The 50856-nt window shown below is 60.2% G+C and carries 56 protein-coding genes and 4 tRNA genes (1 of these 60 cut by a window edge); 55 read left to right on the top strand and 5 right to left on the bottom strand.

All coding sequences use genetic code 11. The features are described 5' to 3' along the window. The first annotated feature begins 224 nt into the window (after window positions 1-224). The 49 genes from F6X42_RS21520 (at window position 225) to dsbD (ending at window position 38184) form a co-directional block, all read left to right on the top strand. Window positions 225-310 (top strand) — tRNA-Tyr (locus tag F6X42_RS21520). 41 nt (window positions 311-351) lie between these two features. Beyond that, window positions 352-425, top strand: a tRNA-Gly gene (locus F6X42_RS21515). A gap of 16 nt (window positions 426-441) precedes the next feature. After that, window positions 442-516: transfer RNA gene (locus tag F6X42_RS21510), tRNA-Thr, on the top strand. A gap of 62 nt (window positions 517-578) precedes the next feature. Further along, on the top strand, window positions 579-1769 hold the full coding sequence (gene tuf / locus F6X42_RS21505) for an elongation factor Tu (RefSeq protein WP_187636117.1): 1191 nt from the start codon (window positions 579-581) through the stop codon (window positions 1767-1769). A gap of 64 nt (window positions 1770-1833) precedes the next feature. Beyond that, window positions 1834-1909 (top strand) — tRNA-Trp (locus F6X42_RS21500). A gap of 35 nt (window positions 1910-1944) precedes the next feature. After that, window positions 1945-2325 carry a preprotein translocase subunit SecE gene (secE, locus tag F6X42_RS21495; protein ID WP_187636123.1) on the top strand — a complete coding sequence of 127 codons (381 nt, stop codon included), beginning with the start codon at window positions 1945-1947 and terminating at the stop codon, window positions 2323-2325. A gap of 1 nt (window position 2326) precedes the next feature. Beyond that, complete coding sequence (gene nusG / locus F6X42_RS21490) at window positions 2327-2884, top strand: transcription termination/antitermination protein NusG (protein WP_075303275.1); 558 nt, start codon at window positions 2327-2329, stop codon at window positions 2882-2884. Between the two features lie 162 nt (window positions 2885-3046). Then, window positions 3047-3478, top strand: a complete 432-nt coding sequence (rplK, locus tag F6X42_RS21485; RefSeq protein ID WP_008922976.1) for a 50S ribosomal protein L11 — start codon at window positions 3047-3049, stop codon at window positions 3476-3478. Next, window positions 3479-4177 carry a 50S ribosomal protein L1 gene (gene rplA, locus F6X42_RS21480; RefSeq protein ID WP_187636122.1) on the top strand — a complete coding sequence of 233 codons (699 nt, stop codon included), beginning with the start codon at window positions 3479-3481 and terminating at the stop codon, window positions 4175-4177. Between the two features lie 303 nt (window positions 4178-4480). Beyond that, the gene (gene rplJ / locus F6X42_RS21475; protein WP_042329779.1) at window positions 4481-4984 is read left to right on the top strand and encodes a 50S ribosomal protein L10; all 504 of its coding nucleotides are present in this window, start codon (window positions 4481-4483) and stop codon (window positions 4982-4984) included. A gap of 63 nt (window positions 4985-5047) precedes the next feature. Beyond that, window positions 5048-5425, top strand: a complete 378-nt coding sequence (gene rplL, locus F6X42_RS21470) for a 50S ribosomal protein L7/L12 (RefSeq protein WP_018420143.1) — start codon at window positions 5048-5050, stop codon at window positions 5423-5425. Between the two features lie 369 nt (window positions 5426-5794). After that, window positions 5795-9901 (top strand): DNA-directed RNA polymerase subunit beta, encoded by a 4107-nt coding sequence (gene rpoB, locus F6X42_RS21465; protein WP_187636121.1) that lies wholly within the window; start codon window positions 5795-5797, stop codon window positions 9899-9901. A gap of 21 nt (window positions 9902-9922) precedes the next feature. Continuing rightward, entirely contained in the window at window positions 9923-14161 is a 4239-nt protein-coding gene (gene rpoC / locus F6X42_RS21460; protein WP_187636120.1) for a DNA-directed RNA polymerase subunit beta', read from the top strand. A 226-nt stretch (window positions 14162-14387) separates the two neighbouring features. Continuing rightward, entirely contained in the window at window positions 14388-16235 is a 1848-nt protein-coding gene (gene recQ, locus F6X42_RS21455) for a DNA helicase RecQ (protein WP_187636119.1), read from the top strand. A 220-nt stretch (window positions 16236-16455) separates the two neighbouring features. Next, a complete protein-coding gene (rpsL, locus tag F6X42_RS21450; protein ID WP_006053290.1) occupies window positions 16456-16836 on the top strand; it encodes a 30S ribosomal protein S12 in 381 nt (126 codons plus the stop codon). Window positions 16837-17011: 175 nt separating this feature from the next. Next, entirely contained in the window at window positions 17012-17482 is a 471-nt protein-coding gene (gene rpsG, locus F6X42_RS21445) for a 30S ribosomal protein S7 (protein WP_006053291.1), read from the top strand. Between the two features lie 131 nt (window positions 17483-17613). After that, entirely contained in the window at window positions 17614-19716 is a 2103-nt protein-coding gene (gene fusA, locus F6X42_RS21440; protein ID WP_187636118.1) for an elongation factor G, read from the top strand. A 48-nt stretch (window positions 19717-19764) separates the two neighbouring features. After that, a complete protein-coding gene (gene tuf / locus F6X42_RS21435; protein ID WP_187636117.1) occupies window positions 19765-20955 on the top strand; it encodes an elongation factor Tu in 1191 nt (396 codons plus the stop codon). A gap of 127 nt (window positions 20956-21082) precedes the next feature. Beyond that, entirely contained in the window at window positions 21083-21394 is a 312-nt protein-coding gene (gene rpsJ, locus F6X42_RS21430) for a 30S ribosomal protein S10 (protein WP_006998489.1), read from the top strand. 201 nt (window positions 21395-21595) lie between these two features. Then, the gene (gene rplC / locus F6X42_RS21425) at window positions 21596-22255 is read left to right on the top strand and encodes a 50S ribosomal protein L3 (RefSeq protein ID WP_187636116.1); all 660 of its coding nucleotides are present in this window, start codon (window positions 21596-21598) and stop codon (window positions 22253-22255) included. Further along, the gene (gene rplD, locus F6X42_RS21420) at window positions 22255-22875 is read left to right on the top strand and encodes a 50S ribosomal protein L4 (protein ID WP_090802165.1); all 621 of its coding nucleotides are present in this window, start codon (window positions 22255-22257) and stop codon (window positions 22873-22875) included. The genes rplC and rplD overlap by 1 nt, the downstream gene beginning before the upstream one ends. Then, window positions 22872-23186, top strand: a complete 315-nt coding sequence (gene rplW / locus F6X42_RS21415; RefSeq protein ID WP_008923345.1) for a 50S ribosomal protein L23 — start codon at window positions 22872-22874, stop codon at window positions 23184-23186. Before rplD ends, rplW begins: the two co-directional genes overlap by 4 nt. A 2-nt stretch (window positions 23187-23188) precedes the next feature. Beyond that, window positions 23189-24016 (top strand): 50S ribosomal protein L2, encoded by an 828-nt coding sequence (gene rplB, locus F6X42_RS21410; RefSeq protein WP_187636115.1) that lies wholly within the window; start codon window positions 23189-23191, stop codon window positions 24014-24016. Window positions 24017-24026: 10 nt separating this feature from the next. Next, a complete protein-coding gene (rpsS, locus tag F6X42_RS21405) occupies window positions 24027-24302 on the top strand; it encodes a 30S ribosomal protein S19 (protein ID WP_027199083.1) in 276 nt (91 codons plus the stop codon). A gap of 12 nt (window positions 24303-24314) precedes the next feature. After that, a complete protein-coding gene (gene rplV, locus F6X42_RS21400) occupies window positions 24315-24644 on the top strand; it encodes a 50S ribosomal protein L22 (RefSeq protein WP_004199272.1) in 330 nt (109 codons plus the stop codon). Between the two features lie 11 nt (window positions 24645-24655). Then, window positions 24656-25453, top strand: coding sequence for a 30S ribosomal protein S3 (gene rpsC, locus F6X42_RS21395; protein WP_074766158.1), 798 nt, complete (start codon window positions 24656-24658; stop codon window positions 25451-25453). Window positions 25454-25455: 2 nt separating this feature from the next. Then, complete coding sequence (rplP, locus tag F6X42_RS21390; RefSeq protein ID WP_187636114.1) at window positions 25456-25872, top strand: 50S ribosomal protein L16; 417 nt, start codon at window positions 25456-25458, stop codon at window positions 25870-25872. Between the two features lie 10 nt (window positions 25873-25882). After that, the gene (rpmC, locus tag F6X42_RS21385; RefSeq protein ID WP_007180130.1) at window positions 25883-26077 is read left to right on the top strand and encodes a 50S ribosomal protein L29; all 195 of its coding nucleotides are present in this window, start codon (window positions 25883-25885) and stop codon (window positions 26075-26077) included. Next, window positions 26074-26346 carry a 30S ribosomal protein S17 gene (rpsQ, locus tag F6X42_RS21380; RefSeq protein WP_007180129.1) on the top strand — a complete coding sequence of 91 codons (273 nt, stop codon included), beginning with the start codon at window positions 26074-26076 and terminating at the stop codon, window positions 26344-26346. The genes rpmC and rpsQ overlap by 4 nt, the downstream gene beginning before the upstream one ends. A 290-nt stretch (window positions 26347-26636) precedes the next feature. After that, window positions 26637-27005 (top strand): 50S ribosomal protein L14, encoded by a 369-nt coding sequence (gene rplN / locus F6X42_RS21375; RefSeq protein ID WP_006998478.1) that lies wholly within the window; start codon window positions 26637-26639, stop codon window positions 27003-27005. A 9-nt stretch (window positions 27006-27014) separates the two neighbouring features. Next, window positions 27015-27323 (top strand): 50S ribosomal protein L24, encoded by a 309-nt coding sequence (gene rplX, locus F6X42_RS21370; RefSeq protein ID WP_187636113.1) that lies wholly within the window; start codon window positions 27015-27017, stop codon window positions 27321-27323. Window positions 27324-27339: 16 nt separating this feature from the next. Then, on the top strand, window positions 27340-27879 hold the full coding sequence (gene rplE, locus F6X42_RS21365; RefSeq protein ID WP_063497537.1) for a 50S ribosomal protein L5: 540 nt from the start codon (window positions 27340-27342) through the stop codon (window positions 27877-27879). A gap of 7 nt (window positions 27880-27886) precedes the next feature. Further along, window positions 27887-28192 carry a 30S ribosomal protein S14 gene (gene rpsN / locus F6X42_RS21360; RefSeq protein WP_090802162.1) on the top strand — a complete coding sequence of 102 codons (306 nt, stop codon included), beginning with the start codon at window positions 27887-27889 and terminating at the stop codon, window positions 28190-28192. Window positions 28193-28206: 14 nt separating this feature from the next. Next, window positions 28207-28602 carry a 30S ribosomal protein S8 gene (gene rpsH, locus F6X42_RS21355; RefSeq protein WP_027199076.1) on the top strand — a complete coding sequence of 132 codons (396 nt, stop codon included), beginning with the start codon at window positions 28207-28209 and terminating at the stop codon, window positions 28600-28602. 18 nt (window positions 28603-28620) lie between these two features. Then, entirely contained in the window at window positions 28621-29151 is a 531-nt protein-coding gene (gene rplF, locus F6X42_RS21350) for a 50S ribosomal protein L6 (RefSeq protein ID WP_187636112.1), read from the top strand. Between the two features lie 12 nt (window positions 29152-29163). Continuing rightward, on the top strand, window positions 29164-29529 hold the full coding sequence (rplR, locus tag F6X42_RS21345) for a 50S ribosomal protein L18 (RefSeq protein ID WP_187636111.1): 366 nt from the start codon (window positions 29164-29166) through the stop codon (window positions 29527-29529). Between the two features lie 14 nt (window positions 29530-29543). Next, window positions 29544-30062, top strand: a complete 519-nt coding sequence (gene rpsE, locus F6X42_RS21340; RefSeq protein WP_187636110.1) for a 30S ribosomal protein S5 — start codon at window positions 29544-29546, stop codon at window positions 30060-30062. Between the two features lie 11 nt (window positions 30063-30073). Next, window positions 30074-30256: a 50S ribosomal protein L30 gene (rpmD, locus tag F6X42_RS21335; RefSeq protein WP_187636109.1), complete on the top strand. Its 183-nt coding sequence runs from the start codon at window positions 30074-30076 to the stop codon at window positions 30254-30256. Window positions 30257-30285: 29 nt separating this feature from the next. Next, window positions 30286-30720: a 50S ribosomal protein L15 gene (gene rplO, locus F6X42_RS21330; protein WP_187636108.1), complete on the top strand. Its 435-nt coding sequence runs from the start codon at window positions 30286-30288 to the stop codon at window positions 30718-30720. 46 nt (window positions 30721-30766) lie between these two features. Beyond that, window positions 30767-32113 carry a preprotein translocase subunit SecY gene (gene secY / locus F6X42_RS21325; protein ID WP_187636107.1) on the top strand — a complete coding sequence of 449 codons (1347 nt, stop codon included), beginning with the start codon at window positions 30767-30769 and terminating at the stop codon, window positions 32111-32113. An 8-nt stretch (window positions 32114-32121) separates the two neighbouring features. After that, window positions 32122-32340 (top strand): translation initiation factor IF-1, encoded by a 219-nt coding sequence (infA, locus tag F6X42_RS21320; RefSeq protein ID WP_004521905.1) that lies wholly within the window; start codon window positions 32122-32124, stop codon window positions 32338-32340. Between the two features lie 21 nt (window positions 32341-32361). Further along, complete coding sequence (rpmJ, locus tag F6X42_RS21315; RefSeq protein WP_004199844.1) at window positions 32362-32478, top strand: 50S ribosomal protein L36; 117 nt, start codon at window positions 32362-32364, stop codon at window positions 32476-32478. Window positions 32479-32519: 41 nt separating this feature from the next. Next, window positions 32520-32885 carry a 30S ribosomal protein S13 gene (rpsM, locus tag F6X42_RS21310; RefSeq protein WP_013589830.1) on the top strand — a complete coding sequence of 122 codons (366 nt, stop codon included), beginning with the start codon at window positions 32520-32522 and terminating at the stop codon, window positions 32883-32885. 28 nt (window positions 32886-32913) lie between these two features. Further along, window positions 32914-33318: a 30S ribosomal protein S11 gene (gene rpsK, locus F6X42_RS21305; protein WP_006052224.1), complete on the top strand. Its 405-nt coding sequence runs from the start codon at window positions 32914-32916 to the stop codon at window positions 33316-33318. Between the two features lie 149 nt (window positions 33319-33467). Continuing rightward, a complete protein-coding gene (gene rpsD, locus F6X42_RS21300) occupies window positions 33468-34091 on the top strand; it encodes a 30S ribosomal protein S4 (RefSeq protein WP_187636106.1) in 624 nt (207 codons plus the stop codon). A 124-nt stretch (window positions 34092-34215) separates the two neighbouring features. Continuing rightward, window positions 34216-35193: a DNA-directed RNA polymerase subunit alpha gene (locus F6X42_RS21295; protein WP_035933032.1), complete on the top strand. Its 978-nt coding sequence runs from the start codon at window positions 34216-34218 to the stop codon at window positions 35191-35193. A gap of 188 nt (window positions 35194-35381) precedes the next feature. Next, window positions 35382-35774, top strand: a complete 393-nt coding sequence (gene rplQ, locus F6X42_RS21290) for a 50S ribosomal protein L17 (RefSeq protein ID WP_013090750.1) — start codon at window positions 35382-35384, stop codon at window positions 35772-35774. A 195-nt stretch (window positions 35775-35969) separates the two neighbouring features. After that, entirely contained in the window at window positions 35970-36302 is a 333-nt protein-coding gene (gene cutA, locus F6X42_RS21285; protein WP_376776394.1) for a divalent-cation tolerance protein CutA, read from the top strand. Continuing rightward, the gene (gene dsbD, locus F6X42_RS21280) at window positions 36295-38184 is read left to right on the top strand and encodes a protein-disulfide reductase DsbD (RefSeq protein ID WP_187636105.1); all 1890 of its coding nucleotides are present in this window, start codon (window positions 36295-36297) and stop codon (window positions 38182-38184) included. Before cutA ends, dsbD begins: the two co-directional genes overlap by 8 nt. A 125-nt stretch (window positions 38185-38309) precedes the next feature. On the opposite strand, the gene hemB is transcribed toward dsbD, so the two are convergent. Then, a complete protein-coding gene (hemB, locus tag F6X42_RS21275; protein WP_187636104.1) occupies window positions 38310-39308 on the bottom strand; it encodes a porphobilinogen synthase in 999 nt (332 codons plus the stop codon). A 277-nt stretch (window positions 39309-39585) separates the two neighbouring features. Beyond that, the gene (gene yihA, locus F6X42_RS21270; RefSeq protein ID WP_187636103.1) at window positions 39586-40239 is read right to left on the bottom strand and encodes a ribosome biogenesis GTP-binding protein YihA/YsxC; all 654 of its coding nucleotides are present in this window, start codon (window positions 40237-40239) and stop codon (window positions 39586-39588) included. Window positions 40240-40459: 220 nt separating this feature from the next. On the opposite strand from yihA, the gene F6X42_RS21265 reads away from it, so the two are divergent. The 5 genes from F6X42_RS21265 (at window position 40460) to msrQ (ending at window position 46575) form a co-directional block, all read left to right on the top strand. Then, window positions 40460-41113: a c-type cytochrome gene (locus F6X42_RS21265; protein ID WP_187636102.1), complete on the top strand. Its 654-nt coding sequence runs from the start codon at window positions 40460-40462 to the stop codon at window positions 41111-41113. Window positions 41114-41231: 118 nt separating this feature from the next. Then, window positions 41232-43442 carry a cytochrome c biogenesis protein ResB gene (locus F6X42_RS21260; protein ID WP_187636101.1) on the top strand — a complete coding sequence of 737 codons (2211 nt, stop codon included), beginning with the start codon at window positions 41232-41234 and terminating at the stop codon, window positions 43440-43442. Between the two features lie 4 nt (window positions 43443-43446). Next, window positions 43447-44661, top strand: a complete 1215-nt coding sequence (gene ccsB / locus F6X42_RS21255; RefSeq protein ID WP_187636100.1) for a c-type cytochrome biogenesis protein CcsB — start codon at window positions 43447-43449, stop codon at window positions 44659-44661. Window positions 44662-44867: 206 nt separating this feature from the next. Continuing rightward, window positions 44868-45863 carry a protein-methionine-sulfoxide reductase catalytic subunit MsrP gene (msrP, locus tag F6X42_RS21250; RefSeq protein WP_187636130.1) on the top strand — a complete coding sequence of 332 codons (996 nt, stop codon included), beginning with the start codon at window positions 44868-44870 and terminating at the stop codon, window positions 45861-45863. 10 nt (window positions 45864-45873) lie between these two features. Further along, window positions 45874-46575, top strand: a complete 702-nt coding sequence (msrQ, locus tag F6X42_RS21245; protein ID WP_187636099.1) for a protein-methionine-sulfoxide reductase heme-binding subunit MsrQ — start codon at window positions 45874-45876, stop codon at window positions 46573-46575. A gap of 117 nt (window positions 46576-46692) precedes the next feature. Here msrQ and lysA read toward each other — a convergent pair whose 3' ends face one another. Then, window positions 46693-47955: a diaminopimelate decarboxylase gene (gene lysA, locus F6X42_RS21240; RefSeq protein WP_187636098.1), complete on the bottom strand. Its 1263-nt coding sequence runs from the start codon at window positions 47953-47955 to the stop codon at window positions 46693-46695. A 9-nt stretch (window positions 47956-47964) separates the two neighbouring features. Then, entirely contained in the window at window positions 47965-48309 is a 345-nt protein-coding gene (gene lptM / locus F6X42_RS21235; RefSeq protein ID WP_187636097.1) for an LPS translocon maturation chaperone LptM, read from the bottom strand. A gap of 35 nt (window positions 48310-48344) precedes the next feature. Here lptM and cyaY point away from each other — a divergent pair, with 35 nt between their 5' ends. Then, the gene (gene cyaY, locus F6X42_RS21230; RefSeq protein ID WP_187636096.1) at window positions 48345-48665 is read left to right on the top strand and encodes an iron donor protein CyaY; all 321 of its coding nucleotides are present in this window, start codon (window positions 48345-48347) and stop codon (window positions 48663-48665) included. Between the two features lie 78 nt (window positions 48666-48743). Here the strand turns inward: cyaY and F6X42_RS21225 are convergent, their stop codons facing one another. Next, window positions 48744-50856 carry the 3' portion of a penicillin-binding protein 1A gene (locus F6X42_RS21225; protein ID WP_187636095.1) on the bottom strand. Its footprint extends 284 nt past the window's final position, so only the last 2113 of its 2397 coding nucleotides appear in the window; its start codon lies beyond the right edge, outside the window; the stop codon is at window positions 48744-48746.

The following is a 50856-nucleotide window of genomic DNA, read 5'->3' as shown; positions in this document are numbered from 1 at the left end:
CCCGAACAGGACCGTGAAACGACTCCACGCCAATGATAGTGCGGATTGCCCGTGTGAAAGTAGGTAATCGTCAGGCTCCTTACCCCGTCAGAAACCCCACCCCTCGCGGTGGGGTTTTTGCGTTTACCGATGGCTGGAGCTTATAAGTGAGAACGTTCGGTTTGGAGCGGCCAAACTGGCCTTGACAAAAGGATGTCGTTCCACCACAATCATCAGTTCTCTGCGGAGGGGTGCCCGAGTGGCTAAAGGGGGCAGACTGTAAATCTGTTGGCTTACGCCTACGTTGGTTCGAATCCAACCTCCTCCACCAGAATGCAGGTTGTAACGGTTGTTGGGAATCCATGATCCTTTGCGGGTGTAGCTCAATGGTAGAGCAGAAGCCTTCCAAGCTTACGACGAGGGTTCGATTCCCTTCACCCGCTCCAGCAACACAGAAGCAGCGCCCATGTGGCTCAGTGGTAGAGCACTCCCTTGGTAAGGGAGAGGTCGGCAGTTCGATCCTGCCCATGGGCACCAGAAGTACCCGGTGATTGTTTGCGTCCGGCGCAACGTACGGAAAATCCTCTTAGGAGTCGAAAATGGCCAAGGGTAAGTTTGAGCGGACCAAGCCGCACGTGAACGTGGGCACGATCGGTCACGTTGACCACGGCAAGACCACGCTGACGGCGGCGATCACGACGGTTCTGACGCAGAAGTTCGGCGGCGAAGCGAAGGCGTACGACCAGATCGACGCGGCGCCGGAAGAAAAGGCGCGCGGCATTACCATCAACACCGCGCACGTCGAGTACGAGACGGCTAACCGCCACTACGCACACGTCGACTGCCCGGGCCACGCTGATTATGTGAAGAACATGATCACGGGCGCGGCACAGATGGACGGCGCAATTCTGGTGTGCTCGGCTGCTGACGGCCCGATGCCGCAAACGCGTGAGCACATCCTGCTGGCGCGCCAGGTTGGCGTTCCGTACATCATCGTGTTCCTGAACAAGTGCGACATGGTGGACGACGCTGAGCTGCTGGAGCTGGTCGAGATGGAAGTTCGCGAGCTTCTGTCGAAGTATGACTTCCCGGGCGACGACACGCCGATCATCAAGGGTTCGGCCAAGCTGGCGCTGGAAGGCGACAAGGGCGAGCTGGGCGAAGTGGCGATCATGAACCTGGCCGATGCACTGGACACGTACATCCCGACGCCGGAGCGTGCGATTGACGGTTCGTTCCTGATGCCGGTGGAAGACGTGTTTTCGATCTCGGGTCGTGGCACGGTGGTGACGGGCCGCGTTGAGCGTGGCGTGGTCAAGGTCGGCGAAGAAATCGAAATCGTCGGTATCAAGCCGACGGTGAAGACGACCTGCACGGGCGTGGAAATGTTCCGCAAGCTGCTCGATCAGGGTCAGGCAGGCGACAACGTTGGTATCCTGCTGCGCGGCACGAAGCGTGAAGACGTGGAGCGTGGTCAGGTTCTGGCCAAGCCGGGTTCGATCAACCCGCACACGCACTTCACGGCTGAAGTGTACGTGCTGAGCAAGGACGAAGGCGGCCGTCATACGCCGTTCTTTAACAACTACCGTCCGCAGTTCTACTTCCGTACGACGGACGTGACCGGCTCCATCGAGCTGCCGAAGGACAAGGAAATGGTGATGCCGGGCGACAACGTGTCGATCACGGTGAAGCTGATCAACCCGATCGCGATGGAAGAAGGCCTGCGTTTTGCAATTCGCGAAGGTGGCCGTACGGTCGGCGCTGGTGTCGTCGCCAAGATCATCGAGTAATGCCAGACAGTTCTCGATAATTGGTTGTATCGGGGTTGACGGTGTTGTCAACCCCAAATGGTTTAGGGGTATAGCTCAACTGGCAGAGCGTCGGTCTCCAAAACCGAAGGTTGGGGGTTCGATTCCCTCTGCCCCTGCCAACTATTGCGTCGTAGTGGCGCTTCGTTAAGGTGTTATGGCGAATCCTTCCGTCGAAACTGTAAATACATCCGGCGACAAGTTGGCATTGATCGCAGGTGTGTTGCTGGTCTTGGCCGGGTTTGTGGGGTTCTTCTGGCTGAATGGCCGGGAATGGTACATCCGCGGAGCCGCCTTGACTGTTGGTGCGATCGCGGGTGTCGCCGTCGGTCTTCTCTCAGCACCTGGCAAGGGTTTCATTGCTTTCGCCAAAGACTCATACAAAGAAGTCCGTAAGGTTGTGTGGCCGACTCGCAAAGAGGCGACGCAAACGACACTCGTAGTGTTCGGCTTCGTAGTCGTGATGGCAATCTTTCTCTGGGTTTGTGATAAATCCATCGAGTGGGCGATTTTCTCGGCGATTCTGGGTTGGAAATGATATGAGTGATACTCCGGCATCCCCGAGCGGCAAACGTTGGTACGTAGTGCACGCCTATTCCGGGATGGAGAAGAGCGTGCAGCGAGCGCTTCAGGAGCGCATCGAGCGTGCTGGCATGCAGGATCAGTTTGGCCAGATCCTCGTTCCGACAGAAGAAGTTGTTGAGGTGAAGGGCGGTCACAAATCAGTGACGGAACGTCGTTTCTTTCCCGGCTACGTGTTAGTTGAAATGGAAATGACGGACGAAACGTGGCACCTCGTGAAGAATACGGCGAAGGTGACCGGTTTTGTCGGCGGGGCGCGCAATCGGCCGAGCCCGATTTCGCCTCGGGAAGTTGAAAAAATCATGTCGCAGATGCAGGAAGGCGTGGAGAAGCCCCGTCCGAAGACCCTGTTCGAAGTAGGCGAGATGGTGCGGGTAAAGGAAGGCCCGTTCACAGATTTCAACGGCAGCGTAGAAGAAGTGAACTACGAGAAATCGCGAGTCCGTGTTTCCGTTACGATCTTCGGCCGCGCAACGCCGGTCGAACTGGAATTCGGCCAGGTCGAAAAGTTGTAATCCAGATTTTACGGAACGCACCGCTAGGCGCGTTCCGTATTTCGCGCTTACGGTCCGCGTAACGACCGTTGAGGAGCGTCACTAGCCGGCTTTGTCGGCGAGCACGCGCTACTACTCACTGAGCGTCCGCACGCAAGCCGGCGTTCCAAAGAGGTTCTCGAAATGGCAAAGAAAATAATCGGCTTTATCAAGCTGCAGATTCCTGCAGGTAAAGCCAATCCGTCGCCGCCGGTTGGTCCTGCACTGGGCCAGCGCGGCCTGAACATCATGGAGTTCTGCAAGGCGTTCAACGCGCAGACCCAGGCAATGGAACCGGGTCTTCCCATTCCTGTCGTGATCACGGCATTCGCGGACAAGAGCTTCACATTCGTTCTGAAGACGCCGCCGGCTACAGTTCTCATCAAGAAGGCAGCGAAGCTGGACAAGGGTTCGAGCAAGCCTCATACCGACAAGGTTGGCAAGATCACCCGCGCTCAAGCTGAAGATATTGCTAAGACCAAGATGCCCGATCTGACGGCCGCTGATCTGGACGCAGCGGTTCGTACTATCGCTGGTAGCGCCCGCTCGATGGGCATCACCGTGGAGGGCGTGTAAATGGCTAAGCTTTCGAAGCGTCTGCAAGCATTTGCAGCCAAGGTCGACAGTCAGAAGCTGTACCCGATCGAAGATGCTCTGTCGCTCGTGAAGGAATGCGCAAGCGCGAAGTTCGACGAATCGATCGACGTGGCCGTGCAACTCGGCATCGACGCGAAGAAGTCGGATCAGGTGGTTCGCGGCTCCGTCGTGCTGCCGGCTGGTACCGGCAAGTCGGTCCGCGTTGCTGTGTTCGCACAGGGCGAAAAGGCGGACCAAGCTCGTGCCGCTGGTGCTGACGTCGTTGGTATGGAAGACTTGGCTGAACAGGTCAAGGCTGGCAACCTGAACTTCGACATCGTGATCGCTTCGCCGGACACGATGCGTATCGTCGGTACACTCGGTCAGATCCTCGGTCCGCGCGGCCTGATGCCGAACCCGAAGGTCGGAACGGTCACGCCGGACGTCGCGACTGCGGTCAAGAATGCCAAGGCTGGTCAGGTGCAATTCCGTGTGGACAAGGCAGGTATCATCCACGCAACGATCGGCCGTGCTTCGTTCGAACCGGCGGCTCTGCGTAACAATCTGAACGCGCTCATCGAGGCGCTGCAGAAGGCGAAGCCGGCAACGAGCAAGGGCGTGTATCTGCGCAAGGTTGCTCTGTCGAGCACGATGGGTGTTGGCGTTCGTGTCGATCAGACGTCGATCGCTGCACAGTAATGAGTTTGGCCGCCCCGGTGCGAGTCGGGGCGGCTTTTAAGGGCTTTGGGCGGTTGCGAGGTGGCAGTCTGCATCGCGCGACCGGTTGTCAAAGACCGTTGGTGGGCACGCAGCAGGTAAGCGGGTCCTTAATGTAAAGCCAACGCAGATGGCGAACCCGAAAAGGTTTTGTAGTGATGAAGCCGTTGGATGTCCGTAGCAATACGGATTTTGGGCGGTCGAAATACTCCTGACTGGTCGGACGCCGTTATTGAATGCGGTACACAAGGCGCACGCTGCGTGTATCGAATCTGGAGGTTAACCGTGCCACTCAACAAAGAAAGCAAGCAGGCCGTCGTCGCTGAGGTTGCCGCGCAAGTCGCGAAAGCTCAGACCGTGGTTCTGGCTGAGTATCGTGGAATCGCGGTTGGCGATCTGACCAAGCTGCGCGCGAAAGCGCGTGAGCAACAGGTTTACCTTCGCGTGTTGAAGAACACGCTGGCGCGTCGCGCCGTCGAGGGTACCCCGTTTGCTCCGTTGGCAGAGCAGATGACTGGCCCCCTGATCTACGGCATCTCGGAAGATGCAATTGCTGCTGCTAAGGTCGTCAATGATTTTAGCAAGGGCAATGACAAGTTGGTCATCAAGGCCGGTTCCTACGAAGGCAAGGTGATGGATAAGGCTGGCGTGCAAGCGCTGGCAAACATCCCGAGCCGCGAAGAACTGCTCTCCAAGCTGTTGTACGTTATGCAGGCACCTGTTTCGGGCTTCGCGCGCGCTCTGGCCGCGCTGGCAGAAAAGAAACAGGGCGAAGAAACCGCTGCGTAATGCACTTCAGTCGAGCGTGATTGATCGCTGGCTGTATCCGAATTCAATTTAGGAGTATTTCAAATGGCAATCGCAAAAGAAGACATCCTCGAAGCCGTAGGCTCGATGTCGGTCCTGGAACTGAACGAGCTGGTCAAGGCGTTCGAAGAAAAGTTTGGCGTGTCGGCAGCTGCTGTTGCAGTGGCTGGCCCGGCAGGCGCAGCCGGCGGCGCGGCTGCTGCTGAAGAGCAGACCGAATTCACGGTCATCCTGGCTGAAACCGGTGCAAACAAGGTTTCGGTCATTAAGGCCGTTCGCGAACTGACGGGTCTCGGCCTGAAGGAAGCGAAGGATCTGGTCGACGGCGCCCCGAAGCCCGTTAAGGAAGCGGTGCCCAAGGCTGCTGCTGAAGAAGCCAAGAAGAAGCTGGAAGAAGCCGGCGCGAAGGTTGAGATCAAGTAAGCTTCAACGCGCTGTGCGAAGGCTGGCGGTTTTTCACCGCCGGCCTTTTTGTGCTTTGTGGAGGACGCGTTTTTGCGGGTCTATGCCTGCAGAAATGTGATTCCGAGAAGCCAAAGAAAAACGCATTCGGTAAAAATGACCGGCGTTTCTTTTTGTCTTCTGAAGCGACTGCAGAAGGCAAGTTTGGTCGGGTAGCGGGCAACACAGGCATCCGCTGCCGTCAGCCAGCGGTTGGTAGCGGCCAACCACCAAGCTTCTAGGCTCGTTCAAGCCATCGGACGGCCATCGGGTCTCAGTCGGTGAACACTCGGGTTGTCTCATCAAGGTATCCTGCCTCGACAACTATGCCCGCCGTGATTCGGAGATCGTATGCAATATTCCTTCACCGAGAAGAAGCGCATTCGCAAGAGTTTTGCGAAGCGCCCCATCGTTCACCAAGTACCTTTCCTGCTGGCTACCCAGCTTGAATCATTCAGCACGTTTCTGCAAGCAGATACGTCGTCTACGCAACGCAAGCCGGAAGGCCTGCAGGCAGCGTTTACTTCCGTTTTCCCGATCGTTTCACACAACGGCTTCGCGCGTCTGGAGTTCGTCAGCTACATGCTGTCGCCGCCGGCATTCAACATCAAGGAATGCCAGCAGCGCGGTCTGACGTACTGCTCGGCGCTGCGCGCCAAGGTGCGTCTGGTCTTGCTCGACAAGGAATCGCCGAGCAAGCCGGTCGTTAAGGAAGTGAAGGAACAGGAAGTGTACATGGGCGAAATTCCGCTCATGACGCCGACCGGTTCGTTCGTCATCAACGGCACGGAACGTGTGATCGTTTCGCAGCTGCACCGTTCGCCGGGCGTGTTCTTCGAACACGACAAGGGCAAGACGCACAGTTCGGGCAAGCTGTTGTTTTCGGCACGTATCATTCCTTACCGCGGCTCCTGGCTCGACTTCGAATTCGACCCGAAGGACGTGCTGTACTTCCGCGTCGACCGTCGCCGTAAGATGCCGGTCACCATCCTGTTGAAGGCAATCGGCCTGACGCCGGAACAGATCCTCGCAAACTTCTTTGTGTTCGACAATTTCACGCTGATGCCGGAAGGCGCGCAGATGGAATTCGTGCCGGAGCGTCTGCGCGGTGAAGTCGCGCGCTTCGATATCACGGACCGCGACGGCAACGTGATCGTCCAGAAGGACAAGCGGATCAATGCCAAGCACATTCGCGACCTCGATAACGCGAAGACCAAGTTCATCTCGGTGCCGGAAGACTATCTGCTCGGCCGCGTGCTCGCGAAGAACGTAATCGACGGCGATACGGGCGAAGTCATCGCGAACGCGAACGACGAAATCACTGAATCCGTGCTCGAGAAGCTGCGCGAAGCGAAGATCAAGGACATTCAGACGCTCTACACGAACGATCTGGACCAGGGTCCGTACATCTCGTCGACGCTGCGTATCGACGAAACGGCCGACAGGATGGCCGCGCGCATCGCGATCTACCGCATGATGCGTCCGGGCGAGCCGCCGACCGAAGAAGCGGTCGAGGCACTGTTCAACCGTCTGTTCTACAGCGAAGAAGCGTACGATCTGTCGAAGGTGGGTCGTATGAAGTTCAACCGCCGCGTCGGACGTGACGAAATCGTCGGCCCGATGACGCTGCAGGACGACGACATCCTCGCGACGATCAAGATCTTGGTCGAGTTGCGCAACGGCAAGGGCGAAGTGGACGACATCGACCACCTCGGCAACCGTCGCGTGCGTTGCGTCGGCGAACTCGCGGAGAACCAGTTCCGCGCGGGCCTCGTGCGTGTCGAACGTGCTGTCAAGGAACGCCTCGGCCAGGCCGAAAGCGAAAACCTGATGCCGCACGACCTAATCAACTCGAAGCCGATTTCGTCGGCGATTCGCGAGTTCTTCGGTTCGTCGCAGCTATCGCAGTTCATGGACCAGACCAACCCGCTGTCGGAAATCACGCACAAGCGTCGTGTTTCTGCGCTGGGCCCGGGTGGTCTGACGCGCGAACGCGCAGGCTTCGAAGTCCGCGACGTGCATCCGACCCATTATGGCCGCGTGTGCCCAATCGAAACGCCGGAAGGTCCGAACATCGGTCTGATCAACTCGCTCGCTCTGTACGCGCACCTGAACGAATACGGCTTCCTCGAAACGCCGTATCGCAAGGTCGCGGACGGCAAGGTGACCGACCAGATCGACTACCTGTCGGCGATCGAAGAAGGCCGTTACGTGATCGCTCAGGCGAACGCGGCGGTGGGCGACGCCGGCACGCTGACCGACGAACTCGTGTCGTCGCGTGAAGCGGGCGAAACGCTGATGGTCACGCCGGACCGCATCCAGTACATGGACGTGGCTCCGTCGCAAATCGTGTCGGTCGCAGCTTCGCTAATCCCGTTCCTCGAGCACGACGACGCGAACCGCGCATTGATGGGCTCGAACATGCAGCGTCAGGCTGTGCCGTGTCTGCGTCCGGAAAAGCCGGTCGTCGGTACGGGCATCGAGCGTACCGTCGCGGTCGACTCGGGCACGACGGTTCAGGCACTGCGTGGCGGTGTGGTCGATTATGTCGACGCGGGCCGTATCGTGATTCGCGTGAACGACGACGAAGCGGTCGCGGGTGAAGTCGGTGTCGACATTTACAACCTGATCAAGTACACGCGTTCGAACCAGAACACCAACATCAATCAGCGTCCGATCGTGAAGATGGGCGACAAGGTTGCGCGCGGCGACGTGTTGGCTGACGGGGCATCGACCGATCTGGGCGAGCTCGCGCTCGGCCAGAACATGCTGATCGCGTTCATGCCGTGGAACGGCTACAACTTCGAAGACTCGATCCTGATCTCCGAGAAGGTCGTTGCGGACGACCGTTACACGTCGATCCACATCGAAGAGCTGAACGTCGTTGCACGCGACACGAAGCTCGGACCGGAAGAAATTACGCGCGACATCTCGAATCTCGCGGAAGTGCAGCTTGGCCGCCTCGACGAGTCGGGCATCGTGTACATCGGCGCGGAAGTCGAAGCGGGCGACGTGCTGGTCGGCAAGGTCACGCCGAAGGGCGAAACCCAGCTGACGCCGGAAGAAAAGCTGCTGCGCGCGATCTTCGGGGAGAAGGCATCTGACGTAAAGGACACGTCGCTGCGCGTCCCGTCGGGCATGAGCGGTACCGTGATCGACGTGCAGGTATTCACGCGTGAAGGCATCCAGCGCGACAAGCGCGCGCAACAGATCATCGATGATGAACTGAAGCGCTATCGTCTCGACCTGAACGACCAGCTGCGTATCGTGGAAGGCGATGCGTTCCAGCGTCTCGCACGTATGCTCGAAGGCAAGGTGGTGAACGGCGGTCCGAAGAAGCTCGCGAAGGGCACCAAGATCGACCGCGCTTACCTCGAAGATCTGGACCACTATCACTGGTTCGACATCCGCCTCGCGGATGAAGAAGCAGCGGCCCAGCTCGAAGCGATCAAGAACTCGATCGAAGAGAAGCGTCACCAGTTCGACCTCGCCTTCGAAGAGAAGCGCAAGAAGCTGACGCAGGGCGACGAACTGCCGCCGGGCGTGCTGAAGATGGTCAAGGTGTATCTGGCGGTGAAGCGCCGTCTGCAGCCTGGCGACAAGATGGCTGGCCGTCACGGTAACAAGGGTGTCGTGTCGAAAATCGTGCCGATCGAAGACATGCCGTACATGGCCGATGGCCGTCCGGCTGACGTCGTTCTGAACCCGCTCGGCGTGCCGTCGCGGATGAACGTGGGTCAGGTTCTCGAAGTGCATCTGGGTTGGGCCGCGAAGGGTCTCGGCTGGCGTATCGGCGAAATGCTGCAGCGTCAGGCGAAGATCGCTGAACTGCGCGAATTCCTGATCAAGATCTACAACGAATCGGGCCGCGCCGAAGAGCTGGACAGCTTTAGCGACGATGAAATCATCGAGCTGGCGAAGAACCTGCGCGAAGGCGTGCCGTTCGCAACGCCCGTGTTCGATGGGGCGACGGAGGAAGAAATGTCGCGCGCGCTGGATCTGGCTTTCCCGGACGACATCGCTGAAAACCTCGGCATGACGCCGTCCAAGAACCAGGTGCGTCTGTTCGACGGCCGTACGGGCGAGATGTTCGAACGTACGGTGACGGTCGGCTACATGCACTACCTGAAGTTGCACCACCTGGTCGACGACAAGATGCACGCGCGTTCCACGGGTCCGTACTCGCTCGTGACGCAGCAGCCGTTGGGCGGTAAGGCGCAGTTCGGTGGCCAGCGTTTCGGTGAAATGGAAGTGTGGGCGCTCGAAGCGTACGGCGCATCGTACGTGCTGCAGGAAATGCTGACGGTGAAGTCGGACGACGTGACGGGCCGGACCAAGGTTTACGAGAACCTGGTCAAGGGCGATCACGTGATCGATGCCGGCATGCCTGAGTCGTTCAACGTGTTGGTGAAGGAAATCCGGTCGCTGGGTATCGACATCGACCTGGACCGGAACTAATCGGACTACTGGAGAGAAGCGATGAAAGCTTTGCTCGATCTATTCAAGCAAGTCCAACAACCTGAAGTTTTCGACGCGATTAAGATCGGTCTGGCCTCGCCGGACAAGATCCGTTCGTGGTCGTTCGGTGAAGTCAAGAAGCCGGAAACCATCAACTACCGCACGTTCAAGCCGGAGCGCGATGGTCTGTTCTGCGCGAAGATTTTCGGTCCGATCAAGGACTACGAATGCCTTTGCGGCAAATACAAGCGCCTGAAGCACCGCGGCGTGATCTGCGAGAAGTGCGGCGTCGAAGTGACGCTCGCCAAGGTGCGTCGTGAGCGGATGGGCCACATTGAGCTGGCCTCGCCGGTCGCGCACATCTGGTTCCTGAAGTCGCTGCCGTCGCGTCTGGGCATGGTGCTCGATATGACGCTGCGCGACATCGAGCGCGTGCTGTACTTCGAAGCATACGTGGTGATCGATCCGGGCATGACGCCGCTCAAAGCGCGGCAGATCATGACCGAGGAGGATTACTACAACAAGGTCGAGGAATACGGCGACGAATTCCGCGCCGAAATGGGCGCGGAAGGTATTCGCGAACTGCTGCGCGCTATCAACATCGACGAACAGGTCGAGTTGCTGCGCACGGAGCTCAAGAACACCGGCTCGGAAGCGAAGATCAAGAAATACGCGAAGCGCCTGAAGGTGCTCGAGGCGTTCCAGCGTTCGGGCATCAAGCCGGACTGGATGGTCCTCGAAGTGCTGCCGGTGCTGCCGCCGGAACTGCGTCCGCTCGTTCCGCTCGACGGCGGCCGTTTCGCGACGTCGGACCTGAACGACCTGTATCGCCGAGTGATCAACCGTAACAACCGGTTGAAGCGTCTGCTCGAGCTGAAGGCGCCTGAAATCATCGTCCGCAACGAAAAGCGGATGCTGCAGGAAGCCGTCGACTCGCTGCTCGACAACGGCCGTCGCGGCAAGGCGATGACCGGCGCGAACAAGCGTCCGCTGAAGTCGCTCGCCGACATGATCAAGGGTAAGGGCGGTCGCTTCCGTCAGAACCTGCTCGGTAAGCGTGTCGACTACTCGGGCCGTTCGGTGATCGTGGTCGGCCCGACGCTGAAGCTGCATCAGTGCGGTCTGCCGAAGCTGATGGCGCTCGAACTGTTCAAGCCGTTCATCTTCAACAAGCTCGAAGTGATGGGTGTCGCTACCACCATCAAGGCTGCGAAGAAAGAGGTCGAGAACCAGACGCCGGTCGTGTGGGACATCCTTGAAGAGGTGATCCGCGAACATCCGGTCATGCTGAACCGTGCGCCGACGCTGCACCGTCTCGGCATCCAGGCTTTCGAGCCGGTGCTGATCGAAGGTAAGGCAATCCAGCTGCATCCGCTCGTTTGCGCGGCGTTCAACGCCGACTTCGACGGTGACCAGATGGCCGTTCACGTGCCGCTTTCGCTCGAAGCACAGATGGAAGCGCGCACGCTGATGCTCGCGTCGAACAACGTGCTGTTCCCGGCTAACGGCGATCCGTCGATCGTGCCGTCGCAGGATATCGTGCTGGGTTTGTACTACGCGACTCGTGAAGCGGTGAACGGCAAGGGCGAAGGCCTGACGTTCACGGGCGTGTCGGAAGTGCTGCGAGCGTACGAGAACAAGGAAGTCGAGCTGGCCTCGCGCGTCAACGTGCGGATCACTGAAATGGTCCACAACGAAGACAAGTCGGAAGGCGCGCCGGCGTTCGTGCCGAAGATCACGCTGTATGCGACCACGGTTGGACGCTCGATCCTGTCGGAAATCCTGCCGCCGGGTCTGCCGTTCTCGGTGCTGAACAAGCCGCTGAAGAAGAAGGAAATCTCGCGTCTGATCAACACTGCGTTCCGTAAGTGCGGTCTGCGTGAGACGGTGATTTTCGCCGACCAACTGATGCAGTCGGGCTTTCGTCTCGCAACGCGCGCTGGTATTTCGATCTGCGTCGACGACATGCTCGTGCCGCCGCAGAAAGAAACCATCGTTGGCGATGCCGCGAAGAAGGTGAAGGAATACGACCGTCAGTACATGTCGGGTCTCGTCACCGCGCAGGAGCGTTACAACAACGTGGTCGACATCTGGTCGGCGACGTCGGAAGCAGTCGGCAAGGCGATGATGGAGCAGCTGTCGACGGAACCGGTCACGGACCGCGATGGCAACCAGACGCGTCAGGAGTCGTTCAACTCCATCTACATGATGGCGGACTCGGGCGCTCGTGGTTCCGCGGTTCAGATTCGTCAGCTGGCGGGTATGCGCGGCCTGATGGCGAAGCCGGACGGCTCGATCATCGAGACGCCGATTACGGCGAACTTCCGCGAAGGTTTGAACGTGTTGCAGTACTTCATCTCGACCCACGGCGCACGGAAGGGTCTGGCTGATACGGCACTGAAGACCGCGAACTCGGGTTACCTGACGCGTCGTCTCGTCGACGTGACGCAGGATCTGGTCGTCGTCGAGGAAGATTGCGGCACGTCGAACGGCGTGGCGATGAAGGCGCTCGTGGAAGGCGGTGAAGTGGTCGAAGCGCTACGTGACCGTATTCTGGGTCGTGTGGCCGTGGCTGACATCGTCAATCCGGAATCGCAGGAAACGCTGTTCGAAGCGGGCACGCTGCTCGATGAAGACGCGGTCGAAGAAATCGAACGCCTCGGCATCGACGAAGTGCGCGTGCGCACGCCGCTCACCTGCGAAACTCGCTACGGCCTGTGCGCAGCCTGCTACGGTCGCGACCTCGGTCGCGGTTCGATGGTGAACGTCGGCGAAGCGGTCGGCGTGATCGCGGCGCAGTCGATCGGTGAACCGGGCACGCAGCTCACGATGCGTACGTTCCACATCGGTGGCGCGGCGTCGCGCGCGGCGGTCGCTTCGTCGGTGGAAGCGAAGTCGAACGGTACGGTGCGTTTCACGTCGACGATGCGTTACGTCACGAATGCGAAGGGCGAGCAGATCGTCATCTCGCGTTCGGGCGAAGCGATGATCACCGACGATCACGGCCGCGAGCGCGAGCGCCACAAGGTGCCGTACGGCGCCACGCTGCTGCAGCTCGACGGTGCGCAGATCAAGGCCGGTACGCAACTGGCCACGTGGGATCCGATGACGCGTCCGATCATCACCGAGTACGGTGGTACGGTGAAGTTCGAAAACGTCGAGGAAGGCGTGACCGTCGCGAAGCAGATCGATGACGTGACGGGTCTGTCCACGCTCGTCGTGATCGACGTGAAGCGTCGTGGTTCGCAGGCGGCGAAGACGGTGCGTCCGCAGGTCAAGCTGCTCGATGCGAATGGCGAGGAAGTGAAGATCCCGAACACCGAGCACTCGGTGCAGATCGGCTTCCAGGTCGGCGCGCTGATCACCGTGAAGGACGGTCAGCAGGTGCAGGTCGGTGAAGTGCTCGCACGAATCCCGACCGAATCGCAGAAGACGCGTGACATTACCGGTGGTCTGCCGCGTGTGGCGGAACTGTTCGAAGCACGTTCGCCGAAGGACGCGGGTATCCTGGCGGAAGTCACGGGTACGACGTCGTTTGGTAAGGACACGAAGGGCAAGCAGCGTCTCGTTATCACGGACCTCGAGGGCAACCAGCACGAGTTCCTGATCGCGAAGGAAAAGCAGGTTCTGGTGCACGATGGTCAGGTCGTCAACAAGGGCGAAATGATCGTCGACGGACCGGCGGATCCGCACGACATCCTGCGTCTGCAGGGCGTCGAGGCGCTGTCGCGTTACATCGTGGACGAGGTGCAGGACGTGTACCGTCTGCAAGGCGTGAAGATCAACGACAAGCACATTGAAGTGATCGTGCGTCAGATGCTGCGCCGTGTGCAGATTTCGGACAACGGCGATACCCGTTTCATCCCGGGCGAACAGGTCGAGCGGTCGGACATGCTCGACGAAAACGACCGGATGATCGCGGAAGACAAGCGTCCTGCAACGTACGAAAACGTGCTGCTCGGTATCACGAAGGCGTCGCTGTCGACCGATTCGTTCATCTCCGCGGCGTCGTTCCAGGAAACGACCCGCGTGCTGACCGAAGCGGCGATCATGGGCAAGCGCGACGATCTGCGTGGCCTGAAGGAAAACGTGATCGTGGGCCGTCTGATTCCGGCCGGTACGGGTCTCGCATTCCACAAGGCGCGCAAGAGCAAGGAACTGGCGGACCGCGAGCGTTTCGATCAGATCGCAGCGGAAGAGTCGTTCGAATTCGGTGCGCCGGAAACCCCGGCTGCCGAACAGCAGCACTCAGGCGAGTAAGCACGGGCGGCGCAAGCCGCCTTGCCTGACGAGCCACGAAAGCCGCTCAGTTTCGACTGAGCGGCTTTTTTTTGCGCTTTTTTGCACGTGCATCGATGCCATGCGCCGACGCAGTCCTAAGCCGGATGGATAACGTCGTCGTAAAGCGCGGCCGCGGCACGAATGCGTTGGTAAAATTCGTGTCACCGCCTGAGTGCCGTTCCCCTTCGCCGTCTCTCTCAAATACATGTCCCGTCCGCTCGAAATCCTCAACGAAGTCTTTGGTTATCCCGCGTTTAGAGGACGGCAGGGCGAAATTGTCGAGCACGTCGCCGACGGCGGCGATTGCCTCGTGCTGATGCCGACGGGCGGCGGCAAATCGCTGTGTTATCAGATTCCGTCGCTGGTGCGGCGCGAACGCGGCTTCGGCAGCGGTATCGTGGTGTCGCCGCTGATCGCACTGATGCAGGATCAGGTGGCCGCGCTGACCGAAGTCGGCGTGCGGGCCGCGTACCTGAACTCGACGCTGTCGAGCGCGGAGGCGATGGCCACCGAGCGGGCGCTGCGCGACGGCGACATCGATCTGCTCTACGTTGCGCCGGAGCGGTTGATGACGCCGCGCTTCCAGGAACTGCTCGAGCGCACGCGCATCGGTCTTTTCGCGATCGACGAAGCGCACTGCGTGTCGCAATGGGGACATGATTTCCGGCCCGAATATATCCAGCTGTCGGTGCTGCACGAGCGCTTTCCGAATGTGCCGCGCATCGCGCTGACGGCGACCGCCGACGCAATCACGCGCGACGAAATCATTCATCGTCTCGCGCTCGAGGATGCGCGCGTGTTCGTGTCGAGTTTCGATCGGCCGAACATCCGCTATCGCATCGCCGAAAAGGACAATGCGCGCACGCAGCTGCTCGACTTCATTCGCGCCGAGCATACGAAACCGGACGGCGCAACCGACGCGGGCGTCGTCTATTGCCTGTCGCGCCGAAAGGTTGAGGAAACCGCGGTGTGGCTGAAGGAAAAGGGTATGCGCGCGCTGCCGTACCACGCCGGCATGGAGTTCGAGGTGCGCCAGAAACATCAGGAGATGTTCCAGCGCGAGGAAGGGATCGTGATGTGCGCGACTATTGCGTTCGGCATGGGCATCGACAAACCCGACGTGCGGTTCGTCGCGCATCTGGATTTGCCAAAGAGCGTCGAAGGCTACTACCAGGAGACCGGCCGCGCGGGCCGCGACGGATTACCGTCGAACGCGTGGATGGCCTACGGGCTCGGCGACGTCGTGCAACAGCGCAAGATGATCGACGAATCTGAAGCCGACGACGCGCACAAGCGCGTGCAGACTGGCAAGCTCGACGCGCTGCTCGGTTTGTGCGAAACGGCGACCTGCCGGCGCGTGCGCCTGCTCGCCTACTTCGGCGAGACCAGCCAGCCGTGCGGCAACTGCGATAACTGTCTCGAGCCGCCGCCGACCTGGGATGCGACGCGCGAGGCTCGGATGGCGCTGTCGTGCGTGTTTCGCGCGCAGCGGGCGAGCGGCTTCCATTTCGGCGCCGGGCATCTGATCGATATTTTGCGTGGCAACCGCAGCGAGAAGATCCTGCAGCGCGGCCACGAGAAGCTAACTACGTTCGGGATCGGCGTGGCGCTCGGCGAACCGGAATGGCGCGCGGTGTTCCGCCAGCTCGTCGCGTTTGGCTATCTGACAGTCGACCACGAAGGGTTCGGGTCGCTCGTGCTGACCGAGGCGAGCAAACCGGTGCTCAAGGGTGAGCAGAAGGTGACGATGCGTCGCTACGTAAAGCCGACACGCACGCGTCAATCGTCGGGGCGCACGAGTGAGCGCGCCGATCCGACGATCGGCATGGGCCCTCGCGAGCGCGCGCGTTGGGAGCGTCTACGCATGTGGCGCACCGAAACCGCGAAGAGCGACGGGGTGCCGGCTTACGTGATTTTTCATGACGCGACGCTCGCGGAAATCGCCCGTCTCGGTCCCGATTCGATCGACGATCTGCGCGGTATTCCGGGGATGGGTGCGCGCAAACTGGACCGTTTCGGCTACGAATTGCTGCAGGTCGTAGCGGCAGACTGACCTCGTCTAGTTGTTTCGCCGGATTGACAGGGGTGCGACACGTCGCAACCGGTTGACTCCCTTAGTAATTTCGGAATATTATGTTAGGTTCCGGTTCTTGGGATGCCTGCGCGCAGCTTCAGTTCGTGCGTGAGCGGGCCAGCCGGAAGTTCGATGCGCAGGCGTTTCCGCTTTGCCCGGAAACCGATGCGTCGATTTTGTTCAATTTCAGGAATAAACAATGCCAACCATCAATCAACTGGTTCGCAAAGGCCGCACGTCGGAAACGACGAAGAGCAAGAGCCCGGCTTTGCAGGACTGTCCCCAGCGTCGCGGCGTGTGCACCCGTGTGTACACCACGACTCCGAAGAAGCCGAACTCGGCACTCCGTAAGGTCGCCAAGGTTCGTCTGACGAACGGCTTCGAAGTCATTTCGTACATCGGTGGTGAAGGCCACAACCTGCAGGAACACTCGGTCGTGCTGATTCGCGGCGGCCGTGTGAAGGACTTGCCGGGTGTGCGTTACCACATGGTTCGCGGCTCGCTGGATACCCAAGGCGTCAAGGATCGTAAGCAGGCTCGCTCGAAGTACGGTGCGAAGCGTGCCAAGGCTGGCAAGTAATTAGCCAGGTAGTTTCAGGTCGCCTGCAAAGGCGGTAATAGCGATGGTGCCGGAATCGCCGGTACTATCGAGTAAGTGGTCACCCGACCGGGCTGGTTAGTCTTTCGGATGAATCGGGTTAGTTGGTGGCCGCGGGGCTGCAAACAGCTCCAACTGAAAAGGTAAAGGAAGAAACATGCCGCGTCGTCGCGAAGTCCCCAAGCGGGAAGTGTTGCCGGATCCGAAGTTCGGCAATGTTGATGTAGCAAAATTCATGAACGTGCTGATGCTCTCCGGCAAGAAGTCGGTTGCCGAGCGTATCGTGTACGGCGCTTTCGAACAGATTCAGACCAAGGGTGGCAAGGACCCGCTGGAAGTGTTCACGGTAGCGCTCAACAACGTCAAGCCGGTGGTCGAGGTGAAGAGCCGCCGCGTTGGTGGTGCCAACTATCAGGTTCCGGTCGAAGTGCGCCCGTCGCGTCGTATGGCATTGGCGATGCGTTGGCTGCGTGAAGCCGCGAAGAAGCGCAGCGAGAAGTCGATGGCCCTGCGTCTGGCAGGTGAACTCTCCGAAGCGGCCGAAGGCCGTGGCGGCGCAATGAAGAAGCGCGACGAAGTTCACCGGATGGCAGAAGCCAACAAGGCGTTCTCGCACTTCCGTTTCTAAGCTCCCGACCCCGGGTTTAGCGGAAAAGCGGAAAGAAATTCCGGGCGGGTGCGCTTCCAAGGCGCCTCGCCCGTTTGTGTTACAGCGCGATGGGCATCTCTCGCATCGCGTCATCCCAATAGAGGATCAAAGTGGCTCGCAAGACTCCTATCGAGCGCTACCGTAACATCGGTATTAGCGCTCACATCGACGCCGGCAAAACGACGACGACCGAGCGGATTCTGTTCTACACGGGCGTGAACCACAAAATAGGTGAAGTTCACGACGGCGCTGCTACCATGGACTGGATGGAGCAGGAACAGGAGCGCGGCATCACGATTACTTCCGCTGCTACCACGGCATTCTGGAAGGGCATGGCGGGCGACCGCGCCGAACACCGCATCAACATCATCGACACCCCGGGTCACGTCGACTTCACGATCGAAGTTGAGCGCTCGATGCGCGTGCTCGACGGCGCGTGCATGGTGTACTGCGCTGTGGGCGGCGTGCAGCCCCAGTCGGAAACCGTGTGGCGTCAGGCTAACAAGTACAAGGTTCCCCGTCTCGCGTTCATCAACAAGATGGACCGTACCGGCGCAAACTTCTTCAAGGTCTACGACCAGCTCAAGCTGCGTCTGAAGGCGAACCCGGTTCCGGTCGTCGTGCCTATTGGCGCGGAAGAGAACTTCACGGGCGTCGTCGATCTGATGAAGATGAAGGCGATCATTTGGGACGACGCGTCTCAAGGCACCAAGTTCTCGTACGAAGACATCCCGGCAGAACTCGTCGACACGTGCAATGAATGGCGTGAAAAGATGGTCGAGGCCGCGGCTGAAGCGAACGAAGAAATGATGAACAAGTACCTCGAGTCGGGCGAACTGACTGAAGAGGAAATCATCAAGGGTCTGCGCGACCGTACGATCGCTTGCGAAATCCAGCCGATGCTGTGCGGCACTGCGTTCAAGAACAAGGGTGTGCAGCGCATGCTGGACGCCGTGCTCGATTTCCTGCCGTCGCCGATCGACATCCCGCCGGTCACCGGCGAGCTGGAAAATGGTCAAAAGGCTGAGCGCCGCGCTGCTGACGACGAAAAGTTCTCGGCACTGGCATTCAAGATCATGACCGACCCGTTCGTCGGTCAGTTGATCTTCTTCCGTGTGTACTCGGGCGTCATCAATTCGGGCGACACGGTGCTGAACGCGACCAAGGACAAGAAGGAACGTCTGGGCCGTATTTTGCAGATGCACGCGAACCAGCGCGAAGAAATCAAGGAAGTGCGCGCAGGTGACATCGCTGCTGCGGTCGGCCTGAAGGAAGCGACCACGGGCGACACGCTGTGCGATCCGCAAAACCCGATCGTGCTCGAACGCATGATTTTCCCGGAGCCGGTGATTTCGCAGGCTGTCGAGCCGAAGACCAAGGCTGACCAGGAAAAGATGGGTCTGGCACTGAACCGTCTGGCTCAGGAAGATCCGTCGTTCCGCGTTCAGACGGACGAAGAATCGGGTCAAACGATCATTTCCGGTATGGGCGAACTGCACCTCGAAATTCTGGTCGACCGGATGAAGCGTGAATTCGGCGTGGAAGCGACTGTCGGCAAGCCGCAAGTTGCTTACCGCGAAACGATTCGCAGCACGGCGGCTGACGTTGACGGCAAATTCGTCAAGCAGTCGGGCGGTCGCGGTCAGTATGGTCACGCAGTCATCACACTCGAGCCGAACCAACAAGGCAAGGGTTACGAGTTCCTCGACGAAATCAAGGGCGGCGTGATTCCGCGTGAATACATCCCGGCGGTCGACAAGGGTATCCAGGAAACGCTGAAGGCTGGCGTTCTGGCGGGCTTCCCGGTCGTTGACGTGAAGGTTCACCTGACCTTCGGTTCGTATCACGACGTCGACTCGAACGAAAACGCGTTCCGCATGGCTGGTTCGATGGCGTTCAAGGAAGCAATGCGCAAGGCAAGCCCGGTCATCCTCGAGCCGATGATGGCCGTGGAAGTCGAAACGCCGGAAGACTACATGGGCAACGTGATGGGCGACCTGTCGGGCCGTCGCGGTATCGTCCAGGGCATGGAAGACATGGTTGGCGGCGGCAAGATCGTTCGCGCCGAAGTGCCGCTGTCGGAAATGTTTGGCTACTCGACGTCGCTGCGTTCGCTGACGCAGGGTCGTGCGACGTACACGATGGAGTTCAAGCACTACGCTGAAGCTCCGCGTAACGTGTCGGAAGCGATCATCAACGCCAAGTCGAAGTAATCGCGCGGCAAAGTCATTCAACGATTAACTTTCTGAAAGAAGAGAAACATGGCTAAAGGTAAATTCGAACGGACCAAGCCGCACGTGAACGTGGGCACGATCGGTCACGTTGACCACGGCAAGACCACGCTGACGGCGGCGATCACGACGGTTCTGACGCAGAAGTTCGGCGGCGAAGCGAAGGCGTACGACCAGATCGACGCGGCGCCGGAAGAAAAGGCGCGCGGCATTACCATCAACACCGCGCACGTCGAGTACGAGACGGCTAACCGCCACTACGCACACGTCGACTGCCCGGGCCACGCTGATTATGTGAAGAACATGATCACGGGCGCGGCACAGATGGACGGCGCAATTCTGGTGTGCTCGGCTGCTGACGGCCCGATGCCGCAAACGCGTGAGCACATCCTGCTGGCGCGCCAGGTTGGCGTTCCGTACATCATCGTGTTCCTGAACAAGTGCGACATGGTGGACGACGCTGAGCTGCTGGAGCTGGTCGAGATGGAAGTTCGCGAGCTTCTGTCGAAGTATGACTTCCCGGGCGACGACACGCCGATCATCAAGGGTTCGGCCAAGCTGGCGCTGGAAGGCGACAAGGGCGAGCTGGGCGAAGTGGCGATCATGAACCTGGCCGATGCACTGGACACGTACATCCCGACGCCGGAGCGTGCGATTGACGGTTCGTTCCTGATGCCGGTGGAAGACGTGTTTTCGATCTCGGGTCGTGGCACGGTGGTGACGGGCCGCGTTGAGCGTGGCGTGGTCAAGGTCGGCGAAGAAATCGAAATCGTCGGTATCAAGCCGACGGTGAAGACGACCTGCACGGGCGTGGAAATGTTCCGCAAGCTGCTCGATCAGGGTCAGGCAGGCGACAACGTTGGTATCCTGCTGCGCGGCACGAAGCGTGAAGACGTGGAGCGTGGTCAGGTTCTGGCCAAGCCGGGTTCGATCAACCCGCACACGCACTTCACGGCTGAAGTGTACGTGCTGAGCAAGGACGAAGGCGGCCGTCATACGCCGTTCTTTAACAACTACCGTCCGCAGTTCTACTTCCGTACGACGGACGTGACCGGCTCCATCGAGCTGCCGAAGGACAAGGAAATGGTGATGCCGGGCGACAACGTGTCGATCACGGTGAAGCTGATCAACCCGATCGCGATGGAAGAAGGCCTGCGTTTTGCAATTCGCGAAGGTGGCCGTACGGTCGGCGCTGGTGTCGTCGCCAAGATCATCGAGTAAGATCGAAGATCGGTGTAGCAGTACGCAGTGCCCGGGCACGGGCACCCGCTCTCCGCGAGCGCCCGTGCCTACGTTCTTTTTCTAATCGGCGGTGCAATATCGCCTTGCTCTTTTTAAGGAATTCGTCATGCAGAATCAGAAAATCCGCATTCGCCTGAAGGCTTTTGACTATCGCCTGATCGACCAATCGGCAGCTGAAATCGTCGATACGGCCAAGCGGACTGGCGCAATCGTTCGTGGTCCGGTGCCCCTGCCGACCCGCATTCAACGCTTTGACATCCTGCGTTCGCCGCACGTCAACAAGACCTCGCGCGATCAGCTTGAAATCCGCACGCACCAGCGGCTGATGGACATCGTTGACCCGACGGACAAGACCGTGGACGCGCTGATGAAGTTGGATCTGCCGGCTGGCGTTGACGTTGAAATCAAGCTGCAGTAAGGCTTCCGGCCTTTATGCGGCAACTCGGACAACGCTAAGTCTTTGATTGCTTGCGGAAAACGGAAAGTCTCGCTATAATGTTGAGCTTTTCGCGCATTTGCGCAAAAAAGCCGGCGTGCTGCAACATCGATTAGTGCCCGAAGCGGCGCCGGCATTTTGTAAATTAGCCCCGACCAATCGCAGTCGGGAATGGAGAAAACGATGAGCCTTGGACTCGTAGGTCGCAAGGTTGGCATGACCCGTATCTTCACGGCTGAAGGGGATTCGATTCCCGTCACCGTGCTGGACGTGTCCGACAACCGTGTGACGCAGATCAAGACTGTTGAAACCGACGGCTACACGGCCGTGCAGGTTACGTTCGGTACGCGCCGCGCATCGCGCGTGACGAAGCCGTTGGCAGGTCATCTCGCCAAAGCCGGCGTTCAAGCCGGTGAAATCCTCAAAGAATTCCAGATCGATGCCGCTAAGGCTGCCGAGCTGTCGAGCGGCACGGTGGTTGGTCCCGAGCTGTTCGAAGTGGGCCAGAAGGTCGACGTGCAAGGCGTGTCGATCGGTAAGGGCTACGCCGGTACCATCAAACGTTACAACTTCTCGTCTGGCCGTGCATCGCACGGTAACTCGCGCTCGCACAATGTGCCGGGCTCGATCGGTATGGCGCAGGATCCGGGTCGCGTTTTCCCGGGCAAGCGCATGACCGGTCACCTAGGTGACGAGAAGGTAACGGTGCAAAACCTCGAGATCGCTCGCATCGACGCTGACCGCAAGCTGCTGCTTGTCAAGGGCGCTGTTCCGGGTGCGAAGGGTGGCAAGGTATTCGTTACGCCGGCCGTGAAGACGCGTGCCGTGAAAGGAGCGAAATAATGGAACTTAAGCTCCTGAATGCCAATGGTCAGGAAAGTGCAGGCGTTAGCGCGTCGGACGTCGTGTTCGGCCGCGATTACAACGAAGCCCTGATTCACCAGGTCGTGGTTGCGTACCAGGCGAATGCCCGTAGCGGCAACCGAGCGCAGAAGGATCGTGAGCAGGTCAAGCACACGACCAAGAAGCCGTGGCGCCAGAAGGGTACGGGCCGCGCCCGTGCCGGTATGTCATCGAGCCCGCTGTGGCGCGGCGGTGGCCGCATCTTCCCGAATTCGCCGGAAGAAAACTTTTCGCACAAGGTCAATAAGAAGATGCATCGCGCAGGTCTCTGCTCGATCTTCTCGCAGCTGGCCCGCGAAGGCCGCATCTCGGTGGTCGACGAGCTGACGCTCGAAGCGCCGAAGACGAAGCTGCTGGCCGAAAAATTCAAGGCGATGGGTCTCGACTCCGTGCTGGTGATTACCGACACGGTTGACGAAAACCTGTACCTCGCGTCGCGCAACCTCGCCCACGTGGCGGTTGTCGAGCCGCGTTACGCCGACCCGCTGTCGCTGATCTACTTCAAGAAGATCCTGATCACGAAGGCTGCGGTCGCCCAGATCGAGGAGTTGCTGTCATGAGCGAGATTCGCAAGAACGATCATCGTTTGATGCAGGTCCTGCTCGCGCCGGTGGTCTCCGAAAAGGCGACACTGGTTGCCGACAAGAACGAGCAGGTCGTGTTCGAAGTCGCGCCGGATGCCACGAAGCAGGAAGTGAAAGCTGCAGTCGAGCTGCTGTTCAAGGTGGAAGTCGATTCCGTCAACGTGCTGGTCGCGAAGGGCAAAGCCAAGCGCTTTGGCCGCTTCATGGGCAAGCGCAAGGACGTGAAGAAGGCGTACGTCTGCCTGAAGCCCGGCCAAGAAATCAACTTTGAAGCGGAGGCCAAGTAATCATGGCAATCGTGAAAGTTAAGCCGACTTCGCCGGGTCGCCGCGCGATGGTCAAGGTGGTCAACAAAGAACTGCACAAGGGCAAGCCGTTCGCGGCACTGCTCGACACGCAATCGTCGACCGCCGGCCGTAACAACAACGGTCACATCACCACGCGTCACAAGGGTGGTGGTCACAAGCATCATTATCGTGTCGTTGACTTCCGTCGCACGAAGGATGGGATTCCGGCAAAGGTCGAGCGTCTCGAGTACGACCCGAACCGGAGCGCGAACATCGCGCTGGTTCTGTACGCAGACGGCGAACGCAGCTACATCATCGCTCCGAAGGGTGTAGCAGTCGGTCAGCAACTGATGTCGGGTTCCGAAGCGCCGATCCGCGCAGGTAACACGCTGCCGATCCGCAACATTCCGGTCGGTACGACGATTCACTGCATCGAGATGCTGCCGGGCAAGGGCGCGCAAATGGCGCGTTCGGCTGGTACGTCTGCGATGCTGCTGGCTCGCGAGGGCGTCTACGCGCAGGTTCGCCTGCGTTCTGGCGAAATCCGCCGCGTGCACGTTGAATGTCGTGCGACGATCGGTGAAGTGGGCAACGAAGAGCACAGCCTCCGTCAAATCGGTAAGGCTGGCGCGAACCGCTGGCGCGGTATCCGCCCGACGGTGCGCGGCGTTGCAATGAACCCTGTCGATCACCCGCACGGTGGTGGCGAAGGCAAGACTGCGGCTGGCCGCGATCCGGTGAGCCCGTGGGGCACGCCGACGAAGGGCTATCGCACCCGCAGCAACAAGCGCACGACGAGTATGATCGTCCAGCGCCGTCACAAGCGTTAAGGAGTAGGCAATGGCACGTTCTATTAAGAAAGGTCCGTTCTGCGACGCCCATTTGCTGAAGAAGGTTGAGGCGGCTGCAGCATCGCGTGACAAGAAACCGATCAAGACCTGGTCGCGTCGCTCGACGATCTTGCCGGACTTCATCGGTCTGACAATCGCGGTTCACAACGGCCGTCAACACGTTCCGGTGTATGTCACGGAAAACATGGTCGGCCACAAGCTTGGCGAGTTCGCACTGACCCGGACGTTCAAGGGTCACGCGGCCGACAAGAAGGCCAGGAAATAAGGGGCAATCAAGATGGAAGTGAAAGCAATTCATCGCGGTGCCCGCATCTCGGCGCAGAAAACGCGCCTTGTGGCTGACCAGATCCGCGGTTTGCCGGTCGACAAGGCGTTGAACGTTCTGACGTTTTCGCCGAAGAAGGCTGCGGGAATCGTGAAAAAGGTCGTGCTGTCGGCGATCGCGAATGCGGAGCACAACGAAGGCGCCGATATCGACGAGCTCAAGATCAAGAGCATCTACGTCGACAAGGCAGCGTCGCTGAAGCGTTTTACCGCGCGCGCTAAAGGCCGCGGTAACCGCATCGAGAAGCAATCCTGTCACATCACTGTGACGGTCGGGAATTAAGGGGTCATACGATGGGACAGAAAATTCATCCGACTGGCTTCCGTTTGGCCGTCAGCCGCAATTGGGCTTCGCGTTGGTACGCGAACAACAACAATTTCGCGGCGATGTTGCAGGAAGACATCGGTGTTCGTGAATACCTGAAGAAGAAGCTGAAGAACGCGTCCGTCGGCCGCGTGGTGATCGAGCGTCCTGCAAAGAACGCACGAATCACGATTTTCAGCTCGCGCCCGGGTGTCGTGATCGGCAAGAAGGGTGAAGACATCGAACTGCTGAAGTCCGAGCTGCAAAAGCGCATGGGCGTCCCGGTTCACGTCAACATTGAAGAAATCCGCAAGCCGGAAACCGACGCGCAACTGATCGCTGATTCGATCACGCAACAGCTCGAGCGCCGGATCATGTTCCGTCGCGCGATGAAGCGCGCGATGCAGAACGCGATGCGTCTGGGTGCTCAAGGCATCAAGATCATGAGCGCTGGCCGTCTGAACGGTATCGAAATCGCCCGTACGGAATGGTATCGCGAAGGTCGCGTGCCGCTTCATACGCTGCGTGCAGATATCGACTACGCAACGTCGGAAGCAAAGACGACGTACGGCATCATCGGCGTAAAGGTGTGGGTCTACAAGGGCGACACGCTCGGCCGTAATGACGCACCGGTGGTCGAAGAAGTCGCCGAAGAAAAGCGTCCGCGCCGCAACGCACGTCCGGGTGGCGATCGCCGTCCGCGTCGTGATGGTGAAGGTGGTGGCCCGGCAGGTGCACGCCGTGGCGCTCCTCGTCGTGCCGGCGGCGACGGGAAGACTGGAGAATAACGATGCTGCAACCGAAACGCAGAAAATATCGCAAAGAGCAGAAAGGTCGTAACACCGGCGTTGCTACCCGCGGCAACGCGGTGTCGTTTGGTGAGTTCGGCCTGAAGGCTGTCGGTCGCGGTCGTCTGACCGCGCGCCAGATTGAGGCGGCGCGTCGTGCAATGACGCGTCACATCAAGCGCGGTGGCCGCATCTGGATCCGAATCTTCCCGGACAAGCCGATCTCGACCAAGCCAGCTGAAGTGCGTATGGGTAACGGTAAGGGTAACCCGGAGTACTACGTCGCTGAGATTCAACCGGGCAAGATGCTGTACGAAATGGACGGCGTAACCGAAGAACTGGCGCGCCAAGCGTTCCGTCTGGCTGCAGCGAAGCTGCCGCTGAAGACGACGTTTATCGTGCGTCAGCTCGGCGCCTAAGGAGCAAATGATGAAGGCTTCCGAACTTCACCAGAAAGATCAGGCCGCGCTCAACAAGGAGCTGTCGGACCTGTTGAAGGCGCAATTCGGCCTGCGCATGCAACTTGCGACCCAGCAGCTCACGAACACGAGTCAGCTGAAGAAGGTCCGTCGCGACATCGCACGTGTGCGGACCGTCCTGACTGAGAAGGCGAACCAGAAATGAACGATAGCGTAAAAACCTCGCTCAAGCGGACGCTGGTCGGCAAGGTCGTCAGCAACAAGATGGACAAGACGGTTACCGTGCTGGTCGAGCACCGCGTGAAACACCCGATCTACGGCAAGTACGTCGTGCGTTCCAAGAAGTATCACGCGCATGACGACGCGAACACGTACAACGAAGGTGACCTCGTTGAAATCCAGGAAACTCGTCCAATTTCGAAGACGAAGGCTTGGGTTGTGGCTCGCCTAGTCGAGGCGGCTCGCGTCATCTAATGTCGCAAGGCTGTAGAAGTAGTTGAAGTCGCAGTAAGTTTCGCTTGCAAGGCCGGGATTATTTGATATAATCTCGGTCTTCCCTCTTTATGGGAGCCCCGTCGCGGGCGAAGTTGGTGGGGGAAGCGGTTCGGGCACCAGCCTGTGCCGAAGGATTCACCGGATTGCGATGGCGGGTTTCGTTTGCCGTCGCTGCTGTTCTAACCCAAGCAGCCGATCGGCTGACGGGACCAAGACTGACCGGGAGGCACCATGGTGGTGTGACCGGATTAAGTTGGGAAAGATAAACCATGATCCAGACCGAAACTCGGCTTGAAGTGGCCGATAACACAGGTGCACGTGAAGTCATGTGCATCAAGGTGCTCGGCGGCTCGAAGCGTCGTTATGCCAGCATTGGCGACATCATCAAGGTGACTGTCAAAGAGGCAACGCCGCGCGGGCGCGTGAAGAAAGGCGAAATTTACAACGCCGTGGTGGTTCGCACCGCCAAGGGCGTGCGCCGTCAGGACGGCTCGCTGATCAAGTTCGACGGTAACGCAGCGGTGTTGCTCAATACCAAGCTCGAACCGATCGGTACCCGTATTTTTGGGCCTGTCACGCGCGAGTTGCGTAGCGAACGATTTATGAAGATCGTTTCGCTGGCGCCTGAAGTGCTGTAAGGAGTCGCGATGAACAAGATGCGCAAGGGTGACGAAGTTATCGTCATCACCGGCAAAGATAAGGGCAAGCGTGGCGTTGTGCTGGCTGTTCACGGCGAGACCGTGACTGTCGAGGGCATCAATCTCGTCAAGAAACACGTCAAGCCGAACCCGATGAAGGGAACGACGGGCGGCGTGGAAGCCAAGACGATGCCGTTGCAAATTTCGAACGTCGCATTGGTCGACGCGAATGGCAAGCCATCGCGTGTAGGCATCAAGGTCGAAGGAGACAAGAAGGTCCGTTTCCTGAAGACGACCGGTGCCGTGCTAAGCGCCTGACGCTGCGGAGTAAAAAATGGCTCGTTTGCAAGAGTTTTACAAAGAGAAGGTTGTACCCGGCCTCATCGAGAAGTTCGGTTACAAGTCCGTTATGGAAGTGCCGCGCATCACCAAGATCACCCTGAACATGGGCCTTGGCGAAGCCGTCGCCGACAAGAAGATCATCGAAAACGCCGTTGGCGATCTGACGAAGATTGCAGGTCAAAAGCCGGTGATCACGAAGGCACGCAAGGCAATCGCTGGCTTCAAGATCCGTCAGGGCTATCCGATCGGTGCAATGGTCACGCTGCGTGGTCAGGCAATGTACGAATTCCTCGACCGTTTCGTGACGGTTGCGCTCCCTCGTGTACGCGACTTCCGTGGCGTGTCGGGCAGGGCGTTCGACGGTCGCGGCAACTACAACATCGGTGTGAAAGAGCAGATCATTTTCCCCGAAATCGACTACGACAAGATCGACGCACTGCGTGGGCTGAACATCAGCATCACGACGACTGCGAAGACTGACGACGAAGCAAAGGCTCTGCTCGCCGGCTTCAAGTTCCCGTTCAGAAACTGAGGTTACCGTGGCTAAACTGGCACTGATCGAACGTGAAAAGAAGCGTGCTCGCCTCGCCGCCAAGTACGCTCCCAAGCGTGCTGCACTTAAGGCAATCATAGGCGACACGAGCAAGTCGGAAGAAGAGCATTACGCAGCACGTCTGGAACTGCAGCAACTGCCGCGTAACTCTAACCCGACCCGTAAGCGCAATCGTTGCGCAATTACCGGTCGTCCGCGCGGCACGTTCCGTAAATTCGGTCTGGCGCGTAACAAGATTCGTGAAATCGCGTTCCGCGGCGAGATTCCTGGCCTGACCAAGGCGAGCTGGTAATAGGAGAAACATAAATGAGCATGAGTGATCCTATCGCCGATATGCTGACTCGCATCCGCAATGCGCAGATGGTCGAGAAGGTTTCGGTGACTATGCCCTCGTCAAAAGTCAAGATTGCGATTGCGCAGGTCCTGAAGGACGAAGGCTATATCGACGATTTCGCAGTGAAGTCCGAAGGTGCGAAGTCGGAATTGAACATCGTGTTGAAGTATTACGCTGGCCGCCCGGTCATCGAGCGCATCGAACGCGTGTCGAAACCCGGCCTGCGTGTGTACCGCGGCCGTAACGACATCCCCGTGGTCATGAATGGCTTGGGCGTGGCGATCGTGTCGACGCCGAAGGGTGTGATGACGGACCGCAAGGCACGTGCAACGGGCGTTGGCGGCGAAGTCATCTGCTACGTCGCTTAAGGCCGAAAGGAGAGAAACATGTCTCGAGTAGGTAAGAGCCCGATCGCGCTGCAAGGCGCGGAAGTGGCCCTGAGCGCCGACAGTATTACTGTCAAGGGTCCGCTGGGTACGATTTCGCAGGTTGCCAACAGCCTCGTGAAGGTGGTAAACGACAACGGCACGCTGAAGTTCGAGCCGGTCGATGAAAGCCGCGAGGCGAATGCGATGTCGGGCACGATGCGCGCACTGGTTGCGAACATGGTGCATGGCGTGACGAAGGGTTTCGAGCGCAGGCTGACGCTTGTTGGCGTCGGTTATCGCGCACAGGCGCAAGGCGACAAGCTGAACCTGTCGCTGGGTTTCTCGCACCCGGTGGTGCACCAGATGCCGGCTGGCGTCAAGGCAGAAACTCCGTCGCAAACCGAAATCGTGATCAAGGGGATCAACAAGCAACAAGTCGGTCAAGTCGCTGCAGAAGTGCGCGGCTACCGTCCGCCGGAGCCCTATAAGGGCAAGGGCGTGCGTTACGCCGATGAGGTTGTGATCCTCAAAGAAACGAAGAAGAAGTAAGGGTGCGCAATCATGGATAAGACTCAATCTCGCCTGCGCCGCGCTCGTCAGACGCGTATCAAGATCTCTGAACTGCAGGTCGCGCGTCTCGCCGTGCACCGCACGAACACGCACATCTATGCGCAAGTGTTCTCGCCGTGCGGCACCAAGGTGCTTGCCAGTGCGTCGACGCTCGAGGCCGAAGTGCGTGCGCAACTGGCCGATCAGTCAGGCAAGGGCGGCAATGTTGCCGCTGCGACTCTGATCGGCAAGCGCATTGCAGAAAAGGCAAAGGCAGCCGGCATCGAATCCGTCGCCTTCGATCGTTCGGGTTTTCGTTACCACGGCCGCGTGAAAGCGCTGGCTGATGCGGCGCGCGAAGCCGGACTCAAGTTCTAAGGGAAGAATTCGTCATGGCAAAGATGCAAGCTAAAGTTCAGGCTGACGAACGCGACGACGGCCTTCGTGAAAAGATGATCTCGGTCAACCGCGTGACCAAGGTCGTGAAGGGTGGCCGTATCCTCGGCTTCGCCGCACTGACCGTGGTTGGCGACGGTGATGGCCGCGTCGGTATGGGCAAGGGCAAGGCGAAGGAAGTGCCTGTCGCTGTCCAAAAGGCGATGGAACAGGCTCGCCGCAACATGTTCAAGGTGCCGCTGAAGAACGGTACCCTGCAACACGAAGTGCACGGTAAGCACGGCGCATCGACGGTTCTCCTTGCTCCGGCGAAGGACGGTACCGGCGTGATCGCTGGCGGCCCGATGCGCGCTGTGTTCGACGTGATGGGCGTGCAGAACGTCGTGGCCAAGAGCCACGGTTCGACGAACCCGTACAACCTTGTTCGTGCGACGCTCGACGGTCTGCGCAAGCAGTCCACGCCGGCCGATATCGCTGGGAAGCGTGGCAAGTCCGTCGAAGAAATTCTGGGCTAAAGGTGGACACCATGTCTGATAAAACTGTCAAGGTCCAGCTCGTCAAGAGCCTGATCGGCACCCGTGAATCGCACCGCGCAACGGTGCGTGGTCTGGGTCTGCGCCGACTCAACTCGGTTAGCGAGTTGGAGGACACGCCGGCTGTGCGCGGCATGATCAACAAGGTTTCGTACCTCGTTAAGGTCATCAGCTAAGCGGCTGACCGGGACTCAAGGAGTTGATAATGGAATTGAATAACCTGAAGCCGGCTGAAGGCGCGAAGCACGCAAAGCGTCGCGTTGGTCGCGGCATCGGCTCCGGCCTCGGCAAGACTGCTGGCCGTGGTCACAAGGGTCAGAAGTCGCGGTCGGGCGGCTTTCACAAGGTTGGCTTCGAAGGCGGTCAAATGCCACTGCAACGCCGCCTGCCGAAGCGTGGCTTCACCTCGCTGACGAAGGAATTCGTCGGTGAAGTGCGTCTCTCGGATCTCGAGAAGCTGCCGGTCGACGAAATCGATCTGCTGGCTCTCAAGCAAGCCGGCTTGGTCGGCGAGCTGATCCGTAGCGCCAAGATCATCGCGACGGGCGAGCTGAAACGCAAGGTCGTTGTAAAGGGTCTGGGTGCGACGAAGAACGCACGCGCTGCCATCGAAGCAACCGGTGGCTCTTTTGCCGAGTAACGCGCAAGTTATTTGCCGTCACTAGCATTTGCATCGGAGAACGTACTTGGCTAACAGCCCGAGTCTCGCAAAACCCGGTCGCAGCGCGGCGAAGTTCGGCGATCTGCGTCGGCGAGCAGTGTTTCTGCTGCTGGCGCTGGTCGTCTACCGTATCGGCGCGCATATTCCGGTGCCGGGTATCGACCCGGACCAACTGGCGAAGTTGTTCCAAAGCCAGTCGGGCGGCATCCTTGGCATGTTCAACATGTTCTCGGGCGGCGCACTTTCGCGGTTCACGATTTTCGCGCTTGGGATCATGCCCTATATTTCGGCTTCGATCATCATGCAGTTGCTGGCGATTGTGTCGCCGCAGCTCGAAGCGCTGAAAAAGGAAGGGCAGGCAGGTCAGCGGAAGATTACGCAGTACACGCGCGTCTTCACGGTTGTGCTGGCGACCTTCCAGGCGTTCGGTATTGCCGTCGCGCTGGAAAATCAGCCGGGCCTCGTGATTGATCCGGGGATGGTGTTCCGGTTGACGACGGTCGTGACGCTGGTGACCGGCACGATGTTCCTGATGTGGCTGGGTGAGCAGATCACGGAACGCGGGCTTGGCAACGGTATCTCGATTATCATTTTCGGCGGTATTGCGGCGGGTTTCCCGAACGCAATTGGTGGTCTCTTTGAACTGGTGCGAACCGGCTCGATGAGCATCATCTCGGCGATTATCGTCGTCGCGCTAATTGCTGCTGTGACGTATCTGGTGGTGTTCATCGAACGCGGCCAGCGCAAGATTCTTGTGAATTACGCAAAACGGCAGGTTGGCAACAAGATTTACGGCGGCCAGTCTTCGCATTTGCCGCTGAAGCTGAACATGTCGGGTGTGATTCCGCCGATCTTCGCATCGTCGATCATTCTCTTCCCGGCAACTATCCTGAACTGGTTCAGTTCGGGTTCGCGTACCAGCTGGTTCGCAGACGCGTTGCACAACGTGGCCGAAGCCCTGAAGCCCGGTCAACCCGTGTACGTGTTGCTGTACGCGTTGGCGATCGTCTTCTTCTGCTTCTTCTACACCGCACTGGTGTTCAACAGCAGGGAAACGGCCGACAACCTGAAAAAGAGTGGCGCTTTCGTCCCTGGCATCCGCCCGGGCGATCAGACGGCGCGATATATCGACCGTATCCTCACGCGTCTGACGCTCGCCGGTGCGATCTACATCGTGTTCGTTTGTCTGCTGCCCGAATTTCTGGTGCTGCGCTGGAACGTGCCGTTTTATTTTGGTGGAACGTCGCTGCTGATCATTGTTGTCGTCACAATGGATTTCATGGCGCAGGTGCAGTCGTACGTTATGTCGCAACAGTATGAATCGCTGCTGAAGAAAGCTAATTTCAAAGGCGGCGGCGTCCCGATGCGTTGAAAGGACTTATGGCCAAAGACGATGTTATCCAGATGCAGGGTGAAGTAATCGAGAACCTGCCTAATGCTACCTTCAGGGTGAAGCTGGAAAACGGCCATGTCGTGTTGGGACACATATCCGGCAAGATGCGGATGCACTACATCCGGATTCTGCCGGGCGACAAGGTGACGGTTGAATTGACGCCTTACGATCTGTCGCGTGCGCGGATCGTCTTCCGGGCGAAGTGATTTGAAAAAAAGGGTAATATCATGAAAGTGATGGCATCGGTTAAGCGCATTTGCCGCAATTGCAAGATCATCAAGCGCAAAGGCGTTGTGCGCGTGATTTGCAGCTCTGATCCGCGCCACAAACAGCGTCAAGGCTGAACGCCGCGCTTTTGCTTGCGCTTTTTGTTTGAGGAAAAACAATGGCTCGTATCGCAGGGGTTAACATCCCGAATCACCAGCACACTGAAATCGGCTTGACGGCTATTTACGGTGTCGGTCGCACGCGCTCTCGCGACATTTGCGTCGCTGCTGGTGTGGCATTTTCGAAGAAGGTCAAAGACCTGACTGACGCAGACCTCGAAAAGCTGCGTGAAGAAGTCGGCAAGTTCATCGTTGAAGGCGATCTGCGCCGTGAAACGACGATGAACATCAAGCGCCTGATGGATCTCGGCTGCTATCGTGGCGTGCGGCATCGTAAGGGGCTCCCTCTGCGCGGCCAGCGTACGCGTACGAATGCCCGTACGCGCAAGGGTCCGCGTCGTGCAGCGCAATCGCTGAAGAAGTAAGCGGAACTGACAGTTACAGGAAAACGTAATGGCTAAGGCTTCGAACAACTCCGCGGCGCAACGCGTTCGCAAGAAGGTCAAGAAGAACGTCGCCGAGGGCGTGGTTCACGTTCACGCGTCGTTCAACAACACCATCATCACGATCACCGACCGTCAAGGCAACGCGCTTGCTTGGGCAACGTCGGGTGGCCAGGGCTTCAAGGGTTCGCGTAAGTCGACCCCGTTTGCAGCTCAGGTTGCAGCCGAATCGGCTGGCCGCGTGGCGATGGAATACGGCGTAAAGAACCTCGAAGTGCGGATCAAGGGCCCCGGTCCTGGCCGTGAATCGGCGGTGCGCGCGTTGCATGGTCTGGGTATCAAGATCACCGCGATCTCTGACGTGACGCCGGTCCCGCACAACGGCTGCCGTCCGCCGAAGCGTCGTCGTATCTAAGACGCTGGTTTCGCGAGCGCGCCTGTTGCCGCCTTGCGCGGCGGCGGGCTGCGCGCGTTATTGAATTGACTAAGTCCACCGTTCGACCCAAAGGGTTCGGACTAGCGCGAGTGGAAGCATTCGCGTGACAAATCACAGAAGGAATCAACGTGGCACGTTATATCGGCCCCAAGGCCAAGCTGTCCCGCCGTGAAGGCACTGACCTCTTCCTGAAAAGCGCCCGCCGCTCGCTCGCTGACAAGTGCAAGCTTGACAGCAAGCCGGGCCAGCACGGCCGCATCTCGGGTGCACGTACGTCCGACTATGGTACGCAGCTGCGCGAGAAACAAAAGGTGAAGCGTATCTACGGTGTCCTCGAGCGCCAGTTCCGTCGCTACTTCGCTGAAGCGGACCGTCTGAAGGGCAACACGGGCGAAAACCTGCTGCAGCTGCTGGAGTCACGTCTGGACAACGTCGTGTATCGCATGGGCTTCGGCTCGACGCGCGCGGAAGCACGTCAGCTTGTGGGCCACAAGGCGATCACGGTGAACGGCGTTGTGACGAACATCCCGTCAATGCAAGTGAAGGCCGGCGACGTCGTCGCCGTGCGCGAACAGAAGCGCAAGCAGGCTCGTATCGTCGAAGCCCTGTCGCTCGCCGAACAAGGCGGCATGCCGAGCTGGGTTGCGGTCGACGCGAAGAAGTTCGAAGGTACCTTCAAGCAGAAGCCGGAACGCAGCGACATCGCTGGCGACATCAACGAAAGCCTGATCGTCGAATTGTATTCGCGGTAATCGGATTGACGGCCGGGGCACCCCGATTGCGTTACGCAAGGGGGCGTCTCGGCTGTTTATTTTCAGGTTGTGACCGGTCAGCCTTATCGGTGTAACGAGCCGAGGGTATTGAAAAGGAAAACCTATGCAAACCAGTTTGTTGAAGCCCAAGATCATCGCAGTTGAATCGCTTGGCGAAAGCCACGCGAAAGTGGTCATGGAACCGTTTGAACGCGGTTATGGCCACACCTTGGGTAACGCGCTTCGGCGCGTGCTGTTGTCATCGATGGTCGGTTATGCGCCGACCGAAGTGACGATCGCAGGCGTCGTGCATGAGTATTCGACGCTCGACGGTGTGCAAGAGGATGTGGTCAACCTGTTGTTGAACCTGAAGGGCGTCGTCTTCAAGCTGCATAACCGTGACGAAGTGACGGTTACGCTGCGCAAGGAAGGCGAAGGCGTGGTCACCGCCGGTGATATCGAACTCGCACACGATTGCGAAGTCATCAACCCGGATCACGTGATTGCGCATCTGTCGAAGGGCGGCAAGCTCGACGTGCAGATCAAGGTCGAAAAGGGCCGCGGCTATGTGCCGGGCAATGTGCGTCGTTACGGTGAAGACTCGGCCAAGATCATCGGCCGGATCGTGCTGGACGCGTCGTTTTCGCCGGTTCGTCGCGTGAGCTACGCGGTCGAAAGCGCTCGCGTTGAGCAGCGCACCGACCTTGACAAGCTCGTGATGAACATCGAAACCAACGGTGTGATCTCGCCGGAAGAAGCGATACGTCAATCGGCGCGCATTCTGGTCGATCAGCTGTCGGTGTTCGCGGCGCTGGAAGGTACCGAAGCAGCGGCGGAAGCGCCGTCGCGCGCACCGCAGATCGATCCGATCCTGCTGCGCCCGGTCGACGATCTCGAACTGACCGTTCGCTCCGCGAACTGCCTGAAGGCCGAGAACATCTACTACATCGGCGACCTGATCCAACGCACCGAGAACGAGCTGCTCAAGACGCCGAACTTGGGCCGCAAGTCGTTGAATGAAATCAAGGAAGTTCTGGCGTCGCGTGGTCTGACGCTCGGCATGAAACTCGAAAACTGGCCGCCGGCTGGTCTCGACAAGTAAGCCGACAAGTCGTTTGGGAGTAACCTGCGAGTTGTGCTGCTGTGCTCTCTGGCAAAGACGCGGATTTTCCTTTAAAATCCGCGTCTTGTCTTTTTCACTACCGGCCCGTGCGCTCACTGTCTGCTGTCGATGCGGCAAGCGAGTGCGATAGAAGAGCTGGGCAAAAACTTTGAACTGAAGGAATCAACATGCGTCACCGTCATGGTCTGCGGAAACTGAACCGCACGAGCAGCCACCGTCTGGCAATGCTCCGTAACATGTCCAACTCGCTGATCGAGCACGAAGTCATCAAGACCACGTTGCCGAAGGCGAAGGAACTCCGTAAAGTCGTCGAGCCGCTGATCACGCTTGGCAAGAAGCCCTCGCTCGCAAACCGTCGTCTGGCGTTCAACCGCCTGCGCGATCGCGACTCGGTCACGAAGCTCTTCGACGTGCTCGGCCCGCGCTACGCAAACCGTCCGGGCGGTTACCTGCGCGTGCTGAAGTTCGGCTTCCGCGTTGGTGACAACGCGCCGATGGCACTGGTCGAACTGCTCGACCGTCCGGAAGTTGAAGAAACGGAAGTGCAAGAAGCTGAGTAAGCTTTTTTAGCTTCGACAAAGAGCCAGGCGCATCGCCTGGCTTTTGTGTTTTCGGTGACAGATTGTGTCGGTGTCGAAAGCGCCGTCTCGGTGGCCAAATGCCGCGGTCGCACCGCGTGGCGCTCTGCAAGGCAGCAGGGCCAGGTGATACGATATCAAGATCGAAACCCTGCGCCGCCGGAGCTTGGTGTGACTGTGACTGTGACTGTGACCTTGGTGCTGACGACTGTGCCGGATGCGGCCGTCGCTCAAAAGCTCGCCGCTGACGCTCTCGCCGCGCGCCTTTGCGCGTGCGTCACGCAGTTGGGCAACGTGCAGTCGAGCTACCACTGGCGGGGCGCAATCGAAATCGCGCAGGAAATTCAGCTCCTGTTCAAGACCAGCGCCGCTCGCGCGCTCGAACTGGAGCGATTCATTCAGGCTCACCATCCCTACGACACGCCGGAAATCCTCTCATGGCAAGCGACGGCCTCCGCCGCCTACGGCCAATGGATCACTGCGGAAACCCAACGCCCTCTTCATGTTTAACGGTCTCGACCAGCGCGCGCGCGCTGCGCTGCGCACCGCGTTCTTTCTGCTCGGCTGCGTGGTCCTCGCCCAAGTCGCAACGCTCGCGCGCGCCGCGGACGACTTCCTCGACCCAGACGTCGCGTTTCGGTTCAGCGCGACCGAGCGGCCCGGCGAAGTCGTCGTCACCTATAAGATTTCGGAAGGCTACTACATGTACCGCGAGCGCTTCGCGTTCGCGGCCCGCAACGGCACGGCGACACTTGGCGAGCCTCAACTGCCAGGCGGTCACGTGAAGTTCGATCAGACATTCAACAAGAATGTCGAGACCTATCGCAACGAGCTGACGATTCGTATTCCGGTCAAGCAGGCTGCCGGACCGTTCGATCTTGCGGTGACGTCGCAGGGCTGCGCCGACGCCGGCATCTGCTATCCCCCGATGGAGCGCGTGTACCGCGTGAGCGGCGACGCGCTGCAGCCGGCTGGCAGCGCGGCAGCGGCCCCAACTGCCCCAACCGCGCAACAATCCGCCCCCACTGAATACGAACTCTGGTACGAACGCGCGACCAGCGCCGACTATGCGCAGTCGCTGCTGCAGCGCGGCGGCTTCTTTGCGATCGTTGGGCTTTATTTCGTAGCGGGCGCGATCCTGAGTCTGCTGCCGTGCTCGTATCCGATGATTCCGATCCTGTCGGCGATCATCATCGGTGAGGGGGCGCGCATCACGCGTGGGCGGGGTTTCGCGCTGTCGCTCGCGTATGTAATCGGGATGGCGCTCGTATACACGGTGCTGGGTGTCGTGGCCGCACTCGTCGGGCAGAGTCTGGGCGCATGGCTGCAAAACCCGTGGGTGCTCGGTTCGTTCGGCGGGCTTTTGACGATTTTCGCGCTGCTCCTGATCGCTGGCGTGGATATGGAACTGCCGCCGCGCTGGCGCGATCGCATGTCGAGCGCGTCAGCGGGACGCTCGGGTGGCAAATTTACCGCGGTCGCCGCGATGGGTGCGCTGTCGGCGCTGGTGGTCGGCGCCTGCATGACCGCGCCGCTGTTTGCGGTGCTCGCGTTCATCGCGCATACCGGCAATACAGTGCTCGGCGGCGCGGCGCTGTTCTCGATGGGCATCGGGCTCGGGGTGCCGCTGTTGGTCATTGGCCTCGGCGCAGGTACGCTGCTGCCGCGCGCGGGCAAGTGGATGGACAGCGTAAAAGTATTCTTTGGCGTCGTTCTGCTCGCCGCGGCGCTGTGGATCGTTTGGCCGGTGCTCGGCGGGGCGGCGTCGATGGCGTTGAGCGCCCTCTGGCTGCTCATCGCCGCGGTTGCGCTCGGCCTGTTTTCCAGGTCGGTTGCGGGCGGCTCGATATGGCACCGGCTCGGGCGGGCGGTCGGCGTCGTGATGGCGGTCTGGGCGGTCGCGCTTCTCGTTGGCCTCGCGGCGGGATCGTCAGATCCGCTGCGACCGCTGGCGGTGCTCGCGGCTCGTGCCGGCAACCAGGCGAGCATCGCGAAGAATGACTCCAGCGCGGCCGCAACGGCGTCGCAAAGCGATTTGACGTTCGCGCCGGTACGTTCAGCGGATCAACTCGATCAGGTCGTCAAAACGGCTACCCAGCCTGCCATGCTCGATTTTTACGCGGACTGGTGCGTGAGCTGCAAGGAGATGGAAAAATTCACGTTCAGCGACCCGCGCGTTCGGGCGAAGCTGAAGCAGATGAAGCTGCTGCGCGCCGACGTCACGGCGAACAATACCGACGACCGGGCGCTGCTCAAGCGCTTCAACCTGTTCGGGCCACCTGGAATTATTTTCTTCGATCAGGGCGGTAAGGAAGTGTTGCGAGTGGTCGGCTACGAATCGGCGAATAAATTTCTGCGTACCTTGGATCGGGCGAGCGCGTCTGGCGTGTAATCGAACGCCGCAGGGCCTTGCAGGTCCGCCGCGGTGCAAAGGAGCAGCATAAAAAACGGAGGCGGAACCCTGAGGTTCGCCTCCGTTTTTTTTATCTCACAGCCGGGCGCCAAACCGCGCCTGGCTCACTTCTGCGAACGCAGGATCTTCGCGGCATCCAGCGCGAAATACGTCAGCACGCCGTCCGCGCCGGCACGCTTGAACGCGAGCAGCGATTCCATCATGACCTTATCGTGATCCAGCCAGCCGTTCTGCGCGGCGGCCTTCAGCATCGCGTATTCGCCGCTTACCTGGTAAACGTAGGTGGGGAACTGGAACTCGTCCTTCACGCGACGCACGATGTCCAGATACGGCATGCCCGGCTTGACCATCACCATGTCCGCGCCTTCGTTGATGTCGGCCTGCACTTCGCGCAGCGCCTCGTTCGAATTGGCCGGGTCCATCTGGTAGGTCATCTTGTTGCTCTTGCCGAGGTTCGTCGCGGAACCGACGGCATCGCGGAACGGGCCGTAAAACGCTGAAGCGTACTTTGCCGCGTACGCCATGATGCGCGTGTGGATGTGATCCTCGCTCTCGAGCATTTCGCGGATCGCGCCGATGCGGCCGTCCATCATGTCCGACGGCGCGACGATGTCGACGCCGGCTTCCGCCTGCGCACGCGCCTGCTCGACGAGTATCTCGACGGTTTCGTCGTTGATCACGTAGCCGGCTTCGTCGAGCACGCCGTCCTGACCGTGGCTCGTGTAGGGATCGAGCGCGACGTCGGTGAGCACGCCGAGCTCTGGGAAATTCTTCTTCAGCTCACGCACCGCGCGCGGGATCAGGCCCGCCGGATTGGCCGCTTCTCGGCCTTCGGGCGTTTTCAGCGAGGACTCGATTGCGGGAAACAGCGACAAAACCGGCACACCGAGTTCGACGCACTGCTCGGCAACGCCCATCAGCAGATCGACCGACACGCGCTCAACGCCCGGCATCGACGGCACGGCCTGCCGCTCGTTGGTCCCCTCGACGATGAAGACGGGGTAAATCAGATCACTAGTGGTGAGAATGTTCTCTCGCATCAATCGACGCGAGAAGTCGTCACGGCGCATGCGGCGCGGACGGTAGTGCGGGTAGAAGCTCATATCGAATCGAAGATCGTGGATAGGTGGAGTGGACACATGGGCCTGCCCCCGCTCCCGGAAACTTTTCGAGACAATGGTATATCATACCGATCGAGCAAGGCGCCTAGCGCTGACCTCCCCGCTTCTCCTCCCTGAGCGGGTGCCTGTCGTTTTTCGATTAGGCTGTTTGACCCGCCGTTCAAGCGGCGGGTTTTTTTATGGGCGGCCGGAAACGTGCCTTGATGCGGGTTTTACAGGCGTCTCACGCGCGCTGCCAGATTCCGGCACCGGTAAGCGTTCAACCGGCGGCCGGTGTTTCGCCGGCTTCGCCCGGGATCAGCCAGCTCTCGATCAACTCGTGCGCCTCATCCAGCCCAGTTCGCTTGAGCGCCGAAAAGAGCTGCGCGGTCAGCTCGCCGCGATAGCCCGCAGCCCGATATTCGGCTAGTCCCTTCTGCGCGGTGCGCAACGCGTTCGTGCTTTCCTGACGCGTCAATTTGTCGCATTTCGTGAGCAGCGTGTGGATCGGCTTCCCGGTCGGCGCGAACCACTCGATCATGCGTCGATCGAGGTCCGTCAGCGGGCGGCGCGAATCCATCATCAAGATCATGCCGCGCAGTTGCGAGCGCGATTGAAGATACGTGGACAGCAGCGCTTCCCAGTGCGCCTTCGCCGCTCCTGGCACTTCCGCATAACCGTAGCCCGGCAGGTCGACCAGATAGGCGGCCGGCTCGTCTGCCTTGCCGACTGAAAAATAATTGATGTGCTGCGTGCGGCCAGGCGTCTTGCTCGCGAACGCAAGTCGCTTCTGATTGCAGAGCACGTTGATCGCAGTCGACTTGCCTGCGTTCGAGCGTCCCGCGAAAGCGATCTCGGGCTGCGCGGTGGCCGGCAGGTCGCGCAGATGATTGACGGTGGTATAGAAGCGGGATTCGTGGAGCAGGAAGGGCATGGTGGAAGCCAGATTGGAGAAGCCGCGGAGCCCGCGGCGGGAACGGGGTCAAGCCCGACTGGCGTCTAATCGATTAGCGAGTTATTGTACAATACGATGGTTTACTGAAAACCTTAGGAGGCCGCCCCACGTGCCTTGGCGGCTCCTGGCGGTCACTCGGTCGCCGTCGTCGTACTTTGCAGAACCTCTAAAATCCCACAAGACGAGACAGGGTGTGCGAATGAATCGACTGTGCAAGACTCTGATGGTGCTTCATGTAACGGCAGGTCTTTCAGGTTTGGCAATTCAGGCACGAGCAGCAGATCCGGCAAAGCCGGACATCAATCGGGGGCAGGCAATCGCTGTACAGGTATGCGCGTCATGTCATGGCGCGGATGGCAACAGCGCAGGCGGCGCATACCCGAAGCTGGCGGGCCAGCATCCCGAGTATCTCGTCAAGCAGCTCAGAGATTTCAAGACGCAGCCCGCCGCCAAACAGGCCGCGCGCAACAATGCGATCATGGCGGGCATGGCCGCCGCGCTTTCCGATCAGGACATGATCAACGTCGCGGCTTACTTCTCGACGCAGACGCCCAAGCCAGGTTATGCGCACAACAAGAACACCGTCGCGCTGGGTCAGCAAATCTATCGCGGTGGGATTGTAGACCGCGGGGTGCCTGCCTGCGCGGCCTGCCACGGGCCCACGGGGCAGGGCATTCCGATTCAGTATCCACGGCTGTCGGGGCAGTGGGGCGAGTACCTGGTGACGCAGTTGACCGCGTTTACACAGGGTCCGGGCGCTCGCAATAACAACGACGCGATGCATGCGATAGCATCGCGTCTGTCGGACAACGAGATCAAGGCGGTTGCCGACTACATCGCGGGCCTGCGTTAAGCGGTTTGCACGCGCGAATCCAACCGGCCCAGCGAGGCCGGTGAAAAACAAGAAAAGGGTGAGGGTGTCGTAGCTACGACAGCCCTTCACCCTTTTTTGCTGTTCAGTCGGAGTTTGAATGAGCGTTACCACGTCGGGTCTGCAGTCGAAGTCGGGCAACCGCGTCATGCGCAACACCATCGAGCTCATGAGCTCGATGCGTTTTGCCATTGCGCTGCTCGTGATTCTGTCGATCGCCAGCATTATCGGTACCGTCCTCACGCAGGACGATCCGTATCCCAACTACGTCAACCAGTTCGGTCCGTTCTGGGCGGACATCTTCCGCGCGCTGAGTCTCTACACGGTGTACAGCTCGTGGTGGTTCATACTGATTCTCGGCTTTCTGATGGTGTCGGTGTCACTGTGCGTGATCCGCAACGCGCCGAAGATGGTCGCCGACGCGAAGAGCTGGAAAGACAAGGTCCGCGAAGGCAGCCTGCGCGCGTTCCATCACAAGGGCGAGTTCGCGGTGCACGGCACGCGCGCGCAGACCGCGGCGGTGCTCGCCAAATTATCGGCAAAGCTCGGCTACAAGTTCGTCACGCGCGATTCGGACGGCGCGACGCTGATCGCCGCGAAGCGTGGCGCGCTAACGAAGCTCGGCTACATCTCCGCGCACCTCGCGATCGTCGTGATCTGCCTCGGCGGCCTGCTCGACAGCAATCTGCCGATCAAGCTGCAAATGTGGCTGTTCGACAAGTCGCCGATCAACTCGAACACAGTGATCAACGAAATTCCGCCCGAGCATCGGTTGTCGAAATCGAACCCGACTTTCCGCGGCTACGCGTGGGTGCCCGAAGGACAGCACGTGTCGACCGCGATCCTGAATCAGCCCGGCGGTTCGCTGATCCAGGACCTGCCGTTTTCGATCGAACTCGACAAGTTCATCGTCGATTACTACTCGACCGGTATGCCGAAGCTGTTCGCGAGCGACATCGTCGTGGTCGATCACAAGACCGGCGCGCGTGTGCCGGCTCGCGTCGAGGTCAACAAGCCGTTCGAATACGACGGCGTGTCGATCTATCAATCGAGCTTCCAGGACGGCGGCTCGCAAATGCAGATGACCGCCTACCCGATGTCCGGCCCGAGCGCGAAGCCCGCACCGTTTGGCGGTACGATCGGCGGCGGCGCGCCGCTGAGCTCCGCCACGCCGCTCGCCGATGGCCAGAGCGTCGAATTCACCGACTTCCGCGCGATCAACGTCGAAAACATCTCGAACGGCAATGGCCAGAACGATGCGCGCGGGGTCACCGCGCAACACTCGCTGAAGGAAGCGTTCGACGAGCGCCTCGGCTCCGGCGCGAAGAGCTCGAAGCCGCTCGACCTGCACAACGTCGGCCCGTCGGTGCAGTACAAGATTCGCGGCAAGGATGGCCAGGCGCGCGAGTACAACAACTACATGCTGCCGGTCGACGTGAACGGCGAGAAGATGTTCCTGGCCGGCATGCGCGTGAATCCCGACGACCCGTTCCGCTACCTCCGCATTCCCGCCGACAACGCCGGCACGCTCAAGGAATGGATGAACCTGCGCGCCACGCTCGAAGACCCGAACCAACGCGCGATCGCCGCGCGTCAGTTCGCTCAGCGCTCGGTGCCGGGCTCGAATGCGGAGTTGCAGCAGCATCTGGAGGAAAGCGCGTTGCGCGTGTTGACCCTTTTTGCGGGCGCTGACAGCGGCATGAAGCTGCAGAACGGCGAAAGGCTCGGCGGTTTCCAGGCGATCGCTGGTTTTATCGACCGGTCGGTGCCGAAGGGTGAGCAGGAAAAGGCCGCGGGCCTGCTGCTGCGTATGCTCGAAGGCGTGACGTGGGACTTGTTGCAGCTGTCGCGCCAGCAGCAAGGCGAGCCCGCCGCGCCGGCCGACGCGAACACGAGCCGCTTCATCCAGAGTTCGCTTAATGCGATTTCCGACAGCTTTCTGTATGGATCACCGGTCTATTTGCAGCTTGACTCATTCAAGCAGGTGCAAGCTTCGGTATTTCAGTTGACGCGCGCGCCGGGCAAAAAAGTCGTGTATCTTGGCAGCCTGCTTCTCGTATTGGGCATCTTTTCGATGTTCTACGTTCGCGAACGGCGTCTGTGGTTCTGGCTCAAGGATACGGACCACGGCACGCGTGTCGTGATGGCGATGTCGAGCGCACGCAAGACGCTAGACTTCGAGAAGGAGTTCGTCCAGACGCGCGACGCCGTGAGCGCCGCACTGGGCGCGAAACTCATCGAAGCAGCCGATCAGGGCCCGGCCGCTCAGGCCGCCGCACCGTCGGCAAGCTCACAGGATTCGACCCGGTAAGATCATGGACTTGACTCAGGTTTCCTCCTCCTCTTCTTCGTCTGCTTCGCGCGCCGACAAGGCGTTTGCGAGCAGCACGCCCGAACTCCCGCACTACGACGAACGGCCGTTCCTGAAACGGCTGGGTATCGCCGACTGGTTGTTCGCGCTCGCGCTCGTCGGGGGCGCAGGGTTCGCGCTGTCGCGCTATTACCCGTTCATGAACTACTACGACAAACTGGTGCTGGTGTGCTCGGTGCCGGTTTTCGTGGTGCTCGGTTGGCGCTGGAAGCCGGTGCGTCCCCTGATGGTGGGCATTGCCGCGCTGTCGCTGCTTGCGATCCAGATCTACCACGGCGATCTGAGCCGCGCCGACAACGCGTTTTTCCTCAAGTATTTCCTGTCGAGCCAGTCTGCAATCCTGTGGATGAGCGCGCTGTTCGTATTCGCGACCGTGTTCTACTGGATCGCGCTGCTGTCGCGCTCGCCGACCGGCGCCGCGATCGGCTCGAAGATGGCGTGGGCGGCGGTGCTGCTGGGCTTCGTCGGCATGATGGTGCGCTGGTACGAGTCGTACCTGATCGGCGCCGATGTCGGCCATATTCCGATTTCGAATCTGTATGAAGTGTTCGTGCTGTTCAGCCTGATCACCGCGCTGTTCTATCTGTACTACGAGCAGCACTACAACACGCGCGCGCTCGGCGCCTTCGTGCTGCTCGTGATCAGCGCGGCCGTCGGCTTCCTGATGTGGTACTCGGTCGCGCGCGATGCGCAGCAGATCCAGCCGCTCGTGCCGGCTTTGCAAAGCTGGTGGATGAAGATCCACGTGCCGGCGAACTTCATCGGCTATGGCAGCTTCGCGCTGTCCGCGATGGTCGGCGTCGCGTACCTGGCGAAGGAACGCGGCGTGCTCGCGGATCGTCTGCCGGCGCTCGAGGTGCTCGACGACGTGATGTACAAGTCGATCGCGGTCGGCTTCGCGTTCTTCACGATCGCGACGATTCTCGGCGCGCTGTGGGCCGCCGAAGCGTGGGGCGGCTACTGGAGCTGGGATCCGAAGGAGACGTGGGCGCTGATCGTGTGGCTGAATTACGCGGCCTGGCTGCACATGCGTCTGATGAAGGGCCTGCGCGGCGAACTCGCCGCATGGTGGGCCTTGACCGGCCTGCTGGTCACGACTTTTGCATTCCTCGGCGTCAACATGTTCCTGTCGGGCTTGCATAGCTACGGCAAGCTGTAAGATCCGCCGCGCTGAACCGACTAAGAACCGCCGCGTGCTTTCGCACCGGCGGTTTTTTTATGGCTGACGGAATATTCGTTGCGCTCCGGTGTTCGCTAGTCAAGCACCCGAGCAAGGACCCATGGATGACAGACGCCCCCAAACGGGCGATCATCAATATGGCTTCGCAACGCGCGCGACGCGGCGGGCCGGCAAGGAGCAGCATGATGTGGATCAAGAGAAGCGACAGAATTGAACTGACCGGCGATGACATCGCGCGTAGCGAGATCACGCCACGGCACGTGTTCGAGAACCGGCGACGCATCCTGCAGGCAGCGGGCGCGATGGCGCTCGGCGGCCTGATCGGGGTGAGCGGCGAGGCGCTCGCGACATATTCGTCGCCCGATCCGAAGGCGCAGAAGCTCGCGGCGAAAACCAACACCAGGTTCGTCGCGCTCGACAAGATCACGCCGTACAAGGACATCACCACTTACAACAATTTCTACGAGTTCGGCACCGACAAATCCGATCCCGCGCAGCACGCGGGCACGTTGCGGCCGCATCCGTGGAAGGTGAGCGTCGAGGGCGAGATCAAGAATCCGAAGGTCTACGACATCGACGATCTGCTGAAGCTCGCGCCGCTCGAGGAGCGTGTGTACCGGCATCGCTGCGTCGAAGGTTGGTCGATCGTGGTTCCGTGGATCGGCGTCTCGCTGTCGGAACTGATCAAACGCGTCGAGCCGACCGGCAATGCGAAGTACGTGCAGTTCCTCACGCTCGCCGATCCGTCGCAGATGCCGGGACTGTCGGCGCCGATACTCGAGTGGCCCTACTCCGAAGGACTGCGGATGGACGAAGCGATGCATCCGCTGACGCTGCTGACGATGGGTCTCTACGGCCAGGTGCTGCCGAATCAGAACGGCGCGCCGGTGCGCGTCGTGGTGCCGTGGAAGTACGGCTTCAAGAGCGCGAAGTCGCTGGTGAAAATCCGCTTCGTCGAGAAGCAGCCGCCGACGAGCTGGAACACGTATGCTTCGAACGAATATGGCTTCTATTCCAACGTGAATCCGAATGTCGACCATCCGCGCTGGAGTCAGGCCACTGAACGGCGCATCGGCGAAGACGGTTTTTTCACGCCGAAACGTAAGACCCTGATGTTCAACGGTTACGGCGATCAGGTCGCGTCGCTCTATCAGGGCATGGACCTGAAGAAGAACTTCTGAGGCGGGCGCGATGGCATCCGATACGCAAACTGTCACCCGCAACCAGCCTGTGACGCGGCCCACGGCGCCGATGTCGCCGGCGAAGCGACGTGCCGCGGCCGGCGCGCGCTGGGTCGTACCGGCGAAAGTCGTGGTGTTCATCGCGGCGCTGTATCCGCTCGCGCGCCTCGTGCTGTTCGGCGTGACCGACCGGCTCGGCGCGAATCCGATCGAATTCATCACACGCTCGACGGGCCTGTGGACGCTCGTGTTCCTGTGCTTCACATTAGCCGTGACGCCGTTGCGCCGTCTGACCGGCGTCGCCGCGTTCATGCGTTTCCGGCGCATGCTCGGGCTCTACACATTCTTCTATGCGACGCTGCATTTCACCACCTACCTGTGGTTCGACAAGTGGTTCGATGTCGCGGAGATTCTGAAGGATATCGGCAAGCGGCCGTTCATCACGGTGGGTTTCGCCGCGTTCGTGCTGCTGATCGCGCTTGCCGTTACTTCGCCGCGCGCGATGGTGCGTCGGCTCGGGCGTCGCTGGCAGACGCTGCATCGCGCGATCTATGTGATCGGCGCGCTGGCGATCCTGCATTTCTGGTGGATGAAGGCGGGCAAGCACGATTTGCTGCTGCCGAAGATTTACGGTGCAGTGATGATCGCTTTGCTGGGGTGGCGCCTGGTGGTGCGGATACGTGAGCGAAGTATCAGAACGCGCGGACGGTGATGGCGAAAGGCTTTCGCGTCGCGCACGCCGCATCAAGGAAAAATGGCGATGCCACCCTGGCATCGCCATTTTCGCTGCTGCGCTTTATACCGTTGGTTCTGCCACCGGTTCCGACGCTTACGCCGGCAGAATCGTCTCACCCGCAAACAGCTGCTTGACCTCTTCGCGCGCGCGAACCACATGCGCCTGTGTAGCATCCACCATCACCTCGGCGGCGCGCGCACGCGTGTTGTAGTTCGAGCTCATCACGAAGCCGTACGCGCCGGCCGAGCGGATCGCGAGCAGATCACCGGGTTCGACTGCGAGCAGCCGTTCGCGGCCTAGCCAGTCACCGCTTTCGCAGACTGGGCCGACCACGTCATACACGTGCGCGGGTACATCGCGCTTCACGACCGGCTCGATCGCGTGATACGCGTCGTACATCGCGGGGCGCGCGAGTTCGGTCATCGCCGCGTCGACGATCGCGAAGTTCTTGTCCTCGCCGGGCTTCAGAAACTCGACACGTGTGAGCAGCACGCCCGCATTGCCGACCAGCGAGCGGCCCGGCTCGAAATAGACTTCGCGGTGACCGTGGCCGCGCGCTTCGATGCGATCGAGCACCGTGCGCACGAACTCGCCGATTTCCGGCGGCGTTTCGTCGTCGTAGGTGATGCCGAGACCGCCGCCGACATCGATATGGCGAATCGTCACCCCGTCCCGCTCGATCTGCTCGACGAGTTCCAGCATCTTGTCGATCGCGTCGAGATAGGGCGCGACTTCGGTGATCTGCGAGCCGATATGGCAGTCGATGCCAACCACCTCGAGATGCGTCATCGCCGCGGCCGCCCGGTAGGTGGCGCGCGCATCTTCGAACGCGACGCCGAACTTGTTCGTCTTCAGGCCGGTGGAAATGTACGGATGCGTTTTCGCGTCGACGTCGGGATTCACCCGAAGCGACACCGGCGCCTTCTTGCCCATCTCGCCCGCCACCGCGTTGAGCCGGTCGAGCTCGGGAATCGATTCGACGTTGAAGCATTTGACGCCGGCCGCGAGCGCGTCGCGCATTTCGCCCGCCTGCTTGCCGACGCCCGAGAACACGGTGTTTTCCGCTTTGCCGCCAGCCGCGAGCACGCGCGCGAGCTCGCCGCCCGACACGATGTCGAAGCCCGCGCCGAGGCGCGCGAACACGTTCAGCACCGCGAGATTGCTGTTGGCCTTGACGGCCACGTGCACGCTAGCGCGACGCCCGGCGCAGGCGCCCGCATAGGCGTTCCACGCAGCGCTCAGCGCGGCGCGCGAATAGACGTAGAGCGGCGTGCCGAACTGCTCGGCGAGGGAAACGGCGGACACGCCTTCGGCGTGCAATACGCCGTCGACGTAGTCAAATGCGGATCGAGTCATGCGAAAGTCTTATTGATCAGAAGGGACGGCGGAGGCGGGCAGCGGGACTGCGGGAGCCGATGCCGCCGAAGCGGGCGGCGTGGTGAGCTGGCTTTCGGGAGCGAGCGTCAGCGGCGTGCCCGAGGTGTCGGGGATCGAACCCATGTCGGCCGCGTTACCGCTAGCCGGTTGCGTTTGATCGGTCGACGGCGTTTGCGTGCGATGAGCCGGCGGGGCAGGCATCGGCGGTACGGTCGGCAGATAGAGCGAGCCGCGTTGGCCGCAGCCGGTGAGCGCACAACCTGCGAGAATGGTTAAAACCGCTACAATCGCGCGGCCGGACGCTGCCGCGCGCATCCGAGTTACGACTCGCATGACTGTCCCTGAATGAATAATCGATGGAGTTTAGCATGTCCGATAGTGATTACCTGACCCGTGCGGAAGCCGTGCTGGCCGCCATCGAGAGCGCGCTCGACGACACCGACGCCGACATCGAACTCGAGCGCAGCGGCAACGTTCTGACGCTCGAATTCGAGAACCGCACGAAGATCATCGTCAACCTTCAGCCGCCGATGAGCGAGATCTGGATCGCCGCCAAAGCCGGTGGCTTCCACTTCCGTTTCGTCGACGGAGAATGGCGCGACACGCGCAGCGGCTCAGAGTTTTTCGCGGCGCTGTCGCAGTATGCGACGGAGCAGGCGGGCGAGCCGGTGCGGATCGCCGCGCAATAAGCGCGAAGCGCTGTCAAAACAGAACCGCCGCGTATCGAACGCGGCGGTTTTTTCTTTCTACGGGACGTCGACGCGGCCTCAGTGCCCGCGGAACAGATTCATGATGTCCTGCTTTTCCTGCTCGCCGACCTGCTCCGGCGCCGCGGCTGCGGCGCTCGCCTCGGCGTCGAGTGTCGCCTGACTGACGCCGACCGTCGCGATGAAACCGTGGCCCGGCGTGAAGTCGTCGAAATAAAGCTCCGAGCCGATTTCGCTGACGTCGTCGGGGCGTGCCATCTTGTACTCGGGCACACCCTTCAGCGCGCGTCCCATGTACTCGATCCATATCGGCAGCGCCAGGCCGCCGCCGGTTTCCTTGTCGCCGAGGCTGCGCGGGTTGTCGTAGCCGATCCACGCGATCGCGGTGAGCGTGTGCTGATAGCCGGCGAACCACGCGTCGCGGGAATCGTTGGTCGTGCCGGTCTTGCCCGCGAGATCGGTGCGCTTGAGCACGTTGCTCTTCGCCCCGGTGCCGTGCTGCGCGACGCTTTGAAGCAAGCTGTTCATCACGTAGGCATTGCGCGGTTGGATCGCGAACGGCGCGCTTTGCCCGGCCACGAGCGGCTGCGCGTGCGCGACGACGATGCCGCGCTGATCGGTGACTTCGGCGATCAGATACGGATTGATCCGGTAGCCGCCGTTGGCGAACACCGAGAACGCGCCGGCCATTTGCAGCGGCGTCACGAGGCCCGCGCCGAGCGCCATCGGCAGATAGGCGGGGTGGCGGTCCGCGTCGAAGCCGAAGCGCGTGATGTATTGCTGCGCGTACTTCGGGCCGATCTGGTTCAGGATGCGGATCGACACGAGATTCTTCGATTTCTGCAGCGCGGTGCGCATCGTCATCGGACCGTCGAAACCGCCGCCGTAGTTTTTCGGCTCCCATGCCTGGCCGCCGGTTTCCGCCGCGCTGAAAAAGAGCGGCGCGTCGTTGATGATCGTGGCGGGCCCGAGGCCCTTTTCGAGCGACGCCGAATAGATGAACGGCTTGAAGCTCGAGCCCGGCTGACGCCATGCCTGCGTCACATGATTGAACTTGTTCTTGTTGAAGTCGAAGCCGCCGACCAGCGAGCGGATCGCGCCGTCCTGCGGCACCACCGAGATGAACGCGCCTTCCACCTGCGGCAATTGCGTGATCGACCAGTCGCCGTCGTCGTTCTTTACGAGCCGGACGATTGCGCCGGGCCGGATGCGCTGATTCGGCTGCGCGCGCGGGCCGAGCGCGAACTGCGCATAGCGCAGGCCGTCGCCGTCGATCGTCGCGACATTGCCGTCGATGAACGCCGCCTGCACCTGCTTCGGGCTCGCCGCCGTGACGACGGCCGCGATGATTTCGCCGTTATCGGGATGCTCGAGCAGCGCGTCGTCGATGGCCTGTTCGCGCTCGTCCGCGTCGGCCGGCAGATCGATGAACGCCTCCGGGCCGCGATAGCCGCGGCGGCGCTCGTAGTCCATCAGGCCTTTGCGTACCGCGTGATACGCGACGTCCTGATCGGCCGAATCGATGGTGGTCACGACGTTCAGTCCTCGCGTGTACGCCTCTTCGCGATACTGCGCGTACATCATCTGCCGCACCATTTCCGCGACGTATTCGGCGTGCACGCTGTATTCCTTGCCCATGCCTTTCACGACGAGTCGCTGCCGGCTCGCGTCGTCGTACTGCTCCTGGGTGATGTAGTGCAACTCGTACATGCGCTGCAGGATGTACTCCTGACGCACCTTCGCGCGCCTCGGATTGACGACCGGGTTATATGCGGATGGCGCCTTCGGCAGACCGGCGAGCATCGCCGATTCGGCGAGCGTCAGGTCCTTCAGATCCTTGCCGAAGTACACGCGCGCCGCGCTCGCGAAACCGTACGCGCGCTGACCGAGATAGATCTGATTCATGTACACCTCGAGAATCTGATCTTTGCTCAGCTTCGATTCGATCTTGTACGCGAGCAGCATCTCGTAGATCTTGCGCGTGTAGGTCTTCTCGCTGGACAGAAAGAAGTTGCGCGCGACCTGCATCGTGATCGTGCTCGCGCCTTGCGTCGCATGCCCGTTCGTCAGCGCGACGAAGCCGGCTCGCGCGATGCCAGTGAGATCGACGCCACCGTGCTCATAGAAGCGCGCGTCCTCGATCGCGAGGATCGCTTTCTTCAGGCTGTCGGGC

The sequence above is a fragment of the Paraburkholderia podalyriae genome, from assembly GCF_014397785.1.
GTDB classification, from domain to species: Bacteria; Pseudomonadota; Gammaproteobacteria; order Burkholderiales; family Burkholderiaceae; genus Paraburkholderia; species Paraburkholderia podalyriae.
The sequence above is the reverse complement of the archived record's forward strand: the minus strand, read 5'-3'. Positions and strand labels throughout refer to the sequence as shown.

Excerpts from the sequence above, each read along its gene's own strand:
- rplW (WP_008923345.1), top strand. The coding sequence starts at position 22,872 with ATGAGCGAGATTCGCAAGAACGATCATCGTTTGATGCAGGTCCTGCTC.
- rplR (WP_187636111.1), top strand. The coding sequence starts at position 29,164 with ATGGATAAGACTCAATCTCGCCTGCGCCGCGCTCGTCAGACGCGTATC.
- rpsM (WP_013589830.1), top strand. The coding sequence starts at position 32,520 with ATGGCTCGTATCGCAGGGGTTAACATCCCGAATCACCAGCACACTGAA.
- rpmC (WP_007180130.1), top strand. The coding sequence starts at position 25,883 with ATGAAGGCTTCCGAACTTCACCAGAAAGATCAGGCCGCGCTCAACAAG.
- rpsG (WP_006053291.1), top strand. The coding sequence starts at position 17,012 with ATGCCGCGTCGTCGCGAAGTCCCCAAGCGGGAAGTGTTGCCGGATCCG.
- rpoB (WP_187636121.1), top strand. The coding sequence starts at position 5,795 with ATGCAATATTCCTTCACCGAGAAGAAGCGCATTCGCAAGAGTTTTGCG.
- ccsB (WP_187636100.1), top strand. The coding sequence starts at position 43,447 with ATGGACTTGACTCAGGTTTCCTCCTCCTCTTCTTCGTCTGCTTCGCGC.
- rpoC (WP_187636120.1), top strand. The coding sequence starts at position 9,923 with ATGAAAGCTTTGCTCGATCTATTCAAGCAAGTCCAACAACCTGAAGTT.
- rplK (WP_008922976.1), top strand. The coding sequence starts at position 3,047 with ATGGCAAAGAAAATAATCGGCTTTATCAAGCTGCAGATTCCTGCAGGT.
- rplQ (WP_013090750.1), top strand. The coding sequence starts at position 35,382 with ATGCGTCACCGTCATGGTCTGCGGAAACTGAACCGCACGAGCAGCCAC.
- secE (WP_187636123.1), top strand. The coding sequence starts at position 1,945 with ATGGCGAATCCTTCCGTCGAAACTGTAAATACATCCGGCGACAAGTTG.
- rpsJ (WP_006998489.1), top strand. The coding sequence starts at position 21,083 with ATGCAGAATCAGAAAATCCGCATTCGCCTGAAGGCTTTTGACTATCGC.
- F6X42_RS21260 (WP_187636101.1), top strand. The coding sequence starts at position 41,232 with ATGAGCGTTACCACGTCGGGTCTGCAGTCGAAGTCGGGCAACCGCGTC.
- yihA (WP_187636103.1), bottom strand. The coding sequence starts at position 40,239 with ATGCCCTTCCTGCTCCACGAATCCCGCTTCTATACCACCGTCAATCAT.
- rplB (WP_187636115.1), top strand. The coding sequence starts at position 23,189 with ATGGCAATCGTGAAAGTTAAGCCGACTTCGCCGGGTCGCCGCGCGATG.
- rpmD (WP_187636109.1), top strand. The coding sequence starts at position 30,074 with ATGTCTGATAAAACTGTCAAGGTCCAGCTCGTCAAGAGCCTGATCGGC.
- rpsL (WP_006053290.1), top strand. The coding sequence starts at position 16,456 with ATGCCAACCATCAATCAACTGGTTCGCAAAGGCCGCACGTCGGAAACG.
- rplP (WP_187636114.1), top strand. The coding sequence starts at position 25,456 with ATGCTGCAACCGAAACGCAGAAAATATCGCAAAGAGCAGAAAGGTCGT.
- rplV (WP_004199272.1), top strand. The coding sequence starts at position 24,315 with ATGGAAGTGAAAGCAATTCATCGCGGTGCCCGCATCTCGGCGCAGAAA.
- F6X42_RS21265 (WP_187636102.1), top strand. The coding sequence starts at position 40,460 with ATGAATCGACTGTGCAAGACTCTGATGGTGCTTCATGTAACGGCAGGT.
- rplX (WP_187636113.1), top strand. The coding sequence starts at position 27,015 with ATGAACAAGATGCGCAAGGGTGACGAAGTTATCGTCATCACCGGCAAA.
- recQ (WP_187636119.1), top strand. The coding sequence starts at position 14,388 with ATGTCCCGTCCGCTCGAAATCCTCAACGAAGTCTTTGGTTATCCCGCG.
- rpsS (WP_027199083.1), top strand. The coding sequence starts at position 24,027 with ATGGCACGTTCTATTAAGAAAGGTCCGTTCTGCGACGCCCATTTGCTG.
- rplL (WP_018420143.1), top strand. The coding sequence starts at position 5,048 with ATGGCAATCGCAAAAGAAGACATCCTCGAAGCCGTAGGCTCGATGTCG.
- rplN (WP_006998478.1), top strand. The coding sequence starts at position 26,637 with ATGATCCAGACCGAAACTCGGCTTGAAGTGGCCGATAACACAGGTGCA.
- dsbD (WP_187636105.1), top strand. The coding sequence starts at position 36,295 with ATGTTTAACGGTCTCGACCAGCGCGCGCGCGCTGCGCTGCGCACCGCG.
- rpsC (WP_074766158.1), top strand. The coding sequence starts at position 24,656 with ATGGGACAGAAAATTCATCCGACTGGCTTCCGTTTGGCCGTCAGCCGC.
- rpsH (WP_027199076.1), top strand. The coding sequence starts at position 28,207 with ATGAGCATGAGTGATCCTATCGCCGATATGCTGACTCGCATCCGCAAT.
- lysA (WP_187636098.1), bottom strand. The coding sequence starts at position 47,955 with ATGACTCGATCCGCATTTGACTACGTCGACGGCGTATTGCACGCCGAA.
- infA (WP_004521905.1), top strand. The coding sequence starts at position 32,122 with ATGGCCAAAGACGATGTTATCCAGATGCAGGGTGAAGTAATCGAGAAC.
- rpsK (WP_006052224.1), top strand. The coding sequence starts at position 32,914 with ATGGCTAAGGCTTCGAACAACTCCGCGGCGCAACGCGTTCGCAAGAAG.
- tuf (WP_187636117.1), top strand. The coding sequence starts at position 579 with ATGGCCAAGGGTAAGTTTGAGCGGACCAAGCCGCACGTGAACGTGGGC.
- lptM (WP_187636097.1), bottom strand. The coding sequence starts at position 48,309 with ATGCGAGTCGTAACTCGGATGCGCGCGGCAGCGTCCGGCCGCGCGATT.
- rplF (WP_187636112.1), top strand. The coding sequence starts at position 28,621 with ATGTCTCGAGTAGGTAAGAGCCCGATCGCGCTGCAAGGCGCGGAAGTG.
- cyaY (WP_187636096.1), top strand. The coding sequence starts at position 48,345 with ATGTCCGATAGTGATTACCTGACCCGTGCGGAAGCCGTGCTGGCCGCC.
- hemB (WP_187636104.1), bottom strand. The coding sequence starts at position 39,308 with ATGAGCTTCTACCCGCACTACCGTCCGCGCCGCATGCGCCGTGACGAC.
- rpsE (WP_187636110.1), top strand. The coding sequence starts at position 29,544 with ATGGCAAAGATGCAAGCTAAAGTTCAGGCTGACGAACGCGACGACGGC.
- F6X42_RS21295 (WP_035933032.1), top strand. The coding sequence starts at position 34,216 with ATGCAAACCAGTTTGTTGAAGCCCAAGATCATCGCAGTTGAATCGCTT.
- msrQ (WP_187636099.1), top strand. The coding sequence starts at position 45,874 with ATGGCATCCGATACGCAAACTGTCACCCGCAACCAGCCTGTGACGCGG.
- rplD (WP_090802165.1), top strand. The coding sequence starts at position 22,255 with ATGGAACTTAAGCTCCTGAATGCCAATGGTCAGGAAAGTGCAGGCGTT.
- rplE (WP_063497537.1), top strand. The coding sequence starts at position 27,340 with ATGGCTCGTTTGCAAGAGTTTTACAAAGAGAAGGTTGTACCCGGCCTC.
- msrP (WP_187636130.1), top strand. The coding sequence starts at position 44,868 with ATGTGGATCAAGAGAAGCGACAGAATTGAACTGACCGGCGATGACATC.
- rplA (WP_187636122.1), top strand. The coding sequence starts at position 3,479 with ATGGCTAAGCTTTCGAAGCGTCTGCAAGCATTTGCAGCCAAGGTCGAC.
- rplO (WP_187636108.1), top strand. The coding sequence starts at position 30,286 with ATGGAATTGAATAACCTGAAGCCGGCTGAAGGCGCGAAGCACGCAAAG.
- tuf (WP_187636117.1), top strand. The coding sequence starts at position 19,765 with ATGGCTAAAGGTAAATTCGAACGGACCAAGCCGCACGTGAACGTGGGC.
- rpmJ (WP_004199844.1), top strand. The coding sequence starts at position 32,362 with ATGAAAGTGATGGCATCGGTTAAGCGCATTTGCCGCAATTGCAAGATC.
- nusG (WP_075303275.1), top strand. The coding sequence starts at position 2,327 with ATGAGTGATACTCCGGCATCCCCGAGCGGCAAACGTTGGTACGTAGTG.
- rplC (WP_187636116.1), top strand. The coding sequence starts at position 21,596 with ATGAGCCTTGGACTCGTAGGTCGCAAGGTTGGCATGACCCGTATCTTC.
- rpsQ (WP_007180129.1), top strand. The coding sequence starts at position 26,074 with ATGAACGATAGCGTAAAAACCTCGCTCAAGCGGACGCTGGTCGGCAAG.